Origin of the sequence: Pseudomonas rossensis, from assembly GCF_039888995.1 — a bacterium.
Lineage (GTDB): Bacteria > Pseudomonadota > Gammaproteobacteria > Pseudomonadales > Pseudomonadaceae > Aquipseudomonas > Aquipseudomonas rossensis.
Genome location: NZ_JBBWCB010000041.1, coordinates 1 through 46,301 on the forward strand (window position 1 = coordinate 1; position 46,301 = coordinate 46,301).

Consider the following 46,301-nt stretch of genomic DNA (forward strand, 5'->3'; position numbering starts at 1 on the left):
CAGTGGGGGCGAGTCCATACATAGCAGCTGGCGAAGCCTGCGTTCGGCTGCGAAGCAGTCGTAACCCTGGATCCCGGATTTAACTGGAAGACCGCGTTGCCTGATTTCACGACTGCTTCGCAGCCGAACGCAGCCTTCGCCAGTTGCTACAGGGAGCGTGGTGAATTCAGGATTTGCGCAGGGTTTTCTGTTTGAGGATGTAGAGGGTCACCAGCACGGCGCTGGTCAGCATGAACCCCCGCGCCCACGGCAGGGGCACCAGATAGCAGGAGAGCAGGATGCTAGCCCACATCAGGCCGATGGCGTAGACCTTGCCTTTGAGCGGGATGCCGTTGCCGCTCAGGTAATCGCGAACCCACGGCCCAAGCCGCGGATGTTCAACCAGCCAATGATAGAAACGCGGCGAACTGCGGGCGAAGCAGGCGGCCGCCAGCAGCAGGAAGGGGGTGGTGGGCAACACTGGCAGGAAAATCCCGATCACCCCCAGCGCTACGCTCAGCCAGCCAATGGCCAGCAGCACGTAACGCAACATCAGGGAGCGGTTGCCTATGGGGTTGTCCATAGGCAAAACCTTAGTGGTGACGAGGCTTGAGGATCGCCGGTTTTTCGTCTGGCGCCTGGCACAGCAGGTACAGCGCGGTGAGGGCTTCCGGGATCTGCACGATCATGTCGTCCATCAGGTTGGCGTCTTTGGCGATGTCTTCGAACTCAGGCTGTTCGTCGAACAGACCCGAACCGACCATGATCGGCAGCAGCATTTCGCTGACTTCGTCTTCGGCGGTTTCGAACCAGGCTGCTTCGCGCAGGAACACACCTTCCATGAAACCGATGCACCAGCCGCGCAGGTCGGAGTCATCCGGCTCTTCGCCCAGGTCCAGGTCGCAGGGCAGCTCGAACTCTTCATCGGACGCCAGTTGGCGAGCGATGTGAGCCTTGAGGGCCAATAGGGTGGATTCAATCGCTTCACGCTCGGTGTCGTCGGCGTAATGCGGCTCTTCGGCGAAGAGGGCGTCGATCCATTCACGGTCGGGAACGGTTTCGGAACAGATCGACAGCGCAGTGAGGTAGCCGTGGGCGGCCACGTAGTCCAGCGCCTCGTCATGCAGTTCGTCGGCGTCGAGGAAGACTTGCAGGCGGGTTAGTTGCTCAGCGAAGGACATTAAAGGGCTACCTTGGGAATTAAACAGATGCGGGAATTCTAGGCCTTCTTGAGCGCTTGGGCCAGCCGCGCGGCATTTTTGCGCCCCTGCGACCTCGCAAACACCGCAATCCCTGTGGGAGCGAGCCTGCTCGCGAAGGCGGCATTACATTCAACATCAATGTTGACTGACCCACCGCCTTCGCGAGCAGGCTCGCTCCCACAGGTTTTGCAGTGCATTGGCAGTCGTGCGTCTTCTCAGCGGCACCCTTTGAAGAGGAGGCCTCGGGTATACTCCCGCGTTTTGTGATGCCCTGCTGGCGTCGCGGCTGAAATGTAAAGCGTCATGCAATGCGCACTTACGATTTGTCGGTGCAGCCTTCGTGGTTCTGAACCAGCCTTGCAGGGATGTTTTTGTGATTTTTGGAGTTTCTATGCTCGAACAGGCTCAACGCGTCCTCAAGGACATCTTCGGCTACGACAGTTTCCGTGGCCGTCAGGGTGCAATCATTGAGCGCGTGGCCAGTGGCGGCGACGCCCTGGTGCTGATGCCTACCGGTGGCGGCAAGTCCTTGTGCTTCCAGGTGCCGGCGCTGTTGCGCGAAGGCCTGGCGGTGGTGGTGTCGCCGCTGATCGCCCTGATGGACGACCAGGTCGCCACCCTCGAAGAGCTGGGCGTCGCCGCGGCGGCATTGAACTCCACGCTCAGCGCCGAGCAGCAGCGCGATCTGGCGGCACGGATCAAGCGCGGTGAAGTGAAAATGCTTTATCTCGCGCCTGAGCGTCTGGTTCAGCCTCGGATGCTGGCTTTCCTGCAAAGTCTTGAAATTTCCCTGTTCGCCATCGACGAAGCCCACTGCGTGTCCCAATGGGGCCACGACTTCCGCCGCGAATACCTGCAATTGGGCCAGTTGGCGGAATTGTTCCCCAACGTTCCGCGTATTGCCCTGACCGCTACTGCCGACAAGCGTACCCGGGAAGAAATCGTCGACCGCCTTCATCTTCAGGATGCCGAGCGTTTCCTGTCGAGTTTCGACCGCCCCAACATCTTCTATCGCATCGTGCCCAAAGAGCAGCCGCGCAAGCAGTTGCTGGCGTTCCTCGCCGAACGGCGCAGCGATGCCGGCATCGTCTATTGCCTGTCGCGCAAGAAAGTCGACGAAGTGGCGGTGTTTCTCAGCGAACAAGGCTTCCCGGCACTGCCGTACCACGCCGGTTTGCCCAACGATACCCGGGCTCACCACCAGAAGCGCTTCCTCAATGAGGAAGGCCTGATCATGGTCGCCACCGTGGCGTTCGGCATGGGCATCGACAAGCCCAACGTGCGTTTTGTCGCTCACCTCGACTTGCCAAAATCCCTTGAGGCTTACTACCAGGAAACCGGTCGCGGCGGCCGTGACGGACTGCCGGCAGACGCCTGGATGGCCTACGGCCTGCAAGATGTGGTGATGCTCAAGCAGATGTTGCAGAGCTCCGAGGGCGACGAGCGCCACAAGCGTCTGGAGCAGCACAAGCTCGACGCCATGCTCTCGCTCTGCGAAGAAACCCGCTGCCGTCGCCAGACGCTGCTGGCCTATTTCGACGAAGACATGCCCGAGCCGTGCGGCCATTGCGACAACTGCGTCGATGGCGTGCAGACCTGGGACGCCACCGAGCCGGCCCGTCAGGCGCTTTCGGCGATCTACCGCACCGGCCAGCGCTACGGGGTCGGGCATTTGGTCGATGTATTGCTGGGCAAGGACAACGAAAAGGTCCGCAGCTTCGGCCATCAGCATCTGTCGGTATTTGGTGTCGGCAAGGCGATGGGAGAGAGCGAATGGCGCTCCTTGTTCCGTCAGCTGGTTGCCCGCGGTCTGGCGGACATAGACCTCGAAGGCTACGGCGGCCTGCGCTTGAGCGACACCTGTCGACCGCTGCTCAAGGGCGAAGTAACCCTGGAGTTGCGTCGCGACCTCAAGCCGCAAACCACGGCCAAAAGCAGCAAAAGCCAGGCGAGCCAACTGGTTCGCGGCGAAGAGCGCGAACAGTGGGAAGCCTTGCGCGCCCTGCGTCGAAAACTCGCCGAAGAGCATGGCGTGCCGCCGTACGTCATCTTCCCCGACTCGACACTGTTGGAAATGCTCCGTAGCCAGCCGACCTCGCTGTCGGAAATGGCCACGGTCAGCGGCGTTGGCGCGCGCAAGCTGGAGCGTTACGGCGAGGCCTTCCTCGAAGTCCTCGGCGGGCAAGTCGAGGCGCCGAAAGTGGTGGCCGACCTGCGCCACGAACTGATCACCCTGGCCCGAGCCGGCATGACACCGTTGCAGATCGCCGGTCAGCTGCAATGCTCGGAAAAGAACGTCTACACCCTGCTCGCCGAAGCGATTGGCAAGCAGCAGTTGTCGCTGGAGCAAGCGCTGGATCTGCCCGAAGAGTTGATGGGCGAAATCCAGGACTCGTTCCTCGACGGCGAGGGCGAATTACCGCCTGTGTCGGAGATTGCCGCACTGTTCGCCGGGAGAGTGCCGGAAGGCGTTTTGTACTGTGTTCGGGCGGCGCTGCAATCCGAATTCGAGATTTAGGTGATCTGCCACATAGATGTAACGATTCAGTACAGAGCAAGCCTTGCCTCTGGCCAAGGGTCATGCTTAGCTGACTAATAATTAGTTTTTCCTTATTTCAGTCTAATCATGAGTGTTTTATGCCGTTAACCGACCAACACCGCTTTGGCATGCAACTGGCCCAGATGTCGCGCGGCTGGCGTGCCGAACTGGACCGCCGTCTGGCTGGCCTGGGTCTGTCCCAGGCGCGCTGGCTGGTGCTGCTGCACCTGGCGCGTTTCGAGGATGCCCCGACCCAACGTGAACTGGCGCAAAGCGTCGGCGTTGAAGGGCCGACGTTGGCCCGACTGCTCGACAGCCTCGAAGGCCAGGGACTGGTGCAACGTCAATCGGTGCTGGAAGACCGCCGGGCGAAGAAAATCGTCCTCTGTGCCCCGGCCCTTCCCTTGATCGAACAAATTGAAACCATTGCCACCCAACTGCGCCACGAATTGTTCGACGGCGTCGATGAGGCGGACTTGAAGGTCTGCATGCGTGTCCACGGGCACATTCTGGCCAACCTGGAAAAATCTTGAGGCATAAACGCACCCAGGACTTTTGAGATACCCCGTTGGGCAGACTATAAAGAACTACTTGGCAATATCGTGTTCGTACCGGATGTGCGAACGCGTACAAGATGGTTCTGGTTATCTAAGGGATGCTCATGCTCGAGAGTTGGCACATGGTTTTGCGGTGTTGCGCCAGGCTGCTTCTGGTCGGTGGTGCTGTCACTTACTCGGCATTGGCGCCCGCGTTGGGCTTGGGTGATATCACCCTGCATTCAGCGCTGAATCAGCCATTGCGCGCCGACATTGCACTCGAAGATGCCGCAGGTCTGGAGGAGGGTGAACTCTCGGTCAGCCTTGCGACAGCGGACGAGTTCAGCCGCGCCGGCATCGATCGAGTGTTCTTTCTCAATAATCTCAAATTCACGCCGATCCTGCGCGGCAACCGCAGCCTGATCCGGGTGAGCTCCAGCAAACCGGTCAATGAACCTTTCCTGAATTTCCTGGTGCAGCTCAATCAGCCCAATGGGCGCGTGCTGCGCGAGTACACGGTGCTGATCGATCCGCCGGGTTCACCGGGGATTGTTCCCGTCACTGACGAACCGGTGACCGACGTTCAGTCCTCTGGATTCCCGACGGTTGAGCCGGCCGTTGCGCAACCACCTGCAGCGAAGGGCAAAAAGCCCCCTGTTCCTCGCGTCGATCAACCTGCTGCCGCGCCTGTGAGTGATCCCGTTGCCGAACAACTGGCCGCCAGCGTGCTGCAAAACCAGCAGCTGCAAGCAATCATCGATGAATTGACTGCGAAGCTTCAGGCCCAGGAGGAACTGGTCGCCGGTCAGAAAAAGCAGGTGACTGAACTGCAAACCCAATTGGCGGAAATCAAGACCGCAGCGGTGGAGCCGGTTGCACCCACCGTTGTAGCTCCCGCTCCGGCTATTGTTGAAGAGGCTGAGGCCACCCACTGGGGGCTGATCGTCGGGTTGCTGGCGGTGGTGGTTCTGGTGTTGCTAGGGTTGTTCGTGCGGCGTCAACGACAACAGGTTCAGGCATTGCCCGACGCTTTACCTGTTTTGCCGTCACGGCATGAACCGGCGCTCAATCGCACTGCAGAACCGGTTTTCCAATCTTCAGAGTTGCAACCGGCAACTGAATCGGGTGACGAGTCGCCCGCAGGCGATGTGCTTGAAGGGGTGGGCATCTATCTGGCCTATGGCCGTTTTTCCGAAGCGGCCGGTTTGTTGCGAGAGGCGCTGATCAAGGAGCCGCAACGCACGGATCTTGCCGTTCAGCTGTTGGAAGTCTTGGGTAAACAGGGTGACGTACCCGCCTATGAACTACAGGAAAACAACCTGCGTGACGCCGGATACGACCTGCAAGAACTTCAGAATATTCGCACCCGACACCCGAAATTGAGCAGTGCGGTAGCGTTGACCGTCGCAGCGCCAATCACTCTCTCCAAGGCTGCGATACCCGAAACAGCGCCCAGGGATGAATTCCAGTTGAACCTGGATGACCTGTCGATGGATTCGAGTTGGGATTTGATCAGCCCTTTTGAGGGCTCGCCGTCCGCCGTGAAGCCATCGAGCGAATCCGCGCCGGTCGAGCCGCCGTTTGTCTCGAACCTGCACGTCTTGCCCGAGGTGTTTGAAATGCCCGACGACTCGACGCTGGACGAGCCCGAACTTGAATGGGTCGCCGAGCCTGATTCGCAGTCTCTGGATGACGCCTTTCTCAACGAGTTCGGCGACCCCGGCCGGTCGCTGGAACTGGAACCGCTGAACCTGGAACCGGCCGAGCCGAGCAGCGCCGACAAACTCGAACAAGCCCAGACCTGCATTGATGACGGCGATGTGGACAGCGCCATCGAACTGCTCAACGAGTTGCTCAAGGAAGGTAACGAGCCGCTGAAGCAGACCGCCCGGAATCTGCTCGCCGGGCTATCATAGCGGCGCCCTCTGGCTCAGGAGTTTCGTCAATCATGACTGCACGCAAACCGGAAATCATCATCACGTATTGCACGCAATGCCAGTGGCTGTTGCGTGCTGCCTGGCTGGCCCAGGAACTGCTCAGCACCTTCGGTGACGATCTGGGCAAAGTGTCGCTGGTGCCCGGCACCGGTGGGGTATTTCACATTTTCTGTGACGACGTTCAGATCTGGGATCGCAAGGCTGATGGCGGTTTCCCTGAGGCCAAAGTGCTGAAGCAGCGGGTCCGCGATCAAATTGATCCGGACCGCGATCTGGGGCACAACGACCGCACTCAGTGAGAGGCGGCTTCTGCCGCAACAGTCTTCTTGCTTGAGCCGCCCGAGAGTTGGCTGGAGACGACGATCGCCACGATGATCAACGCGCCACCGAGCAGCATGCGCAGTGTCGGGTTTTCATCAAACAGCAGCCAGGCCACGGTGATGCCGTAAATCGGCTCCATGGCGAAAACCACTGCCGCGGTCCGCGCCTTGATCACTGCCAGGCTGGCGACAAACAGACTGTGAGCGACGCCGGTGCAGAACACCCCGAGCAAACCGATCCACAGCCAGTCGATGGCGCGCACTTCGCTCAACTGCGGTGCCGCCACCGGCAACAGGCACAACGCGACCACCACGTTCTGACACAGCGCAGCCTGCACCGCCGGGATTCGCCCGGAGCTGGCGCGGTTGGTCAGCGAAAGCAGAGAGAACAGCAAACCTGAGCCCACCGCCCACAGCAGACCCATTGTGGCGCCGCTGGCCAGATCGAAATCAGGGGTGACCAGCACCAGCCCGACACTGACCAGCACCACCAGCAGGATTTCGTTGGCGCGAATTCGCTCGCGGAAAATCAACCCTTCAAGGATCACGGTAAACGCCGGGAAGCTGGCGAAACCCAGGGTCGCGATCGCCACGCCTGCGACCTTCACTGCAATGAAAAAACTCACCCAGTGTCCGGCCAGCAGTAAGCCGCTGAGCAACAGTCGGCGCCAGTCCACAGCCTCGAGTTTCTGCCAGCGAGTAGTGCTGGCGAACCGCGCAAAAACGGCTAACGCCAGCACGGCGAACGCGGCACGACCAAAAACGATAATGGCGGGGGAGGCAGCAGCCAGTTTGCCGAACACACCGGTCAAGCCGAACATCAGTGCGCCGATATGCAGGGCGCCAAGGGCGGTACGGGGAGTCATTGCAATCCTTAACAACAAGCGAACAAAGATGTAGGAGCAGCCTTCGGCAGCTCCTGCATTGAACCGTGAAAACCCCTGTTGTGTCTGTCGGCAAACTATTGCCTTTTGTCGCTAACCTCGCGCCGCAATTTGCCGGGTGAGGCACCGAACTCCCGCAACACCGCCGCCGCGAAGGCGCTCTGCGAACTGTAACCGACCCGACTGGCAATCTCGCCGATCGGCAGCGCCGAATCCCGCAACAAGCCCACGGCCATGTGCAAACGTCGACTGCGGATGTAATCCATCGGCGTCTGCCCGCATTCAGCAACGAACCGTACATGCAGCCGAGCGCTGGACAGACCGGCGACGCGCGCCAGATCGGCGACTTGAAGTGGATAGGCTGCGTACTGATCGATGTGCGCATTCAGCGCTGCATAAGGCAGGCGCCGACCGCCGACGATTTCGGGTTTGGCGTTGTTGAGGCTGGCCAGCAACAACACCGCGCCTTGTTGCGCGATCAGTGGATCGCTGACCTGACTGCCCGCCAACCAACTGACCAATTGGCTTTGCCCGGCATCCAGCGACAGGCGACCGGCGTTGTCGAGTAAACGACGACTGGCTTCGGCGTGATCACCCAGGGACTGAGAAACCCATTGGTCGCTGGGCACATCCAGTACCAGGCAACGGCTGCCATTGGCGCTACCGCAGGCGTGATGGAAACCGGACGGCACTACCACGAAACTCTGCTGTACCACCTGGCTGCCACGCCCGTCGACCTCGAAATCCAGCGCACCCGACAGCCCGAACACCAGCTGCGCGTGGTCGTGGCTATGGACGATCAGGTCATGAGTGTATTGGCGTAGCGTGAGGATCGGTCTCATCGCAGGTCTCCAGGGCTTGGCCGCCAGTCTACACCGAGGGCAATCGTGGGACGCTGTCACAGGACTGACTCGCCACTGTCATGGGCAATTAACCCGACCGGCGCAAAGTTGCAAAAACTTTTGCAGAGGGTTGCCCATGACCAGCGCCGAGCTCGCCAAACCCAGTCGTAAGCAACGTGTGCGGACCTTGTGGATTTCCGACGTGCATCTGGGCACCCGGGATTGCCAGGCCGAACACCTGTCGCAGTTTCTCAAGGGCTATCACGCGGACAAGATCTACCTGGTCGGCGACATCATCGATGGCTGGAAGCTGCGCGGCGGCATGTACTGGCCTCAGGCGCACACTAATGTGATCCGCCGCTTGCTGACCATGAGCAAGCGCGGCACCGAGGTGATCTACGTCACCGGCAACCACGACGAATTCCTGCGCCGCTATTCGAAGCTGATTCTGGGCAATATCCAACTGGTGGATGAAGCCGTGCACGTGACCGCCGATGGTCGCCATCTTCTGGTCATTCATGGCGACCAGTTTGACGTGATCACGCGGTATCACCGCTGGCTGGCCTTTCTCGGCGACTCGGCCTACGAATTCACCCTGACCCTCAACCGCTGGCTCAACCATTGGCGCGCACGCTATGGCTACGGTTACTGGTCGCTGTCGGCGTACCTCAAGCACAGGGTCAAAACCGCGGTCAGCTTCATCAGCGATTTCGAAGAAGCCATCGCTCACGAGTGCGTCAAGCGCGAGTTGCACGGCGTGGTGTGCGGGCACATTCACCATGCCGAGATTCGCAAGGTCGGCGGGGTGGATTACCTCAATTGCGGGGATTGGGTGGAGTCGTGCACTGCGCTGATCGAGCATTGGGACGGATCGATCGAGTTGTATCGATTGGCGGATGCCCAGGCGCGGGAGGCTGAGTTGAAAGCCGTCAAAATCGCAGAGCCCGCCTAAAAATCAGGGTGTCTGGTCTGGCCCCATCGCGAGCAAGCTCGCTCCCACATTGGACTTGTGTCGTACACACATCCTCTGTGGGAGCGGGCTTGCCCGCGATGGACCGCGCAGCGGTCCCCTTGGATCTTCAGGCTGGCGCATGTTCTTCCATCGCCGCCTTGTAAATCGAGTGCTTGGGCTGCGCAAACAACCGTTCCATCATCGGTTCAAAGAAACTCAGCGGCAGGGTGTCATACGCCGGATCAAACCCCGCTGCGTCATATTTGGCGCAAAACTCAATGGTCGCCTGATACTGCGGATGCCCGCTGAATTGCTCGCGCAAATGCCGGTCCATCCCTAGATGATGGAAGAAGTAATACCCCTGGAAAATTCCGTGTTTCTCGACCATCCACAGGTTCTCGGCGCTGACGAACGGCTTGAGGATTGCCGCAGCGATGTCCGGGTGGTTGTAGGAACCCAAGGTGTCGCCGATGTCGTGAAGCAGCGCGCAGACCACGTATTCTTCATCCCGGCCATCGCGCCAGGCACGGCTGGCGGTTTGCAGGGAATGGGTCAGACGATCCACCGGGAAGCCGCCAAAGTCACCCTCCAGTAATTTCAGGTGCGCCACAATCCGAGTCGGCAATTGCCTCGCATAGGCACTGAAATCTGCGGCGATGATCGCCCAGTCTTCCTGCGTGCCGTCCTGCATGTGGGTGAAACGGGCGTTGGCATTCATCGGCTCTCCTCCTTTGGTTCATTGCGCCTAGAACGGCACGCGACCCAGAATCATGTCTCGGTACATGACGAAATCGCCGAGCAGGCTGTAAAACGGGTGTTGAAAGGTCGCGGGACGGTTCTTCTCGAAGAAGAAATGCCCGGCCCAGGCGAAGCTGTAACCCGCCAGCGGAAGGGCCCATAACAGCAGCCAGGCGCCTTTGCCGATGGTCAGGGCCAGGATGAAAATAACCAGCGTCGTGCCGATAAAGTGCAATCGTCGGCAGGTGCTGTTGCTGTGTTCACTGAGGTAATACGGGTAGAACTCAGCGAAGCTGTTGAAACGTTTGATGTTTTCCACGACTGCGATCTCTGTGGTTATTGTTCTGACTGCAAGTTGTTCTGCGGGTAGCTTATTTGAGTCTAGAGTGATCATTGGCATCAGCCAGTGACAATAGGCGCCACTTTAGTATCCTTCGGAAATTGGCCGTAGCATGCGGCTCATCATGTAAGTGGACGACATGAGCGAACGAACGACTTCTGCTAGCTGGGCGATGGGGATTGTCAAAGCACTGGAGATGGACGGCCTGGATTGCCGGGGTCTGTTCAAGCAGCTGGGGCTCGACTACGCGGCACTGGATGATCCGGACGCGCGCTTCCCGCAAGATTCCATGACACGACTGTGGCAGCGCGCGGTTGAGCTGTCCGGCAACCCGGCGATTGGCCTGAACATGGGCAAGGTGGTGCGACCGGCCTCCTTCCATGTGGCGGGCTACGCCTTGATGTCCAGCCAGACCCTGGCTGAAGGCTTTCGACGGCTGGTGCGCTATCAGCGGATCATTGCGGAAAGTGCCGACCTGAGTTTCCGATTGTTGGAAGAAGGCTACGCGCTGATTCTGACGGTCCACGGCGACCATCTGCCACCGACCCGGCAGAGTGCCGAAGCGTCACTGGCCTGTGCCCTGGCGCTGTGCGGCTGGTTGACCGGACGCACCCTGCAACCGCGTAAGGTGCTGGTGCAGGGTGATCAGCCCGTCGATCTCGAACCCTATAAACAAGCCTTTCATGCACCTTTGGTGTTCAACGCGCCTTATGACGCCTTGATTTTCGAGCGCGCTGACATGGAGGCACCATTGCCTACCGCCAACGAGGCAATGGCGCTGTTGCATGACCGGTTTGCCGCTGAGTACCTGGCGCGGTTTTCCGAGAGTCGCGTGACCCACAAGGCGCGGCAGGTGCTATGCCGTTTGCTGCCCCAGGGCGAACCCAAGCGCGATACCGTGGCGCAGACGTTGCACCTGTCGCAACGCACCTTGCAGCGACGCTTGCAAGAAGAGGGCACGAGTTTTCAGACATTGCTGGACGACACGCGACGTGAACTGGCCGAGCAATACCTGGCGCAGCCGTCCATGACCCTGCTGGAAATTGCCTACCTGCTGGGGTTCGCCGATCCGAGCAACTTCTTCCGTGCTTTCCGCCGCTGGTTCGATGCCACCCCCGGCGAGTACCGGACGCGGCTAATGGGCACGCCTGCTCCTGTCAGTGACGCCAGAACGCCGGAATACACAGAACAAACACCGTAATGATCTCGAGTCGGCCCAGCAGCATGCCGACCGAGAGAATCCACTTGGCGGCGTCCGGCAGGGTGGCAAAGTTGCCCGCCGGGCCAATCGTCTCGCCCAGTCCCGGACCGACACCGGACACCGTGGCGGCCGCGCCCGTAAGGGCGGTCATCCAGTCCACGCCGAGCAGCGACAACAGCAGCGCGATCACACAGATGGTGATGGCGAAGAAGAAGGAAAAGGTCAGAATCGAACGCACGATCTCTTCGTCGAGGCGGTGACCGTTGTACTTCTGCTTGATCACCGCGCGCGGGTGAATCAGCTGGTTAAGGTTGGCCTTGAGCAGGATGTACGCGACCTGGAAGCGGAAAATCTTGATCCCGCCAGCGGTTGAGCCTGAGCAGCCGCCGATAAAGCCCAGATAGAAGAACAGCATCAGCGAGAAGTTGCCCCAGAGGCTATAGTCCCCCAACGCGAAGCCTGTAGTCGTGACCACCGAGGTCACGTTCAGCGCCACATGTCGCAGGGCTTCCAGCCAATGCAGCTGGGTGGTCCACCAATACCAGGTGCCGAGCACCAGCCAGGTCACCAGCAACATGCCGAGCAGCCCCTGAACCTGTTCATCCTTGATCAGTGCTTTGCGGTTACCGCGCAAGGTCGCTACATACAGGGTGAACGGCAGGGCACCAAGAATCATGATGACGATCGCGACCCAATGCACTGCAGGCTCCGGCCACTTGGCCAAAGACTGGTCGGACGTTGAGAAACCACCGGTGGAAATCGCCGACATCGCGTGGTTGATCGCATCGAACGGGCTCATACCGGCCCACCAGAACGCCAGGCTGCCGAAAATGGTGATGCCGACGTAGGCCGCAACGATCAAACGCGCCACCATGTGCGAACGGGGCATGACTTTTTCGGAACGGTCCGACGACTCGGTCTGAAACAGCCGCATGCCACCGATACGCAGCAGTGGCAGAATCGCTACCGCCATGCCGATAAAGCCGATGCCGCCGATCCAGTGCAGCAACGAGCGCCACATCAGGATGCCGGGGGACATGTTGTCCAGGCCCGTGAGCACCGTCGCACCGGTGGCGGTGATGCCGGACATGCTTTCGAAGAACGAGTCGGTGTAGCTGATGCGCTGGGTCAGCAGGAACGGCAGCGCAGCGAAGATGCACACCACCACCCAACTGCTGACGGTCAGCAGGTACATGTCTCGCGGACGCAGGTGAATGTGTTCGGGACGGCCGGGGATGACCAGGGCCAAACCCGCGACGAAGGTAATCATGCTCGCCCAGAGGAACGATGGCAGGTCGCTGGTGCGGTCGAAAATCACCAGGGTGGCCATGGGCACGACCATGGCGATGGCCAGCGTGATCAGGAAGATGCCGATGATGAAACTAATGATCCGTAAGGTCGGCAACGCCATGAAGTCCGCTCGGGCTGAAATAGGGAAGGGCGCCATTCTACCTGTGGGGCCTGCTATGTAAACCGGCACTCCCGAGGTGGTTGCAGGGCCTGCCATCAATTATTGCCTGTGCGGCGCAGGCAATAATTGATGGCAGGCCCTAGAATGGCTTCACATTTTTTTCAGGAGGTGGCCGATGCAGGCTCTCGACGCTTTGCTCAACCGTGTTTCCGTTCCACGACTGCTCGAACCGGCACCGACCGCAGAACAACGCGAAGTGCTGTTTGGCGCCGCGATGCGAGCGCCAGACCACGGCCACTTGCAGCCTTGGCGCTTCCTGACAGTCGAAGGCGCGGCGCGCGAGCAAATGGGCGAGTTGCTGGCCGAAGCGGCGAAGCTGCAGGACAGTGAGGTGTCCGAGGCGGCGCTGGACAAGGCGCGTAACGGTCCACTGCGCGCGCCACTGGTGGTCGTGGTGATCGCGCGGTTGCAGGATCACGTTAAATATCCGAAGTCCGAACAGCTGCTGGCGGCGGGCTGTGCGGCTCACGGGATTTTGCTGGCGGCTTATGCGCAAGGGATTGGCGCGGTGTGGCGCACGGGTGAACTGGCGTATTCGGCGCATGTGGCCAAGGGGTTGGGCCTGGCTGAAGGGGAAGAGGTGATTGCGTTTCTTTACCTTGGGACGCCGCAGAAGGAACCGCGAGTGGCGGAGAAGGTTGATCTGGCCGAGTTCGTCAGCGCCTGGCCCGGTAAGGCCTGAAGATCAAAAGATCGCAGCCTCGTTTCACTCGACAGCTCCTACAGGGGGACGCGTAAGCCTTGTAGGAGCTGACGAGTTAAACGAGGCTGCGATCTTTTTGCATCACCACTGCACTTACGGCTGAACAACTGCCCCCGGCACCAACGGTAATTCGAGACTGGCGATAAACCCGCCATCAGGATGATTGGCCAACACCAGACTCCCACCGTGCCGCTCTGCCGCACGGCGCGCAATCGCCAATCCCAAACCATGCCCGGCCGCCGTCTGCCCCGGCGCCCGATAGAATGGTTCACCCAACTGGCTCAAATGCGCAGCCTCTACGCCCGGCCCATGGTCGCGCACACTGACCACAATCCGCTCACCCTGACGCACCGCCTGCATTTCAATCGACTGCCCCACCGGGTTGAACCGCTGAGCATTGCGCAGCAGGTTGTCTACGGCGCGCTCGATCATCGTCGGCCAGCCTTTAAGGTTCAGCTGCGACTCGGCCTCAAGGTGCACGTTCTGCTCCGGCGAACCCAGTTGAGCATCCTTTTGCAGGGTGTTGAGCAGCGCATTGAGATCAACCTCTTCGGCGCTGGCGTTGTCGGCATCGACCCGCGCCAGTACCAGAATTTCGCTGATCAGCGCTTCCAGTCGGTCGCACTCCCGAGTAAGGCGCGGCCAGAGTTTTTCCCGTTCTTCAGGGTTGGCCCGCTCGGCCAGTGCCAGCGCAATGCGCAGCCGGGCAAGCGGTGAACGCAGTTCATGGGACACATCTCGCAGCAACTGTCGCTGACTGCCGATCAAACTTTGCAGGCGCGCGCCCATGCGGTTGAAGTCGTTGGCCAGCACGCCGAACTCATCGCGCCGGTTGGCCAGTTTTACCAGGCTGTTTTGTTGGTAGGTGGTTTGCCCCAGATCATGCACCGCGCCGCGCAAGCGGTTGAGTGGGCGAGTAATGGACATCGTCACGAACAGGCTGAACAAGGTCAGGACCACCAGCGCGATACCCAGCGCACTCAACGGCCAGAGCAGGCTTTCGCGGTGCCATGAGTCCAGTTCCGGGTGCGGAATTCGATAGATCAGCAGGTAGGTGTCGCCGGTTTTTTCGCTGGTGTATTCCGCGGTCAGACGACGCCACGGCAGGCGGCGATCATCGTTGTTCTGTCGCGCTTCGAAGGCGGCCGCCCTACGTGGGAAGGTGCCGCGCACCACCGGGTCACCGCTCTCGTTGAGCACTTGAACGTCGATGTGATACTGGCGCTTGCGCTGTTCCAGAATGTCCTGGGCCGCGTCTTCACCCTGTGACTCGTAGGTTTGCGTCCACTGCTCGGCCAAAGTATTGAGGCCCGGATGGCGGCTGAGAATCCACGCGTCCTGATTGAGCATGTGCCCCAGCAGAATGGAGAGCCCTGCAACCAGAGCGATGGCCAACCAGAAGCTGGCCAGAATACGCCAGAACAATGAGCGCACAGAAAATCCTCAAGCAAAGAAAGCCCAACGGCGATTAACCGTTGGGCTGTGATATGACGCTAAAACATTATTGCGCCTTTTGCGGCTGTTGCGCTTTCCAGGCCTTGAACTCGGCCCATTCGGCGCGACGCTCAGCCTGTTTTTTCTGGATCTCGTCGAATTGCTTCTGTTGATCCGGTTTCAGCAAGGCACGCACGTCAGCTTCAGCTTTCTTGTGGTTGGCCGCCATTTCATCTTTCATGGCCTTCTGGTCGGCTGGCGAGAGTTTTTCCAGGTACTTGTCGACCACTTGCTTACGCTCATGCATCTGCTCGCCCATGATCTTGCGGATCTGCTCGCGCTGTTCGCGGCTCAGGTCCAGCTGGCTGTACGGGCCTTTGCCGTGCATGCCGTGCATCTGACCGCCATGGCGTGAGCCGTCCATCGGGCCACCCATCGGGCCGGCACCTTCAGGCATGGCCATGGCAACGGTCGGCAGGGTGGCAGCGAACATCAGAGCGATAAGAGTCTTGCGCATGGTGAATCTCCTTGTCTCGTTCCCGGTACGTTCCGGATGAGTACAGATTACGGAGATCAAGGTCAGCGGCGGTCAGCGGAGCGTAAAGCTTGGGTAAAGACGATTTTGTACCTTCCTGACAAACCCATGTCCCTGACGAACATGACCGGTGTAGCAGCTGTCGAGCCCCAGCGAGGCTGCGTTCGGCTGCGAAGCAGTCGTAAACCCTGAATACGCGGTTTACTTGAAAAAACGCGTCGCCTGATTTCACGACTGCTTCGCAGCCGAACGCAGCCTCGCAGGCTCGACAGCTGCTACGAAGGTTTGCGTTGGGTTTCAGAGGCTGTAGTAATAGCCACGGCTGCGCAGGGCCACGATGCGTGGGCGGCCGTCGGGGTGCGGGCCGATCTTTTTGCGCAGGTTGCTGACGTGCATGTCCAGGCTACGGTCGTACAGCGTCAGCTTGCGGCCGAGGGCGATTTGCGCCAGTTCCTGTTTGTCCAGCGGCTCGCCGGGTTGCTTGAGCAGGGCTTCGAGCAAACGGCTTTCGGAGACGGTGAGGGTGAATTCCTGTTCATCGATGCTGACCACGCCGCGCCCCGGACTGAAACACAGGTCACCCAGTTCGAGCTGACTGGAGACTGCTGCCGGATGACTGCGGCGCAACACGGCGCGCAGGCGGGCTGTCAGTTCCCGTGGGTCGCACGGTTTGGCCAGGTAATCGTCGGCGCCGAGTTCCAGGCCGAGGATGCGGTCCAGCGGCTCGCCGCGGGCCGAGAGCATCAGCACCGGCAAGTCCGGGTGATCGCTGCGCAATTGCTTGAGCAATTCCAGGCCGCTGCCGTCCGGCAGCATGACGTCCAGTACCACGGCTGCCGGCGACGTTTCGGCCAGTGCGCGACGGGCGCTCTGACCATCGTGGCAGGCGCGGACCTGGAAGCCTTCCTGGCTCAACCAACTGCTCAGGAGCTCACACAGCTCCTGGTCATCATCAATTAATAACAGCTCGCTCATGACTCACTCAATTTAGCCATTGCCTACGTTTTCTGGTGGCACCACTGGCGAAGATACCGCAGAGCAGCGCCAATAGCGCTACTGCGGCGCCGATGACGAACCACTGTTGCTGATCGGTCAATAGACGCGGCAGCGGGCTGCTGGCCTGGGCTTCCTTGAGTTGCAGCTTGAGGCGCTGATTCTCTTGACGCAACCGGCTCAGCTGAGCGCTTTCGCGTTCGGCATCGGTATTTTTCAGTTGTTTGCTCAGTTCTTCTCGTTGCTGTTCGCTTACCTTCAAGCGCTGTTGCAACTCGGTGATCTGGCTGCCGGCGCTTAGGGACAATGGCGTGGAATTACCGCCCTCGGCGCTTTCTTCACCGTGGGCGGGGGCCACGATCGACAACGTCACCAACATCAGACACAACGGACCCTTGCGCATCGCGACTCCTGATTCCAATCGAGTTATTGGGCAAGTTGTCGGCAGGCAAACGAGAATAATGAGCGATTGAGAGCACGATGAACCTACAAGGTTCATCGTGCGGGGAGAAATTACGGCAGGACTTGCTTGAACGGCTTGACCGAAACGTTGGCGTAGACGCCTGCGGCGATATACGGATCAGCGTCGGCCCAAGCCTGGGCGGCGCTCAGGGAGTCGAATTCGGCGACGATCAGGCTGCCGGTGAAACCCGCAGCGCCCGGATCATTGCTGTCGACCGCCGGGTGTGGGCCGGCCAAAACGATGCGACCTTCACCTTTGAGCACTTGCAGGCGCTCAAGGTGTGCAGGCCGTGCGGCCAGGCGGGCTTCCAGGGAGTTGGCGACGTCTGTGGCAATGATTGCGTAAAGCATGTCAGTCCTCGGTTTTTGGCGTTGTGGTATCGGCGTCGTGCAGGTGGCGGGACAAATAAATGCCCTGGGCGACCAGGAACAGCAGCGTCATGCCCAGGCTGCCGAAGACTTTGAAGTCGACCCAGTAGTCCTGAAAGGTGAACGCGACGAACAGGTTGGCGGCACCGCAAAACAGGAAAAACCCGATCCAGGCGATGTTCAAGCGGGTCCAGACCGGCTCCGGCAGGGTCAGCGCGTGGCCCATGATGCGTTTGATCAGCAGTTGCTCACCGACGAAGTGGCTGCCAATGAACGCCAGGGCGAACAGCCAGTTCACCACCGGGGCTTTCCACTTCAGGAAAGTTTCGCTGTGGAACGCCAGGGTCAGGCTGCCGAAGACCAGGCAGGCGATGAGGGTCAGCCACTGGCTCTTCTCGAGCTTGCGCTGCTTGATGAACAGCGTGCCGTAAACCACCAGGGAGCTGATGATCAGCATGGCGGTGGCGCTGTAGATACCGCCTACAGTTACCTCGTGGCCGGCAATGTCGACGACCCGGGGATCGAGTTTGAAGACGATGAAGAACAGCAGAAGCGGGATGAAATCGATGAATTGTTTCACAGTGGCAGCCAGAAGCAGGATGTGGCGGCATAATAACAAACATATGGGCGCGCGATAGCGCCAGCTGATTTGAGGTAAAAAAGTCCTGTGAATGTTGATTTGCACTGCCATAGCACGGCCTCCGATGGCGCTCTCGCGCCTGCAGTACTGGTTGCGCGTGCGTTCGAGAAAGGCGTGCGAGTCCTGGCCTTGACCGATCACGACACCCTCGAGGGCCTCGACGAGGCTCGCAGTGCGGCGACTGCGCTGGGGATGCAACTGGTCAACGGCGTCGAATTGTCCTGCACCTGGGGCGGCGCGACCATTCACGTGCTGGGCTATGGTTTCGACGTCAACGCCGCACCGTTGGTCGAGGCCATCGCAAAATTGCACGATGGCCGCTGGTTACGGTCCGAAGAAATTAGCCGCAAGTTGGCGCTTAAAGGCATGCCGGGTGCGCTGGAAGGGGCTCGGGCCGTCCAGCAGGAACTGGGCGACAGTGGCAACGCGCCGGCCCGCCCGCATTTCGCCGACTGGATGGTGCGTGAAGGTTTCGTCAAGGACCGCGCCGAAGCGTTCCGCAAATGGCTGGGCGCCGGCAAGCTGGGGGACGTCAAGCAACATTGGCCGACCCTGGAAGACACGGTCGAAACCCTGCGCGCCGCCAAGGCCTGGATCAGCCTGGCGCATCCGTGGCACTACGATTTCACTCGCAGCAAACGTCGCCGGCTGATTGCCGACTATATTCAAGCAGGGGGCCACGCTATCGAAGTGGTCAATGGCCATCAGCCCGCCGAGCAAGTGGGCAGCCTGGCGATTCTCGCCCGAGAATTCGGTCTGCTGGTCAGCGCCGGCAGTGATTTTCATGGCCCTGGAGGCTGGTCCGAGATCGGTGAGTACCGCCCGCTCCCGGAGGATCTGCCACCACTGTGGTGTCGATTCAAACATGACCCAATTATTGCCGCCGTCTGAACAGGTAGAGAATGTGAGTCAATTTTTCCAGATTCATCCGGAAAACCCGCAAGCGCGCCTGATCAAACAGGCTGTCGAGATCATCCGCAGCGGCGGGGTGGTGATTTATCCCACAGACTCGTCCTACGCCATTGGTTGCCAGATCGGCGACAAGAATGCCGTGGAGCGCGTGCGCCGGTTGAGACAGCTGGACGAAAAGCATAACTTCGCGCTGATTTGCAGCGACCTGTCGCAACTGGGGCTGTTTGCAAAGATCGATACCGGCACCTTCCGCCTGCTTAAAGCTCATCTTCCAGGACCTTACACCTTCATTCTGAACGCCACCCGCGAAGTCCCGCGGCTGTTGTTGCACCCGAAAAAACGCACCATCGGCCTGCGCGTACCGAGCCATCCGATTGCCCTGGCGCTGTTGGAGGAACTCGGCGAACCGCTGATGAGCGTGACCCTGATCATGCCCGGCGACACCGACCCGATGACGGACCCGTACGAAATGCGCCAGTTGCTCGAGCATCAGGTCGACCTGATCATCGACGGCGGTTTCGGCGGGATCAAGGCGTCCACCGTGATCAACCTCGCCGACGGCGAGCCGGAAGTGATCCGCGTTGGTTGCGGCGACCCGACGCCGTTCATGGCCGAGGCGTAGATGTCTGCAGTAGAACCCGTTGTCGACAGTCAGGCCGGAGCCCAGCAAGAGCTGCCCTTCGCGATGGTCTATGGCCAGGCGGTCATGGAAATGCCGCTGGACCTGTACATTCCACCGGATGCGCTTGAAGTCTTTCTCGAAGCCTTCGAAGGCCCCCTCGACCTGCTGCTGTACCTGATCCGCAAACAGAACATCAATATCCTCGACATCCCGGTGGCGGAAATCACCCGGCAATACATGGGCTATGTCGAGTTGATGCAATCGGTGCGTCTGGAACTGGCCGCCGAGTACCTGGTCATGGCCGCGATGCTGGCCGAGATCAAATCGCGGATGCTGCTGCCGCGTGCCGAAACGATCGAGGCCGAAGAAGACGACCCTCGCGCCGAACTGATCCGCCGCTTGCAAGAGTACGAACGCTTCAAGGCCGCCGCCGAAGGCATCGATGGCCTGAGCCGTGTGGGTCGTGACGTGGTCGTCCCCAAGCTCGACGCCCCGGAAGCCCGGGCACGCAAGCTGTTGCCAGACGTGCGTCTTTCAGAGCTGTTGTTGTCCATGGCAGAAGTGTTGCGCCGTGGTGACATGTTCGAAAGTCACCAGGTCAGCCGCGAGGCACTGTCCACCCGCGAACGCATGAGCGATGTGCTGGAGCGCCTCAAGGGCGGCGGTTTCGTGCCCTTTGCCGAGCTGTTCACCGCTGAGGAAGGACGTCTGGGGGTGGTGGTAACCTTTATGGCGATTCTCGAACTGGTCAAGGAATCCTTGGTCGAGCTGGTGCAGAATGAGCCGTTCGCAGCGATCCACGTGCGGGCCCGAGCCGAATAACGAGTTGAATCATGAACCTGACTGAACCCCGCGAGCTGGCGCCATTGCTTGAAGCCTTTCTGTTGGCCTCGGGAAAACCGCAATCGCTTGAACGCCTGTTCGAACTCTTCGAAGAGGGCGAGCGACCGGAGCCGCCGGTCTTCAAGAAAGCCCTGACGATTCTCGCCAAGTCCTGCGACGGTCGGGCCTTCGAGCTGAAGGAAGTGGCTTCCGGTTATCGTCTGCAGATCCGCGAAAAGTTCTCGCCGTGGGTAGGACGTTTGTGGGAAGAGCGGCCGCAGCGCTATTCCCGCGCCATGCTCGAAACCATTGCGCTGATCGCTTATCGCCAGCCAATCACCCGGGGCGAGATCGAAGATGTGCGTGGCGTGGCGGTCAACAGTCACATCGTCAAAACCTTGCTGGAGCGCGAGTGGATCCGCATCGTCGGCTACCGCGACGTGCCGGGTAAGCCGGCGATGTTTGCGACCACCAAGGCGTTTCTCGATCACTTCAACTTGAAAAACCTCGACGATTTGCCACCGCTGGCCGAATTGCGCGAGCTTGAGCCTGATCCGGTGCTCGATTTCGACGACGCGCCGGTGCCTGCCGGACTGCAGGAGTTGGCCGACGCCAGCGCCGACCCGGAAGAGCCGAAGGAAGAAACCAGTTTCCACACGTTGTTGCTGGAGCTGGACACCATGGAGGAGGGGCTCAAGACCGACTTTGATGATCTGTTGCGTGATGACGCGGTGGCTGAGACCGAGGAGATTCTGGATCAGCCCGAGCTTGAGCCTGAAATCGAAGTTGAACTTCAGGTCGAGCCCGAAGCTACAGTCGAAGAAGAGCAGGAACAAGAAGATGATGTGCTGGGTGTTGCCGAAGCTCGCGAAAAACTCCTGGCCGCTGTCGCCGCCCTTGAACAACACAAGCCCGAGCCCGAGTTGACCGACGAAGAAGCCGAAGCCCGGGCCCTCGCCGAAGCGATCGAGGCCGAACGCCGCGCATTCGAAGACGATTAACCTGACTTCAAAAACTGTAGGAGCCGAGCTTGCTCGCGATAGCAGTCTTCCAGTCACTTTGATGTTGTATGTGCCGACGTCATCGCGAGCAAGCTCGGCTCCTACACAAAGCCGGTCGGCGGAAAAACAAGTAAGTCTCCATTGATCAGCTAGTCTCTGATGCGCGAACGCTCCCATGAGCGTATGATTCTCGACCCTTCGGCGATCCCTTCGCCCAAGTACCAGCTTTTAACTCTTCAGGCCAGGCCTGAACAGACCACACCGGGAGGTGCCCAGATGAGTATCAACGACCAGAAAGACGACCAGGAAATCGGCCCAGCAGGCGAGAAACTGCAGAAAGTCCTCGCCCGTATCGGCGTCGGCTCGCGCCGTGACGTAGAAGCCTGGATCAGTCACGGCCGCATCAAGGTCAATGGCAAAGACGCCACCCTCGGGCAGCGCGTCGACATGCACGACGCCATCACCATTGATGGCAAGGTGATCAAGCGCGAAGAAGCCGCCGAGTCGGTACGCCGCGTGATCATGTACAACAAGCCGGATGGCGAAATCTGCACCCGCCTTGATCCGGAAGGCCGTCCGACCGTTTTCGACAAGATGCCGCGCCCGAAAGAAGGTCGCTGGATCAACATCGGTCGTCTGGACATCAACACCACCGGCCTGCTGATGTTCACCACCGACGGTGAGCTGGCCAACCGCCTGATGCACCCTTCCTACGAAATGGACCGTGAGTACGCGGTACGTGTGCGTGGTGAAGTCGATGACGAGATGATCGAGCGTCTGAAAGCTGGCGTCGTCCTCGAAGACGGCCCGGCCAAGTTCACCGATATCAAGCAAGCGCCGGGTGGCGAAGGTTTTAACCACTGGTATCACTGCGTGGTGATGGAAGGTCGCAACCGCGAAGTCCGTCGTCTGTGGGAATCCCAGGGCCTGGTGGTCAGCCGTCTGAAGCGCGTGCGTTTCGGCCCGGTGTTCCTCAACTCTGACCTGCCGATGGGTCGCTGGCGCGAAATGAGCCAGTACGAAGTCGACATTCTGAGTGCTGAAGTTGGCCTGACGCCTGTGGCCATGCCGCAGATGAACGCCAAGAGCAAAGACAAGCTCGACCGCATGCAGCGTAAATCGTCGCGTCCAATGGGCAAGACCGAGCGCGTGCGTACGTTGCGTCCAGCGGTCGGCAACCAGACAGCGGCTACTCCACGTGATACTCGTGAACCGCATATCGAAGGCGAGCGTCCAGCCCGCAAACCAGCAGCACCTCGTGCTGACGGCGAGCGCGGTCCACGCACGCCACGTCCGGCCAATGGTCGCACCGAGCGCGGCGAAGGCCGTGGAGCACCAAGCGGTGGTCGTAGTGATCGCGGTGCTCCAGCCGGTCGTGGCGAGTCTCGTGGTGAGTCGGGTCGCGGTACGCCGGTGGCAGACCGTCCTTCCGACACCAAGCGCCCGGCCAAGGCACCGGCGAAGAAGCGTCCAGGCATCGTTCTGGTCGACAAGGACGCTCCATCGGGCAAACGCCGTGGTGCGCCAGCCGGTTCGGGCCAGCGTCCAGGCTTCGGTCGTCGCAAGCCTGAGTAATTGGTAAGCGCCACATGAAAACGCCAACCTTCGGGTTGGCGTTTTTTTTCGTCTGGCTAATCAGAAGACAAACCGCCCATCAAACACCGGCTCATCATCCAGCGCCAACACGCCACTGGAGAAGATCAGGTCCAGATGATGGCTACCCTTCGCGCCACCCCCCAATCCCAGATGCAGCCCGCAATGGCGCTCCTCAAACCCTGCATTGCGTGCATACAACGCTTTAACGCCTTCGTTGGTGCCGATCCCCAACTCCTCAATGTGCCGATTGGATGGATTGGCCTCCAGGTACTTGTTGAAGTCATGTTCCAGCCCCGGCACCTCGGTGGCGATTTTGCTGATGGTCGAGTTTTCGATCCACAACTCTAGCGGCGACTCCAGCACCCCGTATTTGCGGGCAAATGGAATGGTGCTGAGAAAAGTCCCCATGAATTTGACCCGGCCGTTAATGGCCTCGCTGTGCGTGGCAATTTCACCAGGTGCCAGATCGAAGTTGCCGACACCGTTGATGTCGGTCCACTTCTTGATACTACTCAACGGTGTTTCGAACCACGAGCCGTGATCATCTTTGAAACTTAACGTGGTGGCATGGGACATGCGCTGGATCAAGTGGCTGTTCAACCCGGCAATGCGCTGCGGGGTGACACTGAACGTGTCGTAGAAGTAATCGCCGTAATCCTTGAACAGCAGCGACTTCTTCCAGTTCTCGGCCATGACGCCTTGCAGCGCGCGGACAAATTCCGGGCCGTCGGGGCGTGGGTTGGGCAGGGTGGAAGAATCGTAGAAAAAAATGTACAGATCGCTGTCGGCAATCGCCTGGGCCAGCAATTCCGTGGGTTCCAGATCCAGTCGCATCGCGCTGAAACTGAAGCGTGGGCTGGCACCGGCCTGTTCGGCGATGGCGCTCGTCAGTGCCTGGTAATCAGCCGTGTGGCCGAGCAAGACCTTCGCCGGGTTGATGCCGGCAACGGCAGGGTGATGTTCGAGGTAGTAAAGGAAATGCGAAATGGCGCGTTGCTTATCCATGTAGTCCTCCCTGACAAACCGAGAAAAAGTGGCAGGCACAACCGGCCGGATCGTGCCTGCCGGGATGTCTTACAGAGGCCACATCGCTGTGCCGAACGGAACAACCGCATCGGCTTGCATCATTTCAACGGCGGCGTCATGGGTCGGTGCTTCAAACCAATCGTCCAGTTGCAGTTCAGTTTCCAAGTCTTTTTCAAGTGCTTGCATTGTGAATCTCCTAGATGACTTTTTCGGTAAGTGCTGCGGCGCGTTTTCAGTCATTGAATAACCCGCCAACTTGCTGATTGATGCGTCTCGGCAAGTCGCTGAAAACCTAGTTCACAGGTTTTTAAATTGCAAAAAAATAATCAAATAAGATTTGTTTGAACTTTTTATTCTGTTTTTCATTAAGCAATTTGTTAATAAAAAACAAAAAACTAACTCGACCTTTCCCTAAGGATACGTCCTACCGTCAATTTGCAGTCAACCTACAGCCAGATCTGATTCGGTAAGTTTACGTTACGGCATGTAAAGAAATACTGACGAAATCAAGCCTCAAAGCCCTTGGTTTCGCGCTTGCGGAAGGGATGTAAGGAAAACCTTCCGCCTAACAGCCAATTGACCCTTCCGCAGGGCTCTGGCCCGCTTGTTTCAGGCGCGGTTGAAGGGTGAGATGCGCCCCATGCCTGTCGTGCAGGTGCATAACAAGAAGGAGGCGCAATGTACGCCGTGACTGATCTCCATCTCCCCCCGTGGAGCGATTTTTCCGTCGTTCCCGTCGATGACCCGCAAAGGTCTGACTCTAATTTTGCAGCCGCCCGAGACCCTCGAGGCGGACACAGGCAATCCCGGCAAATGACACGCTGATCCAGCAGTGTCTGGCAGCAGGGGGTTACAGGTGTACAATGCGCCGCGTTTTAACTGTGACCTCCTGCGCATCTGCGCAAACCTCAAGGCTATCCGCCTTGTTCACTCCGCCGCGCCACAAGCGTGTCGGGTTCGATTTCGTCACAGATAAAAACAAACAGGTGACGCATGACCGTTGTAAAAACGCTGAACTCCTTTTGCCTTCGCTGGGGTTTGATCGGCGCTGCTTGAAATCGCAACCGAGCAGCAACGTCTAACGAACATCATCAAACCTTGCGTGAGACCCTTTTCATGAGTGGACAAAACTCGCATTCAGGCGAGCTGAAACGCGGCCTGAAAAATCGCCACATTCAACTGATCGCCCTCGGTGGCGCGATCGGTACCGGGCTGTTCCTCGGCTCGGCCGGCGTACTGAAATCCGCCGGCCCGTCGATGATTCTCGGCTACGCCATCTGCGGCTTCATTGCTTTCATGATCATGCGCCAGCTCGGCGAAATGATCGTCGAAGAGCCAGTCGCCGGTTCCTTCAGCCACTTCGCCCATAAATACTGGGGCGGTTTCGCCGGCTTCCTGTCGGGCTGGAACTGCTGGATTCTGTACATTCTGGTGGGCATGTCGGAGCTGACCGCGGTCGGTAAATACATCCACTACTGGGCGCCACACATCCCGACGTGGGTCTCGGCAGCCGGCTTCTTCGTCCTGATCAACTTGATCAACCTGGCCAACGTCAAAGTCTTTGGTGAGGCCGAGTTCTGGTTCGCGATCATCAAGGTCGTGGCCATCGTCGGCATGATTGCGCTCGGCAGCTACCTGCTGGTCAGCGGCGACGGCGGCCCGCAAGCGTCGGTGACCAACCTGTGGGTCCACGGCGGTTTCTTCCCGAATGGTGTCAGCGGCCTGGTGATGGCCATGGCGATCATCATGTTCTCCTTCGGCGGCCTGGAAATGCTCGGTTTCACCGCAGCTGAAGCCGACAAGCCGAAAACCGTGATCCCGAAAGCCATCAACCAGGTGATCTACCGGATCCTGATTTTCTACATCGGTGCGTTGGTTATCCTGCTTTCGCTGACGCCATGGGACAGCCTGTTGGCGACCCTGAACGCGTCGGGTGATTCCTACAGCGGCAGCCCGTTCGTTCAAGTGTTCTCGATGCTCGGCAGTGACACCGCTGCGCACATCCTCAATTTCGTGGTCCTGACCGCGGCGCTGTCGGTGTACAACAGCGGCACCTACTGCAACAGCCGCATGCTGCTGGGCATGGCCGAGCAGGGCGATGCGCCGAAAGCCTTGTCGAAGATCGACAAGCGCGGCGTGCCAGTGCGTTCGATCCTTGCTTCGGCGGCGGTGACATTGATTGCCGTATTGCTGAACTACCTGATCCCGCAAAACGCGCTGGAACTGTTGATGTCGCTGGTGGTTGCCACCCTGGTGATCAACTGGGCGATGATCAGCTTCTCGCACTTCAAGTTCCGCCAGCACATGAACAAGACCAACCAGACGCCGCTGTTCAAGGCCTTTTGGTACCCGTACGGGAACTACATCTGCCTGGCGTTCGTGGTGTTCATTCTGGGCGTCATGTTGCTGATTCCGGGGATTCAGATCTCGGTGTATGCGATTCCGGTGTGGGTCGCGTTCATGTGGATTTGCTACGGCATCAAGAACAAGCGCAGTGCTCAGGATGCGTTGCAGGCTGCAAACGCGAAGTAAGCGTAGTACGCAGAAACAACAAACCCGGCCAATGTGCCGGGTTTTTTGTGCGCGCTGCAAAACCTGTGGGAGCGTGGCTTGCCCGTGATGAACGATAACGCGGTGTGCCTGATGAACCGCGGTGCCTGAATCGCGGGCAAGCCACGCTCCCACAGGGACCGCATTCTTTCAGTTCATTCGGGGTATCCTGCGCGTTCTGAATACGGACCCTTTTCCATGCTGGTGATTTCCAACAACGTGCATCTGCCGGATGCCGAGATCGAATTGACCGCCATTCGCGCCCAGGGCGCCGGTGGGCAGAACGTCAACAAGGTCTCCAGCGCGGTGCACCTGCGTTTCGACATTCCGGCCTCGTCCTTGCCCGAGTTCTACAAGGAGCGGCTGCTAGCGTTGCGTGACAGTCGCATCACCAGCGAAGGGGTGTTGATCATCAAGGCCCAGCAATACCGCACGCAAGAAGCCAATCGCGCGGATGCGCTGGAACGGCTGACCGAGTTGATCCTCAGTGCCACCAAGGTAGAAAAGAAACGTCGCCCGACCAAACCGACCCTCGGTTCGAAGAAGCGTCGGCTCGAATCCAAGACCAAGCGTGGCAGCATCAAGGCCGGGCGCGGCAAGGTCGATTTTTAGCGGGCTTCTCGTTCGTCACGGTACTTTTCATTAAGGTGCTTTGGCGCCTGCCGGTACAAGTAGACGCTCAGAGCCATACCGCTCAACGCGGCGAGTGCAGCGAACAGGAAGATCGAGGCAAAACCAAAGCCTGCCGCAATCGCACCGGCCAGCGGCCCGGTAATCCCCAGCGACAAATCGATGAACAACGAATAAGCCCCGACTGCCGCACCACGACTTGAGGCCGGCACCAGGTTGACCGCTTCCACCCCTAGCGCGGGGAACACCAGCGAGAAACCGAACCCGCTTAGCGCCGCACCGGCCAGTGCCCAATGAGCGTCCGGCGCCAGCCATAGCAGCAGCAAGCCGAGGGTTTCCACCGACAGGCAGACAATCGCCACGCGAAAGCCGCCGAGGCGGTTGATCAGATTGCCGAACAGCAGCCGCGCACCAATGAAACTGGCACCGAACAAACTCAAACACAGCACCGCGTTGTCCCAATGCTGCGTGGCGTAATACAACGTGATGAAAGTCGCGATAGTGCCGAAACCGATGGAACCCAGCGCCAGACCGCAACCATGTGGCAGCACGCGCCCCAGCACATGCATGAACGGCAAACGCTCACCGACCACAATCGGCGCGGCGGTTTTTGGCCAGGCCAGCACCAGGCCGAGGACGGCCAGCAACACGATGCTCACGCCCATGCTCCACAACCCCAATTGACTGACCAGCAGCACGCCCAGCGGTGCGCCGACCGCCAGTGCGCCATAACTGGCGATGCCGTTCCAGGAAATGACCTTGGCTGTATTCGCCGCGCCGACCCGGCCGATGCCCCAGCCGATCGAACCGGAGCCCACCAGGCTTTCCGCGCTGCCGAGCACCAGACGGCCGATCAACAGGCTGATCAGGCTCAAGGTCGGCAGGCTCTGGGTCCAGGCCGAAATCAGCATGAACACGCCGCTCAAACCGCAGCCGGCGAGGCCGTACATCACGGCGAGTTTGCTGCCCTTGTTGTCGATGATTTTCCCGGCATACGGACGGCTGAGCAGGGTGGCCAGGTATTGCACGCTGATCACCAGGCCGGCGATGACCGCGCCGAAGCCCAGGTCGCTGTGGACGTAGCCCGGCAACACGGCCAGGGGAATGCCGATATTCAGATAGCCGATGAAGGTGAACAGGACGATGGAAACGACTTGCACCGTGACCGCCAGGGGGCGCTGGTTTTCAGACATGGTAAAGATCCACGGGTAAGCAGGATAGATAGGCTGCTTATGATAGCGGCGCGAGCGGCTAATGGTCGTGGAAAAAGTAAAACTATTTGCCGGGCGGGGATGAATCAGGGGTTGGCGGGAGCGACCAAGTGCGTGGTGACCAAGGCGGCCAGGGCGTTTTCTTCGCTACCGAAGCGGGCGAGCAGTGCGGCGCGTTTCTCGGGGGAAAGGCGATTCCAGATCTCGATCATCTTCTCGGTGGTGCCGATCAGGACGCTGGCCTGCAGCTCTTCATCAAAAGGAGGAGTGAAGTCGTCGGTCATGTGCTCAAGGGTTCAGGCGGTGTGGAAAGCGCATGTTAGCGCTTTCCACACGGTCTGGCATTGCAGGTGAATCAGTCTTCGCTGTCGGCCTTGCGGCGTTCAGTGGCTTCTTTCGGCTCGGGCTGTTGGGCACCGGCTTGTTGCGTGGGCGTCTGCTCAGTTTCGTGCAGGCTTGGGAAGGGGAGATTAGGGATCTCGTGCATATCGCGCTCCTCGCAAAGTCTGTTGATAGATCTGGTAGATCCGCGCTTTTAAAAAAGCCTGGGAAGGATACAGCAGGAGAAATGACAAATAGACTTTTATATCCAATTGTTGCGACGGATGGGATTGTCTAGACAGGTCTGCAAGAGGGGGCGACACAAAACAAATGTGGGAGCGAGCAGGCTCGCTCCCACAGGGGGGCTGTGCAGGGTTTAATGGTTATTTGCAGACTTCGGCGATTGCCTCGGCCAGCAAATCAAGGCGTGTGGCATCAATCCCTGCCACGTTGGCCCGGCCAGTGCCCACCATGTAAACGCTGTGATGATCGCGCAGTTGTTTGACCTGTTCCGGCGTCAAACCGGTGTAGGAAAACATCCCGCGCTGCACGCCGATGTGCGCAAAGCGATCACGCAAACCATGAGGTTCGAGCGCTTCAACCAAACCGCTGCGCAGTTGGGCGATACGCAAACGCATGGCTTCCACTTCGTCGGCCCAGAGGCTTCTCAGCTCCGGATCACCGAGGATGGTCGCTACCACAGCAGCGCCGTGATCCGGCGGTGTCGACCACAGGTTGCGGGCGATGTTGGCCAGTTGGCTGCGGATATCCACCAGCTTGTCAGCGTTTTTCGCGCAGACAATCAGTGCGCCGGTGCGGTCGCGGTACAGGCCGAAGTTCTTCGAGCAGGAACTGGTGATCAGCACTTCCGGCAAGGCGGCAGCGAACAACCGGGTCGACCAGGCGTCCTGTTCCAGGCCATCGCCGAAGCCTTGGTAGGCGAAGTCGATCAGTGGCACCAAATCGCGACTGCGCACCACGTCCAGCACCCGGCGCCAATCGTCATGGGACAGATCGAAACCGGTCGGATTATGGCAGCAGGCGTGAAGCAGCACCACATCGCCCTTCGGCGCTTCGTTGAGAACTGCGAGCATCGCTTCGACGTCGAGGCGGTTATCGCTGCCGACGTACGGGTAATGACTGACCTTGACCCCGGCCGCTGCGAAAATGGTTTCGTGAATCGGCCAGGTCGGGTTGCTCAGCCACACGCCACGGCCCGGAAGGCACTGAGCGATGAAGTCGGCACTCAAGCGTAGCGCGCCAGTGCCGCCCGGCGTTTGCGTTGCGCCGGCCCGTTGTTCGGCGATCAGCGGGGAATCGGCACCCAGCACCAATTCAACGATGGCCTTGCCGAACGCCGGTTCGCCGTGACCACCGATGTAGGTCTTGGTTGTCTGACTATCCACCAGGCGCTGCTCGGCGAGCTTCACGGCCTGGGGAATCGGTGTCAGGCCCTGGGCATCTTTATAGACGCCCACGCCGAGGTCGAATTTGCGCGAGTTGGGGTCCTGCGCATAGGCCTCCATCAGGCCGAGAATCGGGTCGCCGGGTACTCGGCCGATGGCGTCGAAATGCATTATTTGCGGCCCTCGGCGTCCTTGGCCACTTCGTCAGTGCGCGCGGCCATGATGAAGTCGTTGCGGTGCAGGCCTTTGATGGAGTGGCTCCACCAGGTCACGGTGACTTTGCCCCACTCGGTGAGCAGGCCTGGGTGATGACCTTCGGCCTCGGAGATTTCACCGACGGCGTTGGTGAACGCCAACGCGTGCTTGAAGTTCTTGAACAGGAAAACTTTTTCCAGCTGCATCACGCTGTCGCGCACTTCAATGTTCCAGTCCGGGATCTGCTTGATCAGTACCGGCAGTTCTTCGTCGCTGACCTGAGGAGCGCCGGCTTGGCAGGCTTCGCAGTGGGCTTGGTTTAATGTGGACATGATGGGTTCCTGAAATCGAATTATTGGAAATCGGCCGTCAGTGTCACCACGCTAAACCAAAGCGTCGGTTCCTGACAGGCTCACTTGATTCTAAAAGCTGCGGATCACGCAGCCTTTGGCGGAAATTTTGGTGTGTGCAAGCCCAACTGCATGCCTTGCTTGACCATGCCCATGATGTCTTCGTGGGCGAGGTCGAACAGGCGCTTGAGGTTCGGCAGGACAAAGTACAGCGGTTGCAGGATGTCGATGCGATACGGCGTGCGCATGCATTCCAGCGGATCGAAGGCCTGATGTTCAGGTTCGTTCGACAGGCAGTAAACGGTTTCTTTTGGAGAAGAAAGAATGCCGCCGCCGTAGATGCGCAGGCCTTCTGAAGTATCGACCAGACCGAACTCGATGGTCATCCAGTACAGACGCGCCAGGTACACGCGTTCTTCCTTGGAAGCCTGCAGGCCGAGTTTGCCGTAGGTGTGGGTGAATTCGGCGAACCAAGGGTTGGTCAGCAGCGGGCAGTGGCCAAAAATCTCGTGGAAAATGTCCGGCTCTTGCAGGTAATCCAGTTCTTCGCGGGTACGAATAAACGTCGCTACCGGGAACTGCTTGTTGGCGAGCAATTCGAAAAAGGTCTGGAAGGGGATCAGTGCGGGAACCCGGGCGACCTGCCACCCAGTGGTTTCACCGAGGACCTTGTTAATCTCGCCGAGTTGCGGAATGCGGTCGTGGGGCAGACCGAGTTTTTCGATACCGTCCAGGTATTCCTGGCACGCACGACCCTCGATCACTTTCAGTTGGCGAGTAATCAGCGTGTTCCACACCGCATGTTCTTCGGCGGGGTAGTCGATAAAACCTTGCGCATCGGGCTCGCGAGCCACGTATTGCGTCTGCTTCATGCTGCTCTCCTGCTAGGGGATTTCGTTCTTGTTATGTCCTGCTATGGACCTAGAAATACCTCAAGAAATGCGGCGTTGCAGCACGTGAGTCGCGCTGTGCGTAGGAGAATTCGTCGATTTTTGTAAAGTATTCGTTACGGATCGGCCGCTATGGCGCAGGGATTGAGATTTGCGGGTTTGAAATGGCGTGCAGGTGTCACATAATCTTGACGACTAAGTTGGCGCCTGGGCAGAAAATTTCTGGCTCAGGCCCTCGATCACTCCTGTTTCGGGCCTTTTTATGCGTATCAAAGTCCACTGCCAGAACCGCATCGGCATTCTGCGCGACATTCTCAACCTGCTGGTGGAGTACGGGATCAACGTCGCTCGCGGCGAGGTCGGCGGTGAGCATGGCAATGCGATCTACCTGCATTGCCCGAACCTGATCAACATTCAGTTTCAGGCGTTGCGTCCGAAATTCGAATCGATTGCCGGAGTTTTTGGCGTCAAGCGCGTAGGGCTGATGCCCAGCGAACGTCGGCACATGGAGCTCAATGCGTTGCTCGGCGCCTTGGAGTTTCCGGTGCTGTCGATCGACATGGGCGGCTCGATCGTCGCGGCCAACCGCGCGGCGGCGCAGTTGCTCGGCGTGCGGGTAGATGAGGTGCCGGGGATTCCGCTGTCGCGTTACGCGGAGGATTTCGACTTGCCAGAACTGGTGCGCGCCAACAAGTCACGGATCAACGGGCTGCGGGTCAAGGTCAAGGGCGACGTGTTTCTCGCCGACATCGCGCCACTGCAATCGGAGCATGACGACAGCGAAGCCATGGCCGGCGCGGTACTCACGCTGCACCGCGCCGACCGGGTCGGTGAGCGCATCTATAACGTGCGCAAGCAGGAGCTGCGCGGTTTCGACAGCATTTTCCAAAGCTCGAAGGTGATGGCCGCGGTGGTGCGCGAAGCCCGACGCATGGCGCCGCTGGATGCGCCGCTATTGATAGAAGGTGAAACCGGTACGGGTAAAGAGTTGTTGGCGCGAGCCTGCCACCTGGCGAGTCCGCGGGGGCAGTCACCGTTGATGGCGCTCAACTGCGCCGGCCTGCCGGAATCCATGGCTGAGACGGAGCTGTTCGGCTACGGCCCCGGCGCTTTCGCAGGGGCGAGGGCAGAAGGCAAACTCGGTCTGCTGGAGCTGACGGCGGGCGGTACGCTGTTTCTCGATGGTGTCGGGGAAATGAGCCCGCGTTTGCAGGTCAAGTTGCTGCGTTTCCTGCAGGACGGTTGCTTCCGTCGTGTGGGCAGCGATGAAGAGGTTTATCTGGATGTACGGGTGATCTGCGCGACGCAGGTCGACCTGTCCGAGTTGTGCGCGCGGGGTGAGTTTCGCCAGGATTTGTATCACCGTTTGAACGTGCTTTCACTGCACATTCCGCCACTGCGCGAATGCCTCGATGGTTTGACCCCGCTGGTGGAGCACTTCCTTGATCAGGCCAGTCGGCAGATCGGTTGCCCGCTACCGAAACTGGCGCCGGCGGCGATGGAGCGGCTCAGTCACTACCATTGGCCGGGTAATGTTCGGCAATTGGAGAACGTGTTGTTCCAGGCCGTTTCCCTGTGCGAAGGCGGGACGGTAAAGGCCGAGCATATTCGCCTGCCGGATTACGGCGTGCGTCAGCCACTTGGCGATTTCTCGCTCGAGGGCGGGTTGGACGAGATTGTCGGGCGTTTCGAGAAGGCGGTGCTGGAGCGTTTGTACTCCGAGCACCCGAGCAGTCGGCAACTGGGCAAGCGATTGGGGGTTTCGCATACGACCATTGCCAATAAGTTGCGTGAGTATGAAGTTGGAAAGGGAGGTGAGGCTTAAGGTCAAGAGATCGCAGCCTCGTTTCACTCGACAGCTCCTACAGGTGATCGCATTTCTTTTGTAGGAGCTGCGGCACGCTGCGATCCTTTGATCTGTTGCCGCAAAGCGGCATAACACCGCCGGTTTTTCGACTTCGATACATTTCCCCATTCCCCGCAAAACCCCTCAAGTCCTTTGTTTGCCGGGCCCTGCGCCGCCAGAAAAAAGTTGGTCTGCAAATTGCTTATGGCTCAGCAGTACAGCGGTGGGCGGCAAACGTCCGGCATGCAGAGGAAAGAGTGTGGACAAGTACCTTTATGTGGCAATGACCGGCGCCAGCCAGAATGCACTGGCGCAGAAGGCTCATGCGAACAACCTGGCGAACATCTCCACCAACGGTTTCCAGAAAGACCTGGAGCAGGCGCGTTCGATGCCGGTGTTTGGTGACAGCTTTCCGGCGCGTGCGTTTGCCTTGTCCGAACGTCCGGCCACCGATTTTTCCCCTGGCGCATTGGTGGAAACCGGCCGCGACCTCGATGTCGCGGTGCAAGGCAATGGCTGGATCGCCGTGCAGAACCCTGACGGCGGCGAAAGCTACGTGCGCACCGGCAGCCTGAACGTCGACGCCCTGGGTGTGCTGCGGGCCGGCAACGGTATGCCGGTGATGGGCAATGGCGGGCCGATTGCCGTGCCGCCCGAGCAGCAAATCGAAGTGGGCGAGGACGGCACCATCAGCATTCGTGCGATGGGTGAAGGTCCTCGCGTGATGGCGGAAGTCGACCGCATCAAGCTGGTTAATCCTGACTTCAAGAACATGACCAAAGGCCTGGACGGTTCAATCCACACCAAGGACGGCAAGCCGGCGCAAGCCGATGCCGACGTCAAACTGGTCTCGGGTTTCCTTGAGTCGAGCAACGTCAATGCCGTGGAAGAGATGACCTCGGTGCTGGCCCTGGCCAAGCAGTTCGAGCTGCACATCAAGATGATGAACACCGCCAAAGACGATGACCAGGCCATGGCTCGGGTCTTGCAGATCAGCTAATTATCAGAACGTCGCGCCGTAAAACAGGCGCACGAGGAGAATCGAATGCTTCCGGCTCTATGGGTTGCCAAAACAGGTCTGTCCGCCCAGGACACCAACCTGACGACCATTTCCAACAACCTGGCCAACGTGTCGACCACGGGTTTCAAACGTGACCGCGCCGAGTTCCAGGACTTGCTCTACCAGATCAAACGCCAGCCAGGCGCCCAGTCGACCCAGGACAGTGAACTGCCGTCGGGTCTGCAATTGGGTACCGGTGTGCGCATTGTCGGCACCCAGAAAAACTTCACCGCCGGCAGTCTGCAAACCACCGAGCAACCGTTGGACATGGCCATCGACGGTCGCGGTTTCTTCCAGATTCTGCAGCCGGACGGCACGACTTCCTACACCCGTGACGGTACGTTCCACCTGGACTCCAACGGTCAGATCGTGAACGCCAGCGGCTTCGCCCTGGAACCGGCCATCGTCATCCCGAACGATGCCCAGACCTTCACGGTCGGTCGCGACGGCACCGTGTCCATCACCGTTGCCGGCAACCCGGCATCCCAGGTGATCGGCAACCTGCAAACCGCCGACTTCATCAACCCGGCCGGTCTGCAGGCTGTGGGCAACAACCTGTTCCTGGAAACCGCTGCCAGCGGCGCGCCGCAAGTCGGCACCCCGGGCCTGGCCGGTTTCGGCACCACGCTGCAGAACACCCTGGAAACTTCGAACGTCAGTACCGTTGAAGAGATGGTCAACATGATCACCACTCAGCGTGCTTACGAGATGAACTCCAAGGTGATCTCTACCGCCGACCAGATGCTCTCGTTCGTAACGCAGAATCTGTAATCAAGTCTATGAGGCGGCCATCAGGTCGCCTGCAACACCGTGAGGTAGGGTCATGAATCACTTCGTATCTGTTCTGGCACTGAGTGGGGCCGTCGTGCTCGCGGGCTGCGTTGCCCCGCCGCCCAAGCCCAATGACCCTTACTACGCCCCGGTGTTGCCGCGCACACCGCTGCCGGCTGCCGCCAATAACGGCTCGATCTACCAGGCCGGTTTCGAACAGAACCTGTACAGCGACCGCAAGGCGTTCCGGGTCGGTGACATCATCACCATCACCCTGAATGAACGCACCCAGGCCAGCAAGAACGCCAACTCGCAAATTGGCAAGAACAGCAAGACCGACATCGGTCTGAGCTCGTTTTTCGGGGGTGGCCTGAGCACCAACGATCCGGTGGGTAGCGGCAACCTCAGTCTGGATGTCGGTTACGAAGGCGACCGCGCGACCAAGGGCGACAGCAAGTCCGGGCAGAGCAACAGCCTGACTGGTTCGATCACGGTAACGGTTGCTGACGTGTTGCCCAACGGCATCATCGCCGTGCGCGGCGAGAAGTGGCTGACCCTCAACACCGGCGATGAGCTGGTGCGGATTGCCGGTATGGTTCGATCCGATGACATCGCCACCGATAACACTGTGTCGTCGACCCGCGTCGCCGATGCGCGCATCACCTATTCGGGCACCGGTGCATTTGCCGATGCGAGTCAGCCTGGCTGGTTCGACCGTTTCTTCCTCAGCCCGCTGTTCCCTTTCTAGGTGGCTACGTTGAATTTCAAACACCTGATGGTGGCTGCGTTCCTGATGAGCGCAGCCTTCGGTGCTCAAGCCGAGCGGCTGAAGGATATCGCCAGTATTTCCGGCGTGCGTTCCAACCAATTGATCGGCTACGGCCTGGTGGTCGGACTTAACGGCACCGGTGACCAGACGACGCAAACCCCGTTCACCTTGCAGACCTTCAACAACATGCTCTCGCAGTTCGGCATCAAGGTGCCGGCGGGTTCGGGTAACGTGCAGTTGAAGAACGTCGCGGCGGTGTCGATCAGTGCTGATTTGCCGGCGTTCGCCAAGCCGGGTCAGCAGGTCGACATCACCGTATCGTCCATCGGTAACTCCAAGAGCCTGCGCGGCGGCACCTTGCTGCTGACGCCGCTGAAGGGTATCGACGGCAACGTCTATGCGGTCGCTCAGGGCAACCTGGTGGTCGGCGGTTTCGACGCCGAAGGTCGTGACGGTTCGAAGATCACCGTCAACGTTCCGTCGGCCGGTCGTATCCCGGGCGGTGCGTCGGTTGAGCGTTCGGTGCCGAGCGGTTTCAACCAGGGCAACAGCCTGACGCTGAACCTCAACCGTTCGGACTTCACCACGGCCAAGCGCATCGTCGACAAGATCAACAACATGCTCGGCCCTGGCGTTGCCCAGGCCATCGACGGCGGTTCGATTCGCGTCAGTGCGCCACTTGATCCGAGTCAGCGCGTCGACTATTTGTCGATCATCGAGAACCTTGAAGTCGACCCGGGTCAGGCGGTGGCGAAAGTCATTATCAACTCGCGGACCGGCACCATCGTGATCGGCCAAAACGTCAAGGTTTCCCCGGCCGCCGTGACCCATGGCAGCCTGACCGTGACCATCACCGAAGACCCGATCGTCAGCCAGCCCGGCCCTCTGTCCAATGGGCAGACGGCGGTCGTGCCGCGCTCGCGGGTCAACGCCCAGCAGGAAGCCAAGCCGATGTTCAAGTTCGGTCCGGGTACCACCCTCGACGAAATCGTGCGTGCGGTGAACCAGGTCGGCGCGGCACCGGGTGACTTGATGGCCATCCTCGAAGCACTGAAACAGGCCGGCGCGTTGCAAGCCGACCTGATCGTGATCTGAGGACGGCGACCATGGATATGCGCAAGGGCGGATTGGGGGTCAGCAGCAACGATTCGGGTTCCTATTCGGACCTGAATCGCTTGAACCAGCTCAAGGTCGGCGACAAGGACAGTGACGCGAACATGCGCAAGGTTGCGCAGGAATTCGAGTCGCTGTTCCTCGGTGAAATGCTCAAGTCCATGCGCTCGGCCACCGACGCGCTGGGCCAGGACAATCCGCTCAACACGCCGGCAGCCAAGCAATACCAGGAAATGTACGACCAGCAGTTGGCCGTTTCCATGTCCCGCGAGGGTGGTGGTATTGGTCTGGCTGACGTGCTGATGCGTCAGATGTCGAAGAACAAACCGCTGGCCCCGGGCGAGGCCGCTGCCGCGTCAGCCGCCAAGCAAGCTGCCGCGAAAGCCGCCGTGGAAACCCCGATTGCCGCCGGTACGGTCGCCACCAACGGGCCGCTGTCGCGCCTCAATGGCGAGCGTCCGTTGTGGGCTTCGCGCTCGGTGAAGTCGGCAAGTGCGGGCGAGGGCACTCATCGCAATGATATGGCGCTGATCAATCAGCGACGTCTGGCGCTGCCGCCGAAACTGGCCGACCGCTTGCTCGCAGGGCTGGTGCCGTCGGCATCGACCACTGCCGCGACCGTCACGACGGCGCAGAACAACATCCAAATGCCGCAGAGCACCAAGACCGGTGCCGGTCCCCTGTACAACGGCGATTGGCTGGCTTCGCAAACGGATGCGACATCCAGCGGGCGCCTGCAGGTTTATGGCCGTGCCATGGCACAAATACCGCTGGCACCGGCGAAGAAAGCGTTCAGTTCCGCCGACGAATTCGTCAACACCATGCTGCCAATGGCCAAAGAGGCCGCCGAACGCATTGGTGTCGATCCGCGTTACCTGGTGGCGCAGGCCGCCCTGGAAACCGGTTGGGGCAAATCGGTCATGCGCGCCCAGGATGGCAGCAGCAGTCACAACCTGTTTGGCATCAAGGCTGGCAACAGTTGGAAAGGCGAATCGGCGCGGGCAATCACCAGCGAATTCAGGAACGGCGAGATGGTCAAGGAGACGGCTCAGTTCCGTTCCTATGACTCTTACAAGGACAGCTTCCATGACCTTGTGACGCTGCTGCAAACCAACAATCGCTATCAAGATGTTGTGAAGTCGGCCGATAACCCAGAACAGTTTGTGCGCGAGTTGCAAAAGGCCGGTTACGCAACCGACCCGGACTACGCAAGCAAGATTTCGCAGATAGCCAAGCAGATGACGAGTTACCAGAACTACGCTGCGGCGGGCGCTACCACCACGCCTCTATAGGCATAAGCTATAAGGTCTGAACCATGAGTTTGCTCAACATCGGGATGTCGGGGCTGTCAGCCAGCCAATCGTCGTTGATGACGACGGGTAACAACATCGCCAACGTCGACACCGCGGGTTACTCGCGTCAGCAGACCGTGCAGGGCACCAAAGCCTCGCAGCAGTTCGGCAATGTCTACATCGGCACTGGTACGACGCTGGCCGATGTGCGCCGGGTGTACAACAGCTACCTTGACGCCCAACTGCAGACCACCACGTCGCTCAACAGTGATTCGGCCGCGTACCTGGGCCAGGTCACGCCGCTGGACAAACTGCTGTCGGACAGCGGCACCGGCCTGAACGGCGCACTGACCAAGTTCTTCGCCTCGGTACAGAACGTCAACGCCAAGCCGGGTGACGACGCTTCACGCCAGTTGCTGCTCAGCGATGCCCAGGCCTTGAGCAACCGTTTCAATTCGGTGTCCAGCCAGTTGAACGCGCAGAACGCGAACATCAATGGCAACCTGACGAACATGGCCGATCAGGTCAACAAACTGGCCGCCACCGTGGCGCAGTTGAACCAGAAAATTTCCGAGATTTCCAGCGCCGGCGGCATGCCGAACGAGCTGCTCGACGCCCGTAACGAGACCGTACGCCAGCTCTCGACCTTTACCGGCGCGCAGATCGTCGAACGCGAAGGTAACGTCGATATCTATCTGGGCAGCGGCCAGCCGCTGGTCATGGGCAACACCGTCAACAAACTCGAAGTCGTGCCGGGCAAAGACGACCCGAACCGCTTGTCTCTGCAACTCAATCGTGGTTCGAGCACCATCGATATCACGTCGATCATGACCGGTGGCGAAATCGGGGGTTTGCTGCGTTATCGCAGCACCGTGCTGGACCCTGCCATGAATGAACTGGGTCGCGTCGCTCTGGTCGTCGCCGATCAGATGAACAGCATCCAGGCCCAGGGCATCGACAAGAACGGTGACTTCGGTTCGAACCTGTTCAACAGCATCAACAGTGCCGCGCAGATGGCTCAGCGCAGCATCGCCTCCGGCAATAACAGCGTGGGCTCGGGCAACTTCGATGTCAGCATCGAAGACACTGGCAAGCTGACCATCAACGATTACAAAGTGACGTTCACTAGCGCCACCGACTACACCGTGCAGCGCCTGCCAGACAATACGTCTATGGGCAGCTTCAACACGGCGACCACACCTGCGCCGGTGATCGACGGTTTTTCCTTGAAGCTAACAAGTGGCACCGCGGCTGCAGGCGATACCTTCAAGATCACCCCGACCCGTAACGCGGCCGCCAACATCAAGACCGAGATGACCGACTCCAAACGTCTGGCCATTGCGGCACCGTTGGGCGCTGCCATTGCGGCGAGCGGCAGTGGCAATGGCACCCTGACCATTCCGGCCAGCGGCCAACCGACCCTGACCACCCAATTCGATATCTACGACGCGGCCACCAAAACCGCGATGCAAAACGGCCTGAAAAACTCCACGCCGACCAAGGTGGTATTTGGTGCGGTGTCCGCCGACGGCACCAGCCAGACCTACCAGTTCCTGGATGCCAAGGGCGGGTTGATCAGCAGCGGCACCATCAAGCCAGGTGAGAGCAACACCCTGAACCTGAGCATTCCGCTCAAGGATGCCACGGGCGCGCCGATCCCGCCTGCGCCTGCCACTCAGTACACCGCGGCCTTCAGCATGACCATCGCCGGCTCCCCCAGCAACGGCGCCGGGATCAACGTCTCGCTTAGTCAGCCGGGCAGCCTGGACAACCGTAACGGCACCACACTGGCCGGCTTGCAGACCGCGCAGACCGTGGACACCGGCTCCGCCAGCAAAGGTATTTCCCTGAACGACGCTTACGGCAAACTGGTCGAAGGCGTTGGCTCCAAGGCCGCCCAGGGCAAGCTCGACAGCGCCGCGACCTCAGCCATCCTGGCGAACGCCAAAGGTGCGCGCGACTCGCTTTCGGGTGTCGACCTCGATGAGGAAACCGGCAACCTGGTCAAGTATCAACAGTACTACACCGCCTCTTCGCAGATCATCAAGGCTGCGCAGGAAATCTTCAGCACACTGATCAACAGCATTTAAGGAGTCGTAGCCCATGCGCATTTCTACCGCCCAGTTTTACGAGTCCTCGGCTGCGAACTATCAGAAGAACTTCGCCAACGTGGTCAAGAGCAGCGAAGAGGCCAGCAGCCTGGTTCGCGTGAACACGGCTGCTGATGATCCGGTTGGCGCCTCGCGTCTGTTGCAATTGGGTCAGCAGGCTTCGATGCTTGATCAGTACGAGTCCAACGCCACGACCATCAAGGCGACGCTCGGTACCGCCGAAGCGGTGATGACTAGCATCGGCAACGTCTTGCAGCGCGCCAGGGAACTGGCCGTTGGTGCGGGCAGCGCCGGTTACACCGATGCCGACCGTCAGGCCAACGCTTCGGAGTTGGGGCAGATCGAAGAGCAATTGCTGAGCCTGATGAACAGCAAGGACGAAAACGGCAAATACATCTTCGCTGGTTCCAAGGGCGACACCGTGCCGTTCACGCGTAACAACGACGGGACCTACAGCTACAACGGTGACCAGGTAACCCTTGACCTGGCGATCGGCGACACCATGTCGATGGCCACCAACAGCACCGGTTGGGACGCGTTCCAGCAAGCGATCAACACCAGCCGTAGCCAGGTCACCATGACTGCACCGGCGGTGGATGATGGTCGAGTGGTGTTGTCCAACGGCCAGGTGTCGTCGGGCGTAACCTACAACAACAAGTTCCGCAGCGGCGAGCCATACACCGTTGCTTTCGTCAGCGGCACGCAGTTGAAAATTACCGACTCGGCCGGCAACGACGTGACCGCCGAAGCCAGTCAGGGCGGTGCGTTCGATCCTTCCACCAAATCCGGCCAGGCCGTCACTTTCCGAGGTGTCGAGCTGACCCTGAATATCAATCTGGGCGCCGGTGAAACCGCGGCTACAGTGTTGCCGGGTCACAGCTTTACGCTGGCAGCCAAGCCTGACACATTCACCGCCACCCGCAGTCCAGGCAACCCGTCGACGGCGCAAGTCACCGGCAGCAGCATCACCAACCCGGTCAACTACCACGCCAGTTTCCCGACCGGCTCGGCGGTCATGAAGTTCACCAGCGCCACCGACTTCGAACTGTACGCAGCGCCTTTGACCGCCAACAGCAAGCCGGTGTCTACCGGGACCATGGCCGGCAGCGTCGCCACCGCATCGGGTGTGAGCTTCACCCTGAGCGGTACGCCAGCTGCCAACGATCAGTTCAGCATCGCGGTCAACACTCACGAAACCCAGAACATTCTGGACACCGTGAGCCAGTTGAAAACCGCACTGAATACGCCAACCAACGGTAGCCCGATCGCCACTCAGAAATTGCAGGCGTCATTGGCTTCGGGCATTGCCAACCTGGCCAGCGGTACCGATCAGTTGTCCAGCGCCTTGAGTTCAGTCGGTGGACGCGGTGCTGCCCTGGACACCCAGAGCGATACCAACCAGAGCCTGAAGCTGGCCAATGCCCAGACCCAATCGTCGATACGTGATTCCGATCCGGCTGAGGTGATGACCCGTCTGACCTTGCAGCAAACCATGCTGCAAGCCTCGCAATTGGCCTTCAGCAAGATTGCTCAGTTGGGCTTGTTCAACAAGGTCTGAGTTTGCGCCTGCCGGGCTGCTAACCGTCTTTTTTAAGCGGTTCCGGGGCCTCTGCCTGAAAGGGTCGAGGCCCGCCGCTCGAGAGTTTTCCGCCGTGAATCAACGCCCCCTTGTCAGTATCGTCATCCCTGCCTTCAACCCGCGCTTCTTCAGTCAGGCATTGGAAAGCGCACTCGCCCAGACCTACGAGAACATCGAGATCGTCATCTGTGACGATTCGTCCAGCGACGAGATCCGCGATGTTGTCGAGGCCTTCATCGAGCCGGCTCACCCGGTTCGCTACTTGCGTAATCCGCAGCGTCTGGGCTTGCAGAAGAACGTATTGCGTTGCGTCGAAGAAGCCCGGGGCGAGTTCATCAAAGTGCTGTGCGACGACGACCGTCTGTTTTCACCGAGCGTTGCCTTGCAGGCGCAGGTGTTGATCGACCACGCAGACGTGAATGTGGTGTTTGCCCTGCGGATGCTCAGCGATGCCGGTAATTTCATCCTGCCGCCACGGGTCGACAACTGTCGGTTCTCACCGAACGACGCCTTGCTCAAGGGCGATGACATGCTGGCGATCTTCGAAGGCACGCCGAAGAATTTCCTCGGCAATTTCAGTTCGACCCTGATGCGTCGCGTTGACGTGCTGGAGCTGTTGCCGGCGCTGATTCAGGAAGGCGCCGGTTTCGTCGCCATGCTCGATTTCGCCTTGTTTGTGTGTTTGATGCGTCGTGGCAATCTGGTGTCGCTGAGCACTGTGCTGAGTACCGAACGTTTGTACCCGGAGCGTCTGAGCAAAACCCCGGAAATGGTCAAGGCCGCGGCCATGGAGTGGAGCTGGCTTTCGCAGATGCTGGCGGCGCGCAGCGGTGAATCGGCACCGGCATCGGGTTGGGTGCGCTACATCGAACTGGCCAAAATCACCGACCAGCCCCACGCCTGGGAAGAGTTGTGCGTGGTGCGCATCCTAGGCAACCGCAACACGGTGGTGAATGGCCGGGTGGGCGGGGAGAGCGAAAGCTACGCCGATTTCTATCGCGAATGGCTGGCGATCCGCAGGTTCTCCGATGTCGAGCAACGGCTCTTGCCGCAGCGCATCGACAGCTGGGCGTTCCGTCCGCAGATCGTGCCGATCGTGATCGATAGCGGCGCTGACAGTGCTGCGCTGAACACTACGTTGCAAAGCATCAGCCGTCAGCTTTACACGCCGCAAGCAGTGGTGGTGCTCTCTGATGCCTTGTGTGTGGCCGACGATCGCGTGGTGCAGTTGCCGTTCCAGGCTGATTGGGCGCAACAGCTCAACGCGGTGGTACCGCAACTGGAAGGTGCCCACTGGTTTTATCTGCTTCATGCTGGCGACACCTTGCGCGAGTCGGCTCTGCTGATCCTGGCCGAACGCATTGCGGGTTCGGCAGGCATTCTCTGTGCCTACAGCGACGAGGGCGCGCTGGTCGATGGTGAGTCGGTCGACCCGGTGTTCAAACCCGATTTCAACCTCGATCTGATGCGCGCCTATCCCTACGTCGGCCGAACCCTGGCCTTTGAGCGGCAGCGCTTCATGGCGCTGGGCGGTTTCGATTCGGCTCACGGTGAGCTGGCGCCGCACGATCTGTTATGGCGTCTGGTGGAAGAGGCCGGGCCGCAAACCATCGAGCACATCGCCGAAATCCAGGTGGAGTCGAGTCAGTCTTTCGCCGCCTGGTTATCGTTGCCCGAAGTGATCGAGAACAACGCCGGCACGGTCAGCGCGCACCTGGATCGTATTGGTGTGGCGCACGCGATCCGGCAGGAAGCGTTGCCGTTGATCAACCGTATCGACTACCTCCATGGGGCGCGTCCGCTGGTGTCGATCATCATCCAGACCGGCGATTCGCTGTACGCCTTGCAGCGGTGTATCGAAGGCTTGATCGAGCGCACGGCTTACAGCCAATACGAAATCCTGATCGTCGACAGCGGCAGTGACGACCCGGCGATGCTCGATTGGCTGGAGGCGATGGCGCAGTTGGGCGCCGCGATGCTGCGAGTACTGCGTTACGCCGGTGACGCCAACGACGGGGCGATTCGCAACTTCGCCGCGAGCCTGGCGCATGGCGAATACTTGCTGCTGCTCAGTGCGCAGACGGTAATCTGCGACAGCGACTGGCTGGACGAATTGCTTAATCACGCCCGGCGGCCGGAAGTGGGTGTGGTCGGGGCCCGCATCCTTAGCCCCGAGGGATCGATCGTCAGTGCCGGGTTGATTCTTGGCCTGGCCGGGCCGGTCGGTTCGCCGTTTCATGGCGAGGCGGCCGGCTCTCGCGGCTACATGCAGCGTTTGCACGTGACCCAGAACTGGAGCGCGGTGAGTAATCACTGCCTGATGGTGCGCAAGCAAGTGTTCGATGAGCTAGAGCAGTTCGATGAAGCGACCTTCACCCAGGGCCTCAGCGACGTCGACTTGTGTTTGCGGGCGAGCAAGGATGGTTATCTGGTGGTCTGGACGCCTTACGCCAACGTGGTGTGGGTGCCGCAAGATGTATCGCCGACGTCGCCTTCGACATTGGCGCTGCGCGAGCATGAACAGGAAATCTTCTATCGCAAATGGCTGCCGAAGATCGCCAAGGATCCGGCCTACAGCCCGGCGCTGAGTCTTGGGGGGGCCAGCTTCAGTCTGGAACCAACGCTGCGCAATAACTGGAGTCCGTTCTGCACCCGCGCCTTGCCGTTGATTCTCGGTCTACCGGTCAACAGCAGCGCCGTCGGCCACTACCGGGTGACCGCGCCGCTGGCCGAGCTTGAAGCGGTCGGGCGGGTGATCGCGCGGGTGGCCTATGAGTCGCCCTCGACCGTGGAGATCGAGCGTCTGTCTCCGGACACGATCATTCTGCAAGGGCGTTATAGCGAAGGCGCAGCCGGCGACATTCTGCGGATGAAAAAGTATTCCAGTGCGCTGCGGATTTTCGAACTCGACGATTACGTCGTCAGTGCGCCGAAGAAAAATACCCACGCCCGTAACATGCCGGTCAACACCGAGCAAATGTTGCGTGAAGGCATCGGCCTGTGCGACCGCGTGGTGGTCACCACTCAACCGCTGGCAGATGCCTTGTCGAGCATGCACAGCGAGATCCGCGTGGTACCGAACATGCTGTCGCCGGACCCATGGGCGACGCTGAGCAGTCGTCGTCGCACCTCTAGCAAACCACGAGTCGGCTGGGGTGGCGGCACCAGCCATACCGGTGACCTGGAGATCATTGCCGAGGTCGTGCGCGAGCTGGCGAACGAGGTCGAGTGGGTATTCTTCGGCATGTGCCCTGACGCCTTGCGCCCGTATGTTCACGAGTTTCACTCCACCATCGGCTTGCAGAGCTACCCGTTCAAACTGGCCAGCCTGAACCTCGATCTGGCGCTGGCACCGCTGGAATTCCATATCTTCAACGACTGCAAAAGCAACCTGCGCTTGCTGGAGTATGGCGCCTGTGGTTACCCGGTGATCTGCACCGACACCGAGGCCTACCGCGGCCACTTGCCATGCACCAAGGTCTATAGCAACAGCACCGACGAATGGCTGCAGGCGATCCGCATGCACCTGGCCGACCCGGACGCCAGTTACCGTATGGGCGATGAACTGAAGGAGGCGGTGCACCGCGATTTCATGTTGCGTGGCGACAACCTCAATCACTGGTTGTGGGGCTGGTTGCCGGACTGATTGGCTTCGACCCATCCCTTGAAAACAGGCGACTTTATGTCGCCTGTTTTTTATTCCAAGGTGATTTTTCTTCTCCAGTTCGAGTTGGATTTGCCGAAAGCGTCGGGATAAACATTATTGAAACGAGGATGTGACGACGCTCGCCGGGCGCCGTTTTCTGCAGGTATCTGGTTCAACAACATGGCAAGGAAGAAGTCGAAATGGCAGTGATAAACGGGACAAACGGCGTGGATACGCTGACAGGTACCGGTGGGGATGATGAGATCAATGCCCTGGGTGGTGATGATGTGATCAAGGGAAGTGCCGGTGCCGACAAACTGGACGGTGGCACAGGGTTCGATACGGTGGATTATTCGGTCTCCGGTGCGGCAGTCAATGTCGACATTCGCGCCGGTACGGGCAAGCCCGGCATTGGCGGTGATGCCGAAGGCGATACCTTGCTCAATATCGAGAAGGTGATTGGCACGGCGTTCAACGACACCTTCAGCACCACTATTGCCAATAC

General features: G+C 59.7%; 45 protein-coding genes. 24 read left to right on the top strand and 21 right to left on the bottom strand.

Going from position 1 to position 46,301, the window contains the following annotated elements; all coding sequences use genetic code 11:
* Positions 1-166: 166 nt before the first annotated feature.
* A complete protein-coding gene (locus WLY71_RS13235; protein WP_033055911.1) occupies positions 167-562 on the bottom strand; it encodes a YbaN family protein in 396 nt (131 codons plus the stop codon).
* Between the two features lie 10 nt (positions 563-572).
* On the bottom strand, positions 573-1,160 hold the full coding sequence (locus WLY71_RS13240; RefSeq protein ID WP_008156162.1) for a UPF0149 family protein: 588 nt from the start codon (positions 1,158-1,160) through the stop codon (positions 573-575).
* A gap of 412 nt (positions 1,161-1,572) precedes the next feature.
* On the opposite strand from WLY71_RS13240, the gene recQ reads away from it, so the two are divergent.
* From recQ to WLY71_RS13260, 4 genes are all read left to right on the top strand, one after another.
* The gene (gene recQ, locus WLY71_RS13245; RefSeq protein WP_347803903.1) at positions 1,573-3,699 is read left to right on the top strand and encodes a DNA helicase RecQ; all 2,127 of its coding nucleotides are present in this window, start codon (positions 1,573-1,575) and stop codon (positions 3,697-3,699) included.
* A gap of 119 nt (positions 3,700-3,818) precedes the next feature.
* Positions 3,819-4,253 carry a MarR family transcriptional regulator gene (locus WLY71_RS13250; RefSeq protein WP_347803904.1) on the top strand — a complete coding sequence of 145 codons (435 nt, stop codon included), beginning with the start codon at positions 3,819-3,821 and terminating at the stop codon, positions 4,251-4,253.
* Positions 4,254-4,381: 128 nt separating this feature from the next.
* A complete protein-coding gene (locus WLY71_RS13255) occupies positions 4,382-6,172 on the top strand; it encodes a motility hub landmark protein FimV (RefSeq protein ID WP_347803905.1) in 1,791 nt (596 codons plus the stop codon).
* A gap of 32 nt (positions 6,173-6,204) precedes the next feature.
* On the top strand, positions 6,205-6,492 hold the full coding sequence (locus WLY71_RS13260; protein ID WP_347803906.1) for an Rdx family protein: 288 nt from the start codon (positions 6,205-6,207) through the stop codon (positions 6,490-6,492).
* Here WLY71_RS13260 and WLY71_RS13265 read toward each other — a convergent pair.
* Together WLY71_RS13265 and WLY71_RS13270 are read right to left on the bottom strand one after the other, a co-directional pair.
* Positions 6,486-7,379, bottom strand: a complete 894-nt coding sequence (locus WLY71_RS13265; protein WP_347803907.1) for a DMT family transporter — start codon at positions 7,377-7,379, stop codon at positions 6,486-6,488. The genes WLY71_RS13260 and WLY71_RS13265 overlap by 7 nt on opposite strands.
* Before the next feature lie 95 nt (positions 7,380-7,474).
* A complete protein-coding gene (locus WLY71_RS13270) occupies positions 7,475-8,239 on the bottom strand; it encodes a helix-turn-helix transcriptional regulator (RefSeq protein WP_347803908.1) in 765 nt (254 codons plus the stop codon).
* Between the two features lie 136 nt (positions 8,240-8,375).
* On the opposite strand from WLY71_RS13270, the gene WLY71_RS13275 reads away from it, so the two are divergent.
* On the top strand, positions 8,376-9,191 hold the full coding sequence (locus WLY71_RS13275) for a UDP-2,3-diacylglucosamine diphosphatase (RefSeq protein ID WP_347803909.1): 816 nt from the start codon (positions 8,376-8,378) through the stop codon (positions 9,189-9,191).
* A gap of 127 nt (positions 9,192-9,318) precedes the next feature.
* Here WLY71_RS13275 and WLY71_RS13280 read toward each other — a convergent pair whose 3' ends face one another.
* Together WLY71_RS13280 and WLY71_RS13285 are read right to left on the bottom strand one after the other, a co-directional pair.
* Positions 9,319-9,909, bottom strand: a complete 591-nt coding sequence (locus WLY71_RS13280) for an HD domain-containing protein (protein ID WP_347803910.1) — start codon at positions 9,907-9,909, stop codon at positions 9,319-9,321.
* A 27-nt stretch (positions 9,910-9,936) separates the two neighbouring features.
* Positions 9,937-10,248 carry an Mpo1-like protein gene (locus tag WLY71_RS13285; protein WP_008156143.1) on the bottom strand — a complete coding sequence of 104 codons (312 nt, stop codon included), beginning with the start codon at positions 10,246-10,248 and terminating at the stop codon, positions 9,937-9,939.
* 160 nt (positions 10,249-10,408) lie between these two features.
* Between WLY71_RS13285 and WLY71_RS13290 the strand changes: the two genes are divergently transcribed.
* The gene (locus WLY71_RS13290; protein ID WP_347803911.1) at positions 10,409-11,470 is read left to right on the top strand and encodes an AraC family transcriptional regulator; all 1,062 of its coding nucleotides are present in this window, start codon (positions 10,409-10,411) and stop codon (positions 11,468-11,470) included.
* Here WLY71_RS13290 and WLY71_RS13295 read toward each other — a convergent pair.
* Positions 11,427-12,881, bottom strand: coding sequence for a TrkH family potassium uptake protein (locus WLY71_RS13295; protein WP_347803912.1), 1,455 nt, complete (start codon positions 12,879-12,881; stop codon positions 11,427-11,429). The two genes, WLY71_RS13290 and WLY71_RS13295, sit on opposite strands and share 44 nt — an antisense overlap.
* A gap of 175 nt (positions 12,882-13,056) precedes the next feature.
* On the opposite strand from WLY71_RS13295, the gene WLY71_RS13300 reads away from it, so the two are divergent.
* A complete protein-coding gene (locus tag WLY71_RS13300; protein WP_149632127.1) occupies positions 13,057-13,623 on the top strand; it encodes an NAD(P)H nitroreductase in 567 nt (188 codons plus the stop codon).
* A 114-nt stretch (positions 13,624-13,737) separates the two neighbouring features.
* Here WLY71_RS13300 and WLY71_RS13305 read toward each other — a convergent pair whose 3' ends face one another.
* From WLY71_RS13305 to WLY71_RS13330, 6 genes are all read right to left on the bottom strand, one after another.
* Positions 13,738-15,078: a sensor histidine kinase gene (locus WLY71_RS13305; RefSeq protein WP_347803913.1), complete on the bottom strand. Its 1,341-nt coding sequence runs from the start codon at positions 15,076-15,078 to the stop codon at positions 13,738-13,740.
* 67 nt (positions 15,079-15,145) lie between these two features.
* Positions 15,146-15,595: a Spy/CpxP family protein refolding chaperone gene (locus tag WLY71_RS13310; protein ID WP_347803914.1), complete on the bottom strand. Its 450-nt coding sequence runs from the start codon at positions 15,593-15,595 to the stop codon at positions 15,146-15,148.
* Positions 15,596-15,910: 315 nt separating this feature from the next.
* Positions 15,911-16,588 (bottom strand): response regulator transcription factor, encoded by a 678-nt coding sequence (locus WLY71_RS13315; protein ID WP_347803915.1) that lies wholly within the window; start codon positions 16,586-16,588, stop codon positions 15,911-15,913.
* Between the two features lie 7 nt (positions 16,589-16,595).
* Complete coding sequence (locus WLY71_RS13320) at positions 16,596-17,009, bottom strand: SH3 domain-containing protein (RefSeq protein WP_347803916.1); 414 nt, start codon at positions 17,007-17,009, stop codon at positions 16,596-16,598.
* Positions 17,010-17,119: 110 nt separating this feature from the next.
* Positions 17,120-17,419: a YciI family protein gene (locus WLY71_RS13325; protein WP_008156126.1), complete on the bottom strand. Its 300-nt coding sequence runs from the start codon at positions 17,417-17,419 to the stop codon at positions 17,120-17,122.
* A 1-nt stretch (position 17,420) separates the two neighbouring features.
* Positions 17,421-18,017: a septation protein A gene (locus WLY71_RS13330; protein ID WP_283183537.1), complete on the bottom strand. Its 597-nt coding sequence runs from the start codon at positions 18,015-18,017 to the stop codon at positions 17,421-17,423.
* A gap of 87 nt (positions 18,018-18,104) precedes the next feature.
* Here WLY71_RS13330 and WLY71_RS13335 point away from each other — a divergent pair, with 87 nt between their 5' ends.
* The 5 genes from WLY71_RS13335 (at position 18,105) to rluB (ending at position 23,009) form a co-directional block, all read left to right on the top strand.
* Positions 18,105-18,968, top strand: coding sequence for a PHP domain-containing protein (locus tag WLY71_RS13335; RefSeq protein ID WP_347803917.1), 864 nt, complete (start codon positions 18,105-18,107; stop codon positions 18,966-18,968).
* Positions 18,969-18,981: 13 nt separating this feature from the next.
* Positions 18,982-19,611, top strand: a complete 630-nt coding sequence (locus WLY71_RS13340) for an L-threonylcarbamoyladenylate synthase (RefSeq protein WP_033056081.1) — start codon at positions 18,982-18,984, stop codon at positions 19,609-19,611.
* On the top strand, positions 19,612-20,433 hold the full coding sequence (locus WLY71_RS13345) for a segregation and condensation protein A (RefSeq protein ID WP_008156118.1): 822 nt from the start codon (positions 19,612-19,614) through the stop codon (positions 20,431-20,433).
* An 11-nt stretch (positions 20,434-20,444) separates the two neighbouring features.
* Entirely contained in the window at positions 20,445-21,434 is a 990-nt protein-coding gene (gene scpB, locus WLY71_RS13350) for an SMC-Scp complex subunit ScpB (RefSeq protein WP_347803918.1), read from the top strand.
* Between the two features lie 276 nt (positions 21,435-21,710).
* A complete protein-coding gene (rluB, locus tag WLY71_RS13355; protein WP_347803919.1) occupies positions 21,711-23,009 on the top strand; it encodes a 23S rRNA pseudouridine(2605) synthase RluB in 1,299 nt (432 codons plus the stop codon).
* A gap of 60 nt (positions 23,010-23,069) precedes the next feature.
* On the opposite strand, the gene WLY71_RS13360 is transcribed toward rluB, so the two are convergent.
* On the bottom strand, positions 23,070-24,035 hold the full coding sequence (locus tag WLY71_RS13360; protein WP_347803920.1) for a M29 family metallopeptidase: 966 nt from the start codon (positions 24,033-24,035) through the stop codon (positions 23,070-23,072).
* Positions 24,036-24,104: 69 nt separating this feature from the next.
* Complete coding sequence (locus WLY71_RS13365) at positions 24,105-24,242, bottom strand: hypothetical protein (protein ID WP_008156111.1); 138 nt, start codon at positions 24,240-24,242, stop codon at positions 24,105-24,107.
* Positions 24,243-25,172: 930 nt separating this feature from the next.
* On the opposite strand from WLY71_RS13365, the gene WLY71_RS13370 reads away from it, so the two are divergent.
* Both WLY71_RS13370 and arfB read left to right on the top strand, forming a co-directional pair.
* On the top strand, positions 25,173-26,588 hold the full coding sequence (locus tag WLY71_RS13370; protein ID WP_347803921.1) for an amino acid permease: 1,416 nt from the start codon (positions 25,173-25,175) through the stop codon (positions 26,586-26,588).
* A 216-nt stretch (positions 26,589-26,804) separates the two neighbouring features.
* The gene (arfB, locus tag WLY71_RS13375; RefSeq protein ID WP_008010994.1) at positions 26,805-27,218 is read left to right on the top strand and encodes an alternative ribosome rescue aminoacyl-tRNA hydrolase ArfB; all 414 of its coding nucleotides are present in this window, start codon (positions 26,805-26,807) and stop codon (positions 27,216-27,218) included.
* Here the strand turns inward: arfB and WLY71_RS13380 are convergent.
* From WLY71_RS13380 to phhA, 6 genes are all read right to left on the bottom strand, one after another.
* Positions 27,215-28,429 carry an MFS transporter gene (locus WLY71_RS13380; RefSeq protein ID WP_347803922.1) on the bottom strand — a complete coding sequence of 405 codons (1,215 nt, stop codon included), beginning with the start codon at positions 28,427-28,429 and terminating at the stop codon, positions 27,215-27,217. The genes arfB and WLY71_RS13380 overlap by 4 nt on opposite strands.
* Positions 28,430-28,533: 104 nt before the next feature.
* Positions 28,534-28,731, bottom strand: a complete 198-nt coding sequence (locus WLY71_RS13385; RefSeq protein ID WP_347803923.1) for a hypothetical protein — start codon at positions 28,729-28,731, stop codon at positions 28,534-28,536.
* A gap of 71 nt (positions 28,732-28,802) precedes the next feature.
* Positions 28,803-28,934: a hypothetical protein gene (locus WLY71_RS13390; protein ID WP_008156098.1), complete on the bottom strand. Its 132-nt coding sequence runs from the start codon at positions 28,932-28,934 to the stop codon at positions 28,803-28,805.
* A gap of 217 nt (positions 28,935-29,151) precedes the next feature.
* Positions 29,152-30,345 carry an amino acid aminotransferase gene (locus tag WLY71_RS13395; protein WP_425589922.1) on the bottom strand — a complete coding sequence of 398 codons (1,194 nt, stop codon included), beginning with the start codon at positions 30,343-30,345 and terminating at the stop codon, positions 29,152-29,154.
* A complete protein-coding gene (locus WLY71_RS13400; protein WP_129442142.1) occupies positions 30,345-30,701 on the bottom strand; it encodes a 4a-hydroxytetrahydrobiopterin dehydratase in 357 nt (118 codons plus the stop codon). The genes WLY71_RS13395 and WLY71_RS13400 overlap by 1 nt, the downstream gene beginning before the upstream one ends.
* A gap of 104 nt (positions 30,702-30,805) precedes the next feature.
* Positions 30,806-31,591, bottom strand: coding sequence for a phenylalanine 4-monooxygenase (gene phhA, locus WLY71_RS13405; protein ID WP_347803924.1), 786 nt, complete (start codon positions 31,589-31,591; stop codon positions 30,806-30,808).
* A 280-nt stretch (positions 31,592-31,871) separates the two neighbouring features.
* On the opposite strand from phhA, the gene WLY71_RS13410 reads away from it, so the two are divergent.
* The 10 genes from WLY71_RS13410 to WLY71_RS13455 form a co-directional block, all read left to right on the top strand.
* Positions 31,872-33,434, top strand: a complete 1,563-nt coding sequence (locus tag WLY71_RS13410) for a sigma-54-dependent transcriptional regulator (protein WP_347803925.1) — start codon at positions 31,872-31,874, stop codon at positions 33,432-33,434.
* 280 nt (positions 33,435-33,714) lie between these two features.
* Positions 33,715-34,455 carry a flagellar basal body rod protein FlgF gene (locus WLY71_RS13415; protein ID WP_150655070.1) on the top strand — a complete coding sequence of 247 codons (741 nt, stop codon included), beginning with the start codon at positions 33,715-33,717 and terminating at the stop codon, positions 34,453-34,455.
* Positions 34,456-34,500: 45 nt separating this feature from the next.
* Complete coding sequence (flgG, locus tag WLY71_RS13420) at positions 34,501-35,286, top strand: flagellar basal-body rod protein FlgG (protein WP_056742138.1); 786 nt, start codon at positions 34,501-34,503, stop codon at positions 35,284-35,286.
* A gap of 52 nt (positions 35,287-35,338) precedes the next feature.
* Positions 35,339-36,034, top strand: coding sequence for a flagellar basal body L-ring protein FlgH (gene flgH / locus WLY71_RS13425; RefSeq protein ID WP_347803926.1), 696 nt, complete (start codon positions 35,339-35,341; stop codon positions 36,032-36,034).
* Between the two features lie 27 nt (positions 36,035-36,061).
* Positions 36,062-37,150, top strand: coding sequence for a flagellar basal body P-ring protein FlgI (locus WLY71_RS13430; RefSeq protein WP_347803932.1), 1,089 nt, complete (start codon positions 36,062-36,064; stop codon positions 37,148-37,150).
* A gap of 11 nt (positions 37,151-37,161) precedes the next feature.
* A complete protein-coding gene (gene flgJ, locus WLY71_RS13435) occupies positions 37,162-38,460 on the top strand; it encodes a flagellar assembly peptidoglycan hydrolase FlgJ (protein WP_347803927.1) in 1,299 nt (432 codons plus the stop codon).
* Positions 38,461-38,483: 23 nt separating this feature from the next.
* Positions 38,484-40,550, top strand: coding sequence for a flagellar hook-associated protein FlgK (gene flgK, locus WLY71_RS13440; protein WP_347803928.1), 2,067 nt, complete (start codon positions 38,484-38,486; stop codon positions 40,548-40,550).
* 13 nt (positions 40,551-40,563) lie between these two features.
* On the top strand, positions 40,564-42,129 hold the full coding sequence (locus WLY71_RS13445) for a flagellar hook-associated protein 3 (RefSeq protein WP_347803929.1): 1,566 nt from the start codon (positions 40,564-40,566) through the stop codon (positions 42,127-42,129).
* 94 nt (positions 42,130-42,223) lie between these two features.
* The gene (locus WLY71_RS13450; RefSeq protein ID WP_347803930.1) at positions 42,224-45,796 is read left to right on the top strand and encodes a glycosyltransferase; all 3,573 of its coding nucleotides are present in this window, start codon (positions 42,224-42,226) and stop codon (positions 45,794-45,796) included.
* Between the two features lie 200 nt (positions 45,797-45,996).
* Positions 45,997-46,301: calcium-binding protein (locus WLY71_RS13455; protein ID WP_425589923.1), on the top strand; the 305-nt coding region annotated here is incomplete at its 3' end.

Coding starts and splice junctions, on each gene's coding strand:
- WLY71_RS13275 (WP_347803909.1), top strand. CDS start 8,376: ATGACCAGCGCCGAGCTCGCCAAACCCAGTCGTAAGCAACGTGTGCGG.
- WLY71_RS13410 (WP_347803925.1), top strand. CDS start 31,872: ATGCGTATCAAAGTCCACTGCCAGAACCGCATCGGCATTCTGCGCGAC.
- WLY71_RS13290 (WP_347803911.1), top strand. CDS start 10,409: ATGAGCGAACGAACGACTTCTGCTAGCTGGGCGATGGGGATTGTCAAA.
- flgJ (WP_347803927.1), top strand. CDS start 37,162: ATGGATATGCGCAAGGGCGGATTGGGGGTCAGCAGCAACGATTCGGGT.
- WLY71_RS13390 (WP_008156098.1), bottom strand. CDS start 28,934: ATGCACGAGATCCCTAATCTCCCCTTCCCAAGCCTGCACGAAACTGAG.
- flgG (WP_056742138.1), top strand. CDS start 34,501: ATGCTTCCGGCTCTATGGGTTGCCAAAACAGGTCTGTCCGCCCAGGAC.
- WLY71_RS13430 (WP_347803932.1), top strand. CDS start 36,062: ATGGTGGCTGCGTTCCTGATGAGCGCAGCCTTCGGTGCTCAAGCCGAG.
- phhA (WP_347803924.1), bottom strand. CDS start 31,591: ATGAAGCAGACGCAATACGTGGCTCGCGAGCCCGATGCGCAAGGTTTT.
- WLY71_RS13265 (WP_347803907.1), bottom strand. CDS start 7,379: ATGACTCCCCGTACCGCCCTTGGCGCCCTGCATATCGGCGCACTGATG.
- WLY71_RS13320 (WP_347803916.1), bottom strand. CDS start 17,009: ATGCGCAAGGGTCCGTTGTGTCTGATGTTGGTGACGTTGTCGATCGTG.
- flgH (WP_347803926.1), top strand. CDS start 35,339: ATGAATCACTTCGTATCTGTTCTGGCACTGAGTGGGGCCGTCGTGCTC.
- WLY71_RS13345 (WP_008156118.1), top strand. CDS start 19,612: ATGTCTGCAGTAGAACCCGTTGTCGACAGTCAGGCCGGAGCCCAGCAA.
- WLY71_RS13240 (WP_008156162.1), bottom strand. CDS start 1,160: ATGTCCTTCGCTGAGCAACTAACCCGCCTGCAAGTCTTCCTCGACGCC.
- WLY71_RS13325 (WP_008156126.1), bottom strand. CDS start 17,419: ATGCTTTACGCAATCATTGCCACAGACGTCGCCAACTCCCTGGAAGCC.
- WLY71_RS13260 (WP_347803906.1), top strand. CDS start 6,205: ATGACTGCACGCAAACCGGAAATCATCATCACGTATTGCACGCAATGC.
- WLY71_RS13270 (WP_347803908.1), bottom strand. CDS start 8,239: ATGAGACCGATCCTCACGCTACGCCAATACACTCATGACCTGATCGTC.
- WLY71_RS13380 (WP_347803922.1), bottom strand. CDS start 28,429: ATGTCTGAAAACCAGCGCCCCCTGGCGGTCACGGTGCAAGTCGTTTCC.
- WLY71_RS13395 (WP_425589922.1), bottom strand. CDS start 30,345: ATGCATTTCGACGCCATCGGCCGAGTACCCGGCGACCCGATTCTCGGC.
- WLY71_RS13315 (WP_347803915.1), bottom strand. CDS start 16,588: ATGAGCGAGCTGTTATTAATTGATGATGACCAGGAGCTGTGTGAGCTC.
- WLY71_RS13300 (WP_149632127.1), top strand. CDS start 13,057: ATGCAGGCTCTCGACGCTTTGCTCAACCGTGTTTCCGTTCCACGACTG.
- arfB (WP_008010994.1), top strand. CDS start 26,805: ATGCTGGTGATTTCCAACAACGTGCATCTGCCGGATGCCGAGATCGAA.
- WLY71_RS13250 (WP_347803904.1), top strand. CDS start 3,819: ATGCCGTTAACCGACCAACACCGCTTTGGCATGCAACTGGCCCAGATG.
- rluB (WP_347803919.1), top strand. CDS start 21,711: ATGAGTATCAACGACCAGAAAGACGACCAGGAAATCGGCCCAGCAGGC.
- WLY71_RS13370 (WP_347803921.1), top strand. CDS start 25,173: ATGAGTGGACAAAACTCGCATTCAGGCGAGCTGAAACGCGGCCTGAAA.
- WLY71_RS13235 (WP_033055911.1), bottom strand. CDS start 562: ATGGACAACCCCATAGGCAACCGCTCCCTGATGTTGCGTTACGTGCTG.
- recQ (WP_347803903.1), top strand. CDS start 1,573: ATGCTCGAACAGGCTCAACGCGTCCTCAAGGACATCTTCGGCTACGAC.
- WLY71_RS13295 (WP_347803912.1), bottom strand. CDS start 12,881: ATGGCGTTGCCGACCTTACGGATCATTAGTTTCATCATCGGCATCTTC.
- WLY71_RS13400 (WP_129442142.1), bottom strand. CDS start 30,701: ATGTCCACATTAAACCAAGCCCACTGCGAAGCCTGCCAAGCCGGCGCT.
- WLY71_RS13385 (WP_347803923.1), bottom strand. CDS start 28,731: ATGACCGACGACTTCACTCCTCCTTTTGATGAAGAGCTGCAGGCCAGC.
- WLY71_RS13445 (WP_347803929.1), top strand. CDS start 40,564: ATGCGCATTTCTACCGCCCAGTTTTACGAGTCCTCGGCTGCGAACTAT.
- WLY71_RS13280 (WP_347803910.1), bottom strand. CDS start 9,909: ATGAATGCCAACGCCCGTTTCACCCACATGCAGGACGGCACGCAGGAA.
- WLY71_RS13255 (WP_347803905.1), top strand. CDS start 4,382: ATGCTCGAGAGTTGGCACATGGTTTTGCGGTGTTGCGCCAGGCTGCTT.
- WLY71_RS13310 (WP_347803914.1), bottom strand. CDS start 15,595: ATGCGCAAGACTCTTATCGCTCTGATGTTCGCTGCCACCCTGCCGACC.
- WLY71_RS13360 (WP_347803920.1), bottom strand. CDS start 24,035: ATGGATAAGCAACGCGCCATTTCGCATTTCCTTTACTACCTCGAACAT.
- scpB (WP_347803918.1), top strand. CDS start 20,445: ATGAACCTGACTGAACCCCGCGAGCTGGCGCCATTGCTTGAAGCCTTT.
- flgK (WP_347803928.1), top strand. CDS start 38,484: ATGAGTTTGCTCAACATCGGGATGTCGGGGCTGTCAGCCAGCCAATCG.
- WLY71_RS13365 (WP_008156111.1), bottom strand. CDS start 24,242: ATGCAAGCACTTGAAAAAGACTTGGAAACTGAACTGCAACTGGACGAT.